Here is a 57,671-nt window from a genome sequence, read left to right on the forward strand (position 1 = left end):
GTCATCACTGGTGGTATCGGCGTTTGTCACATCTATGCTGACGACAGTATCGATTTCGACAAAGCGCTGACGGTTATTGAAAGTGCCAAAGTGCAGCGCCCTAGCGCCTGCAACAGCCTGGAAACACTGCTGGTCAATCAACATATTGCCGACCGCTTCCTGCCAGAGCTGAGCAAGAAAATGGCGGCGGCAGGCGTTACGCTGCACGCTAGCCCTTCGGCGATGGCTTACCTGACCGGTGGTCCGGCAAATGTTGTCGCGGTGGAAGAAGCCAACTATAACGATGAATGGCTCTCTAACGACCTGAACGTTACGCTGGTGGACGATCTGGATGCGGCGGTCGCCCATATTCGTGAACATGGTACACAGCACTCTGATGCGATTCTGACGCGCTCCTTGAGCAATGCGGAACGCTTCGTGCGTGAAGTGGATTCCTCTGCGGTGTATGTCAACGCCAGTACGCGCTTCACCGACGGCGGCCAGTTCGGTCTGGGTGCGGAAGTGGCGGTCAGTACCCAGAAACTGCATGCGCGCGGCCCAATGGGACTGGAAGCGCTGACCACCTATAAGTGGATTGGTTATGGCGACGATTTGATTCGCGCCTAATTACTTAATGGCTGCGTATATCAAAGAGATATACGCAGCGTTATTTTTTATTCCGCTTTTTACTTCAGATATTTTCTAAATAAAACATCTCATTCCAATTGTGATTTTTTGCTGTGTTATATGTAGTTAACTTAAAATTTAATACAGCAATAGAAACGCAATAAAATAACCGCATAAGAGAAATATCCTCCAATAGTAACAGGCTATGCTTTGTGGGCGTTTCACAAATACATAACCTGTCTTGCTATCGGAGGATAAAGGGTAATAATTACTTATCCTCTATTACAATAACGCGTTATTTCACATTAACGCTGATGCTTCTCTGCGGCAGAGTGGATTGAGTCGGCGGTTTCACGAGCATTCTTTTCCGCACGGCTGTTAAAACTATCCGCTTTAGATTTGACGTCGGCCCAGCCTTTTTCAGCATCTTTTCTGGCTTCGGATTCTCTGGATTTCACATCAGCTTTGACTTTGTCTGCCCGCTCTCTGGCTTCTGGTTCCCTTGATTTGAGATCGGCTTTGAAATCATTCGCTTTTTCCCGCGCCTGAACTTCATGCTCATGCGCCTTGGTTCGCGCTTCTGACGCTTTTTCTCTCGCTTCAGTGCGATCGTGACTGAGGGCCGATTCTGCTGACGCCCGGGCGGAATCCAGATCATTTGCTGCCACCATGCCAATGTAACTGGTTCCCAGAATTAAGCCTAAAAACAGTGGTTTCATATTCATGGTCTATTTCCTCTTACAGCGCTCTATGATTACGCTAACAATAACCTTGTCGTCGACAACGTATTATTGAAAGCTTCATGTTAAGACCGCCTCCTTGTCGTCTTGGTCATTTAAGTAGAGCAAAATAGAAAATAAAAAGAATAGGGAATTATCCTAAACTGTACACTTGGGTTTTGTTATGTATTGCATTTATATCGGAAAGGTAAAAAGATATTTTTATTGTAAATATCAGTTTTTATAAAACAGGAATATTTATATGAAAATAAAACTGATTTTTCACATAATTAGGGCGTGTTTTTCTGGTACTTCACCCGAAGAGGGGGGACTATAGGAAACATGCTCTGCGTGCGTGTCCGTTAAGCCGAAAAGCTATAGCCTATAGCGTTATTAGTACGGAAAATTATCAGAACAGCGTGGATGCTGATAAAACCAGCAGACGATCGGCAAACGCTTGACTTGACGTACCATTATCACTAGTTTGTCACCCCGTAGTTCACGTCTGGCTCTCGCCACGACGATCCCAAAGCCGATATAGCTCAGTTGGTAGAGCAGCGCATTCGTAATGCGAAGGTCGTAGGTTCGACTCCTATTATCGGCACCAGTTAATTCAATTGCTTACCTGTATTTCATGTAAATCACGTTCTCCCCTTGTGCCATATATATGCGATAAAGAGTACCACAACTACAACTTGGCAGTATCTTACCCGTATTGGTGATGAGTAACTCCTCACCTGTTCACTCGCTGTTCACCACTTAACTCGCTAAAAATAAAGATAAAAAATGAAAGGTGAAGAGGGTGAACAGTTTTTCGAAAAATCATTTTATTGGGCGATATTGTGTATATTACACAGCGAAGTTTTGCGTTTGCTTTTTGGGGCTCAAGCGCCGATGCGTATAAATGAAATTTTTATAACAAAAAATAATCAATAAAAACAATGATATGTCGTGTATTATTTGACTCCTACTGTGGCCTAGCCCCGAACGATTTGGAAACCAGAACCTCGCTTAGGGCTGTGTTCACTTTACGTGGGTGAAATCAGTCAGAGCGTTGTGGGTGGTTTATCTGCACTTTCACTGAATAAACAGGAATGTCTTATATGGAATTACAATCTGGGCAAAATATTGCGTTAAACCAAAGTGTATTACGCATCTCTGTGGTGTATCCAAAAACAGCAACATTTCGTAGTGATATCGATGCTTCCGCCTTTATGCTCTCGGCTCAGGATAAAGTGAGAGGAGATAATGACTTTATTTTCTTCAATCAGCCCTCCACACCGAACGGAAGCCTTAATCTTTCTTCATCCGGAGAAAGCAGCCTCTTTACACTAGACCTGAACCGGATTGACAGCGACATTGTGAAGATTGCCATTACTTTGGTGATCGACGGTGCTGATTCAGTCTCAGGCTTACACCGTATCCAACTGAATGTTGAAGGCGTGGCGACGTTCAATGTGCCTCCTCTTGCTGGACGAACTGAGAAGGCGCTGATTCTTGGTGAGGTCTACCGGCACAACGGCGGCTGGAAGTTCAGGGCTCTGGGGCAGGGCTTTAATGGTGGTCTCGAGCCGCTGGCGATCAATTATGGTGTTGACGTGTCATCTCCTGCACCAACGCCTGCTCCGGCCAAGCCAACGGTCAGTCTGGAAAAACGCATCCAGGAAAAAGCGCCACGTCTTGTCAGTTTGGCTAAAAATGCTAGCGTTAGCCTGATAAAACATAACCTCCAATCTGTTAAAGCGAAGGTTGCATTCGTGCTGGATGCCTCGGCTTCTATGACCAGAGAGTTTAAGAAAGGTCATGTTCAGGCTGTACTGGATCGTATCGCCGTACTGGCTGTTCAATTTGATGATGACGGGTCCATGGACGTCTGGGGTTTTGCTGAGAAGAATCGTAAATATGAAGACGTGACGCTGGATAATCTTGATGGTTATATCGAACGGATTCAGAAAACCGGTAAGCGCGGCATGTGGGAGCTGTTGCCGGGATTAGGGGGGACCAATAACGAACCACCATGTATGACGGAAATCGTTGATTTTTTTGAAGACAGCGAGTTGCCAGTCTATGTTGTTTTTATTACCGATGGTGGTATCAGTAAAACCAAAGCCATTAAAGATGCGATCCGCCGTTCGGCAAATCATGCCATCTTCTGGAAGTTTGTCGGTTTGGGCGGCAGCAATTACGGCATTCTTGAGCAACTGGATGATTTCACCGATCGCCGAGTTGATAACACTAACTTTTTTCCGATTGATGATTTTGCAAAAATGAGCGATGAAAAGCTCTATGACTTATTGCTCGAAGAATTTAATGACTGGAATCAGGTTGCAAGAAAAGAAGGCATTATCGCCTAACGAGAAGCCCCATTGCCGGGAGCTTCTTATTTTAAAGCCCGAATTGAAATTGCTTCATACGGCGCTATTTCAGAATGTCTTTGATTTTGGTCATTGGGGGAGATGACGTCTTCCCCAAGCACGATGAAAAATCGGCCAGCCTTCTCCGGTTCGTAAGTAGGTAATATCACCTGCTTGAGAATTTACTCACTTAGTCGCGTGCTCACTGTTTCTGGGTAAGATCAAGGCGAACGCCTGCATCGAATCGGTCGGCCACGATATCTTTTGATGGCTTAATGCTTTTCCCTCATTTTCCCCTTTCCGTCGTACCCCGAGAATCACATTCAGTCTGGAATCGTCTTCTGCGGGATAGCTGCCATTTTTTAGCCTGAAAATGACGTTAAAAAGATCATTTCACTACATCTCTCGGTGATTTTTGTTATGAAATAACGTAAAAACACCACGGTAAGTCATTAACTCTTGATTCGTGTTTTTTGATAGTATAAAAAACTAATAATTTTCATTAAAAAATCAATGATTGCTAAACTATCTAATATTTATTTCTTAACAGGGAAATAGTTTATTAATGTAATGGAGTTATTTGTTCTGTCAAAAGTAAAAAATAGAGGGTAAATATTTTCACTAAATTAAAATTAATGGGCTATTTGTAATTTCTGATTTTTATTAGCGCATTAAGTATTTCGTTTCTAACGAAATTAAAAGGCACAAAATATATGCCTTTTCCGCTAATTGAAAATCATCGGTATATTCTTTTTTATGTTGTTTATTTTTGCTTAAGATTAATCTAATTCATTGTTTTTAATGTTTTTTGTGTTTTAGTGGTTCCATTTACTTGCTCTGCTATATAAGCATTGACCGTGCGTTTGTGTTGTGTGTATGATCTAAACTCAAAATATAAATGTATTTAATTCCTTCTTGGTGTGATTCTTTTTACGCCGATATAAGCCGTAACATTACGGTTTTATTATGCTTTTTAATTCGGTTTTTAATTTATTTCATCTCGCTGGTCGAAAAACAAATGCGTTATTTGTTTGCCGAATCGCTGCCGTTCTTATGGATTATGGCGGGCTTTTGGTAGGAATCGACTTTACTTCTCCGGGCCCGAGTGCCCTTACGTTGGTATAGACACATGGCAAAAGGAACTGATGGTGCATCTGTCGCACCAAAGGAACGTATTAATATCAAATATGTTCCGGCCACTGGTGGTCAGCAGGCGGAAATAGAATTGCCGTTGACGCTGATGATCGTGGGAAATATGAAAGGGCGCACAGAGGAAACGCCGATCGAAGAACGTCAGACCGTATCGATCGATAAGAACAACTTTACCTCAGTGATGAAAGAAGCAAATCTGGAATTGAATTTCAGTGTGCCAAACCGCCTTGAAGAAGAAAGTCAGGACGACCTGCCAGTGAAACTGAGCATCGGCGGTCTGAATGATTTCTCCCCTGACCGCATTGCCCAACAGGTGCCTGAATTACGTAAGTTGCTTGATTTACGTGAAGCACTGGTCGCGCTGAAAGGCCCCCTCGGCAATATTCCCTCATTCCGTAATCGTTTGCAGGATCTGTTGTCCAGCGAAGAAGCCAGAGAGCAGCTTTTGAAAGAGCTCGATCTGGTAAAACCCGCCGAATAATTGATGTTTATTGACGAAATAGGGAAACGAATATGTCAATAGTTGAAGAACAGGTTCAGGCAGGAGCCGCCAGTGCTTCTGGATCGCTGCTTGATGACATCATGGCTCAAGCGCGTATCAGCCCGGTTGATGAAGGCTACAGCGTGGCTAAACAGGGCATTGCCGCGCTGGTTGCTAACATTCTTGATAGCGGTAACGCAGCAGAACCCGTGAACAAAGCGCTGGTCGATAGCATGATCGTCGAACTGGACAAAAAGCTCAGCAAGCAGATTGACGTTATTCTGCATGCGAAAGAATTACAGGAACTGGAATCTTCCTGGCGTTCGATGAAACTGCTTATCGATCGCACCGATTTCCGTGAAAACATCAAACTGTTGGTGTTGCATGCGACGAAAGAAGAGCTGTTGGAAGATTTCGAATTCGCGCCTGAAATCTCACAGTCTGGCTTCTATAAGCACGTGTATTCCAGCGGTTACGGCCAGTTTGGTGGTCAGCCTATCGGTGGCGTAATCGGTGACTATGCGCTGACGCAAAGCTCACCAGACATTAAGCTGATGCAGTATGTCAGCGCCGTTGGTGCGATGGCGCATGCGCCGTTCATCTCTTCCGTTGCTCCGACCTTCTTTGGCGTGGATCGCTTCACCGATCTGCCTTCCATCAAAGATCTGAAGTCCGTTTTCGAAGGCCCAGCCTACACGAAATGGCGCTCGCTGCGTGAGTCCGAAGATGGTCGCTATCTGGGGCTGACGGCACCGCGCTTCCTCGCTCGCCTGCCTTATGACCCGGTAGAGAACCCGATTAAGGGCTTCAACTACAAGGAAGATATCAGCACCAATCACGAACACTATCTGTGGGGCAATACCGCCTATCTGATGGGAACGGCGCTGACGGACAGCTTCGCGAAATACCGCTGGTGTCCGAACATCATTGGTCCGCAGAGCGGCGGTGCGATTACCGACCTGCCCGTGCATGTTTATGAAGCCATGGGCCAACTTCAGGCCAAGATCCCGACTGAAGTCCTGATCACCGATCGTCGCGAATATGAAATGGCCGAAGAAGGCTTTATCACGCTGACGATGCGTAAAGACAGTGACAATGCGGCCTTCTTCTCGGCTAACTCGGTGCAGAAGCCGAAGGTGTTCCCAAACACCAAAGAAGGCAAAGAAGCAGAAACCAACTACAAGCTGGGTACGCAACTGCCGTACATGTTCATCATCAACCGTCTGGCGCACTACATCAAAGTGCTACAGCGTGAACAGATTGGCTCATGGAAAGAGCGTCAGGATCTTGAGCGTGAGTTGAATACCTGGATTAAACAGTACATCGCCGATCAGGAAAACCCGCCGGCAGATGTTCGTAGCCGTCGTCCTCTGCGTGCCGCACAAATCAAAGTGCTGGATGTAGAAGGAGAACCAGGTTGGTATCAGGTCACCATGTCTGTGCGCCCGCACTTCAAGTACATGGGGGCGAACTTTGAGCTGTCGCTGGTAGGGCGTTTGGATAAGGAATAAGACTTATGCCGTCTCTTTCTGCCTGGGAAAGGGGAAACGCGGCAAGTCTGTTTGATCGTATCCGTGGGGAGGAGCGTCGCTCCTCCCCTGAAACGGAAGTTGAAGCACTGATCGAGTCCGTTAAGCGTCAATTGGACAATGTGCTCAACACCCGGCCCGGAAATTGCCGCAGCGCACCTGAGCTTGGCGTGATTGATTTTAATGACGCGACGCAGGGTGGTGCGGACATTCGAGGGAAAATCCGGGAGGCGATCCGACAGTGTATCTGTCGCTTTGAACCTCGAATTGTTCATGTGGATGTCAACACGTCGGACTATTTATCGAATCCGATGGAGATGTCGTTTCAGGTTACCGCTCGGGTCAGATTGGAAGATCTGGAGCAGGTTGCCTCTTTCAATATCCATATGGATAGCCACCGCCACTACAGAATGATCTGATTATGTCACTGGAACATTTTTTCAGGGATGAGCTGACCTACTTGCGCCTGCAAGGGCGTGAATTCGCCAAGGCGCACCCTGAGCTTACCCGATTTTTGTCAGAACAAACCACGGATCCAGACGTCGAGCGTCTGCTGGAAGGGTTCGCCTTTTTGACAGGGAGCCTGCGGGCGAAGATCGAGGATGAATTTCCGGAACTGACACACGGTCTGCTGGGCATGCTGTGGCCTAATTACCTGCGCCCCGTACCGAGCATGACGATTATGCAGTTTTCGGTACTCCCCGGCGCGATTGCCCAGCCCGCGTTTGTTGAACGCGGCTGTGAGCTTGATAGCCTGCCGATTGATGATGTGGTTTGCCATTTTCAGACCTGCCACGATGCCTGGATTTATCCGGCGGATATCCGTGATATCAAGGTACAGAGCGGCAACGATCTTTCCACCATTACGCTGGATATTGGGCTGCATGGCCCGCTATCACTAAGCGATCTGCAACTCGACAAACTGCGCTTTTATCTGGGCGGTGATACCTATACGGCCAACGAACTCTATTTCTGGATCGCCAGCCAACTGTCGCACATTGAGCTGGAAATCGATGGTCAACGCTTCCGTCAGGAAGCCAGCGTGCTGAAGACGGTCGGCTTTGAGCGGGAAGATGCGCTATTGCCGTACCCCGGCAACGTCTATTCTGGCTACCGTATCCTGCAGGAATACTTTTGTTTTCCTGAAAGTTTTCTCTTTTTCCAACTCGCTGGCGCGGTATGGCCAGATCTCCCGCTGACGGTAACGGAATTCCGTCTGCATTTCTGCTTTGACCGCCCGCTGCCAGCGGAACTGAAGATTCGCCCTGATTCGTTCATGCTCAACTGCGTGCCGGCAATCAATCTCTTCCAACATGATAGCGAACCGATCAACCTCAGCGGACGCCAGACGGATTACCCGCTGAAGGCCAGTTACCGCAACGCCGATAGCTTTGAAATCTTCTCTGTGGATAAGGTTGAAGGCTGGGTTGAGGGGAATTCCGGCCGTGCTCGGGGCATCCCACGCACCTATCAGCCTTTTGAGAGCTTTCAGCACCAAATTGAGCGCGCTAAAGGACGACTGGCGCTCTATTACCGCATCCGGGTAAGAGAAGCGGTGAACGGCAACGGGTTTGATCACATGCTCTCTTTTGTCCGTGGTGATGAGCAGGAAGTGATTGATTTGGATGAATCCATCTCGGTCACGCTGACCTGTACCAACCGATCGCGTGCGGCGAAACTGCCTGTTGGGTCGATCTGCGTACCCACCGGAAATTCGCCGTCTTTCGCGACGTTTCGCAATCTGGTGCGGCCGACGCGACCGCTGCGGCCTGCAATGGATGGCAGCCTGCACTGGACGCTGATCTCCAACCTGTCTCTGAACTATGTGTCGCTGCTGCAGCGCGATGCGCTGGTGCAGATCCTGCGTACTTATGACTTCCCGGCGCTGCACGACAAGCAGGCGGAGCAAGCCTCGCGTAAGCGTCTGGCAGGGATCGAATCTATCGAAACCACACCGATCGACCGTCTGGTTCAGGGGATGCCGGTTCGCGGCTTGAAATCCATCCTGTCAGTACGGCAATCCGCGTTTTCCAGTGAAGGAGAGCTCTATCTGTTTAGTACGGTGCTGGCGCACTTCTTCTCGCTATACGCCAGCGTCAACGCTTTCCACCTGTTGGAAGTGGTCAACATCGATAACAAGGAGCGCTACCGATGGCCGGTACAGATAGGTCAACACTCAATGATGTGACGTTCCGTCAGGATGTCTCACGCTTTAATTTTTTCCAATTGGTGGAGTTACTTAACCAGCTGGAAGGCGTGGATCTGGAACAAGCACTGGATTACCGCCCTGAACAAGAACGCCTGCGCTTTCGCTCTACGGCGTCCATCGGTTTTCACCCCAGCGATGTCTTGCAGGTGGGATGTGATGAAGAGGGCCGTCAGGAGCTGGAAGTCGCGTTTCTTGGCCTGCACGGCAGCCAGTCACCGATGCCCGGTTATTACCTCGAAGAACTAGCCTGGGAATACGCGCAGGGCGAACAGAAGCTGGGCGTGTTTCTCGACTTCTTTCATCACCGCTTACTCACGCTGCTGCACCGCGCATGGCGTAAATACCGTTATCACGTCCGCTTTCAGAACGAGGGTGAGGATGGATTCTCCCGCCTGATGTTTGCGCTCGTGGGGTTAGGGAATGATGCCGTACGCGACAGTCTGCCGGTTAACCGCGCCAAGATGCTTTCCTACGCCGGGGTGCTCGCCAGCCCCAGCCGTTCCCCGGAAGTGGTCGCGGGCTTGGTTATTCACTGTTTTGACCTGGATGACGTGTCTGTCCTGGCCTGGCAGCACCGTCGTGTGCCCATTCACGAAGGGCAGCAGAACCGCTTGGGCAAAGGAAACATGATGTTAGGCGGTGATTTTGTTATCGGCGACAAAGTGAATGACTGCGCTGGCAAGTTTTTGCTCAAGGTCGGCAATCTCAGCTTTAGCCGCTTTCTCAGCTTTCTGCCCAACGGCGAGCATTTTCAGCCGCTGGTGCGTTTTGTCTCTTTCATTCTTCGCGATCAGTTGGCCTGGGATCTGCGTCTGGGCTTTGCGGAAGGCGAAGCCAAGGGCTTGAGCCTGGGCAGTGAACAAAGCAGCCGGTTGGGATGGAGCAGCTTTCTCGGGCAGCCGCCCGCGGATCCCTATGTGACGATTTGTGTGCAGGAGTAAATGTGAACGTAACCCATCCACTCACGTTGGTTGTGCTCAATAGTGAGCAGCTCGATATCAATTCTCAGGTGCAGCACCAGTTCGATCACCGTGGTGGCACGCTGGGTGCGTCAGAAAAAGACCAATGGCAACTGCGGGATCGGCTGGGATCCGTCGTGCCGGAGCACGCCCGTATCGAAATGACCGACGGTTATTTCAGCCTGTGCGATCTGAGCGGTCAGTCTTTTATTAACGGATCGCTGTCGCCAATTGGGCGCGATCGCAAAGTCATTTTGTCACACGGCGATGAGCTGGTCATCGGGCCTTTCCGACTGGGCGTTTATATCGGCGATCCCACTACGGAACAGGATATCGATCAGGTATTAGGGCAGGGCACGGTCGATGTGCTGGGCGGCTGGCTAAGTGAAGATAAAAAAAGGCGCTCAACGGATCTGGCTGACACCACGGTCGTGCTGAATGACCCGCTGTGGGCGCTACAGAAAGAGCAGAGCCAGCCACTCTTGCCATCAGACAGTGATACGGTCGGGGCATCGTTCACGACCTCTCTTTCTTCTTTTTCTTCTGCTGAGGACACCATGGATCAGAAATTTGTGGAATTACCGACCATCAACACACCGTACGCGGGAGAAGGGCTGGAGGGCTACAGCGATGGCACTTCATTAGCACCGCTGATGCGCGGGCTGGGGCTGTCGCTTCAGCCGGGTGATGATGCACGACTGCGCGAAATGCTGGAAGAAATGGGGAAAAGCCTGCGCGCGATGGTTGAAGGCCTGCTGGCATTGCAGACGGAACAGGTGGCAATGGCGGACACGCATTTACGCCCGATTGAAGATAACCCGCTGCGTCTGGGGCTGGGCTATGCGGATACGCTGTCGGTGCTGTTTGCCGAAGGAAAAAGCCCGGTTCACCTGTCTGCGCCCGCTGCCGTGGAAGAGGTGTTGAACAATGTGCGGGTGCACCACATCGCGAACCAGCAAGCGATTGCCGTTGCGTTGGAAAATATTCTTCAGGCCTTTTCGCCTGCCGCGCTGCTCAATCGCTTTGAACACTATCGCCGCAGTGGCGAACAACTGGCAGTGGATGACGGCTGGGCGTGGCAGATGTATCAGCACTACTTCCGTGAATTAACGTCGCCGCGCCAGCAGGGCTTCCAGAAACTGTTCCATCAGGTATATGCGCAGGCGTATGACCGCTCCGTGCGTCAACAGCAGGAGCAAAAATAATGCTGCGGGCTCTGTGCTTATGTTCCCTGATGTTCCTGCTGTCGGGGTGTACCACGCTGGGCAAAATGGCGCAGGTGGCGGCGAATCCCGATATTCAGATAGGCAGTAACAATCATCAGCCTTCTACCGTGGGTTTCAGCCTGCTGGCGGAACCGGACGTTAATCCGAATGACAGCGGTGAAGCCGCGCCTATCGAATTCCAACTGGTGCTGTTAGCGGAAGATTCACGCCTGTTAGCCACCGATTACGACCAGATCACGACGGATATCGAAAAGGCATTAGCCAAGAATTACCTCAGCCATCAGGACTACACGCTGCTGCCGGGACAGTTCAAATATCTGCCGCCTGAAGCGCTGGATGAAAAGGTGCACTACCTCGGCGTGGTGGCGCGCTATGCGGATTCGGAAAGCGCAGAGTGGCGCAAAGTCATCAAGCTAAAGAATACCGGGCAGACGTATCAGATCCTCGTGCACCTGCGCAGGGATGAAGTCGAAATCAAAAAAGACCAAGAAGAAGAATAACTATGTCGAGTCGCAATCGCATTATCTGGCGGGAAGGTCTGTTCATTAAACCGCAGCATTTTCAACAACAGCAAAGACACACCGATTACGCACTGCACGCGCGTCTCAGCGCCCTCAGTGATTATTTCTATGGCTTGCAGTCGCTGGCGATTAATGAGGAATACCTCAATTTTGGCCGCATCGCGCTGGTTAACGCCAGCGGTGTGATGCCTGACGGCACCGTGTTCAATATTCCGGGCGACGACGCCCTGCCGCTGCCGTTGGAGATTACCGACGTCGCGCTGGCAAACCAGAAAGTGTATCTGGCTCTGCCGCTGGCGGTAAATGGCGTCAGCGAAGTCGGCCAACCGGGGCAGGGGATCGCCAGCCGCCTGCAATCGCACCGGCATGACGTGCGCGATCTGCACAGCGACGGCGGCGATATCGTTTCTCTGGAAGTCGGCAAGGTCAGCCTGCGCCTGATGCTCGATCGTGACGATCGCAGCGCCTATGCCTCGCTGGCGATTGCCAACATTCTGGATAAGCGTCCTGACGGTGGCTTGATTCTGGATCCGAACTTTATGCCGTGCAGCATCAGCGTCACCGCGATCCCTACCTTAAAACGCTTTTTGGGTGAATCTGCCGGTTTAGTGGCTGAACGTGCGCGCAGTCTGGCGCAGCGTATTGCCGCCCCAGGGCAGCAGGGCGTCGCGGACGTGGCTGAATTCATGATGTTGCAATTGCTTAACCGCGCGCAGCCCAAACTGTCGCATCTGGCTCGCCTTGGCACGTTGCACCCTGAACGTCTGCACGAAACGCTGGTTGAGCTGTGCGGCGAACTGATGACGTTTACCGACGAGTCGCGTCTGCCGCCTGAATTCCCTGCCTATCGCCACGAACACCAGCAGGCCAGCTTTGAGCCGCTGATGATGTCGCTGCGTCAGGCGCTGAGTACCGTGCTGTCGCCGCGCGCCGTCTCCATCCAACTGAAGAAACAGCCGTATGGCGTGATGGTAGCGATGGTTGGCGATGCGGAATTGATGGCCAGCGCCGAGTTTGTATTGGCGGTGCGTGCGCGTATGCCGCAGGAGCATCTGCGTAAACAGCTGCTGCAACAAACGAAGATCGCCTCCAGCGAGAAGATCCGCGAACTGATCAGCCTGCAACTGCCGGGTATCCCGCTGCTGCCGCTGCCGGTTGCGCCGCGCCAGCTGCCTTATCACGCGGGCTACAGCTATTTCCAACTGGATAGACAAAGTCCCGCCTGGCAGGTGCTGGTGTCTGGCAACACGCTGGCGTTCCACATTGCTGGTGAGTTCCCAGAACTGGATATGCAGCTTTGGGCCATCCGTGGGCAGTAGTAAGGAGAGAAAGAGATGAGCATCGAGGTTATTAAAAACGATCAACTGGGCGATCTGCTTTTTGACCACGCCCGCCAGCTGGATATGGACTCCGATTACTGGTTCCGCCTGCGTGGACAAAGCATTAATCCGATGGTGGATGCGGTCACGCCGCTGTTGGGCATGGTAGAGCGGGTGCGCCAGCTCTCTGCCTATGAGGGCGTGGAAGATCTGTATCAGCGCGTGGTATCTGAAATTCAGGCTATCGAGCAGGAATTACATTCTCATGGCTACGAAAACGGCGTGATTTTGTCGTTTCGCTACATTCTCTGCACCTTCATTGATGAAGCCGTGATGGGGCGTGAGTGGGGCGGCCAAAGCATGTGGTCTGCCCATTCTCTGCTGACCCGTTTTCACAATGAGACCTGGGGAGGCGAAAAGGTGTTTGTCCTGCTGGAGAAGCTGCTGGACGACCCAACCCGCTATCGCGACATTCTGGAGTTTATCTACCTCTGCCTCTGTCTGGGTTTTGAAGGGCGCTATCGGGTGATGACGCAAGGGCGTGAAGAACTGAACCGCGTCGTGAGCAAGCTGCATGACACCCTGCGCCCAGAGCCTGCGAATTCGCCGACGGTTTTCCACCTGAATCTGGGACAGCAAGCCTCGCGCTACCAGCTGCGCAGACAGGTGTCATTGCGCACGCTGTTTGTCGGCGTGTGTGTGGTCTTGGTGGCCGCCTTCGGCCTGTACCGCTATCAGCTAACTCATCAAACCCAGGACGTACTGCGTCAGCTGGGAGAATTATTACAATAACAGGAGCTACACCGTGATTCGAATTGAACTGCCGACACTGGTTGAACGACTCAACCCCGTGTGCCGTCATATGCTGGAAGAAGCGGCGGCACTCTGTATTCAACATCAGGGTGCGGAAATCCGTATTGAGCATCTGTTGATGAAAATGCTGGAAACGCCGCTGTGCGATGTGCGCCAGATCCTCAAGCGTGCGGGCGTGGATGCGGATGAGCTGTCTTCGCTGCTGCTGCCTTCCTCCATGGATAAAGAATTTGATGCGGGCTATCCCTCATTCTCCCCTCTGCTGGTGGAGTGGTTACAGGATAGCTGGCTGCTGGCCTCGGCTGAATTCCAACATTCACGCCTGCGCAGCGGCATCTTGCTGCTGGTTCTGCTGCTGACACCCAATCGCTATGTCGCTGGCGCGGTATCCCGCCCGCTGGCGCAGATTAACCGTGAGCTTTTACGCCAGCAGTTTGATGAGTGGGTAAAGGATTCGGTGGAAACGGACGTCGCGGTGCAATCCGCCACGGCCGAACAGGCTGCCGCGGCGAACACGCAGCTTTCTCGCTATACCCAAAACGTGACGGAATCCGCCCGACAGGGACAACTGGATCCGGTGCTGTGCCGCGACCATGAAATCGATCTGATGATCGATATTCTCTCCCGCCGTCGTAAAAACAACCCGATTGTGGTCGGGGAAGCGGGCGTTGGTAAAAGTGCGCTGATCGAAGGGCTGGCGCTGCGTATTGTGGCCGGTGCCGTGCCGGAAAGATTACGGGATGTGGAACTGATGACGCTCGACCTGGGAGCGATGCAGGCCGGTACCTCGGTGAAAGGCGAATTTGAGAAACGTTTCAAAGGCGTGATGCAGGAAGTGAAGGATTCGCCGCGCCCTATCATTTTGTTTATCGATGAAGCGCATACGCTCATCGGGGCGGGCAATCAGGCGGGTGGGCTGGACGTTTCCAACCTGCTCAAGCCGGCACTGGCGCGCGGTGAGCTGCGTACCATCGCAGCCACGACCTGGAGCGAATACAAAAAATACGTCGAGAAGGACGCGGCACTTTCCCGCCGTTTCCAGCTCGTCAAAGTCGGTGAACCGAACGCGGAAGAAGCCACGGTTATCCTGCGTGGGCTGCGCGGCATCTATGAAAAAGCGCACGGCGTCCTGATTGATGAAGATGCGCTTCAGGCGGCGGCACAGCTGTCGGCCCGCTATATCTCGGGTCGCCAACTGCCCGATAAAGCCATCGACGTGCTGGATACTGCCAGCGCTCGCGTAGCCATTAACCTGACGACGCCACCGCGTGCGGTCAGCCAGCTACAAACCCGCCTGCATCAGCAGGAGATGGAAATTACCCAGCTTGAGCGTCAGGCGCGTATTGGTCTGGGCAATACCGAAGAACGATTAGCCGAACTGCGTAACGCCCGCGAAGCCGGTGCGGTACAGCTGGCACAGCTGGAAGCCGACTGGCAGCAGCAGAAAACACAGGTTCAGCGCGTGATTGAACTGCGTACGGCGCTGCTGGATGAAGAGCAGTCTGTTGATTTTGATACGGTGTCGGCCGCAGCGGAACTGGCTGCCTGTGAACAGGCGCTGGAAGCGCTGCAACACGCCTCCGTGCTGGTCTCCCCTCACGTTGATAAAACGCAGATTGCAGCCGTTATTGCCGAGTGGACGGGCGTGCCGCTGAACCGCATTTCACAGAGTGAAATGGATGTCGTCACGCGCCTGCCTGAATTCCTGGGGGATTTAATTAAAGGGCAGCAGTTGGCGATTGCTCAATTGCATAAACATCTGCTGACCGCGCGTGCAGATCTTCGTCGTCCGGGGCGTCCGCTGGGGGCTTTCCTGCTGGTAGGGCCGAGCGGCGTGGGTAAAACGGAAACTGTGCTCCAGATTGCCGACCTGATGTTTGGCGGGCGCAACTATCTGACCACCATCAATATGTCCGAGTATCAGGAAAAACATACGGTTTCACGCCTGATCGGTTCGCCGCCGGGCTATGTCGGGTTTGGTGAAGGCGGCGTGTTGACCGAAGCCATCCGCCAGAAACCGTATTCCGTGGTGCTATTGGATGAAGTAGAGAAGGCGCACCCAGATGTCCTGAACCTGTTCTATCAGGCGTTTGATAAAGGTGAACTCGCCGATGGTGAAGGCCGGGTGATCGACTGCCGTAACGTGGTGTTCTTCCTGACGTCCAACCTCGGGTTCCAGACGATCGTGAACTACGCCGAGCAGTCGGATGTGTTGCTGGATGCGCTTTACCCTGAACTGGCGGCTTTCTTCAAACCTGCACTCTTGGCACGTATGGAAGTCATTCCTTACCTGCCGCTGGCGCATGACACCATGGTTGAGATCGTACAAGGCAAACTGTCGCGTCTGGTGTCCCTGCTGCAACAGCGCTTTGGTGCGGAAGTCATCATTGAGGACGCGGTGCCGGAAGAGATTCTGCGGTTGGCGAATCGCAGCGAAAACGGCGCGCGTATGCTCGAATCGGTGATTGATGGCGCCTTGCTGCCACCGGTCTCGCTACAGCTGCTGCAACGCATGTCTGCGGGTGAACCTGTCAGCCGTATTCATTTCCGCGTCGAAGCCGGCCAGTTCCAGACTGAGGTTGAGGGCTGAGTATGCAACGAGCCCTCGAACTGACGCTTGCACTTACCCAACAGCATGATGAGGCCGGTCTGTGCGACTGGCTGCTGGAGACGATGCAGGCCGCCTGGCAGCCTCAAGGGATGTTACTGGGTATGGTGGATGTCAGCGGCAGGCAACTGACCTGCCAGGGGCGAGTGCATGAAACGCCGGTGGCGCTGAGTCTGGGCGTGGATGACTTTAGCCACCCGCTGGCTTATGCGCTGCATAAGAATCAGGCGCGCACCTGGGATTCTCTCTATGGCGGTGCCCGTATTGAGCACCGTGAGTTTCGGCAGATGCTGGTTTCTGTCGGAACGAACTGCGGGCTGCATGCGCTGCCGCTGCTGTCGGAGAGCGGTAAACCGCTGGCGGTGCTGGCACTGCTGGATACGCCGACGCGCCTGCAAACGCTGCATCAGCGAGGCGAGTGCGAACGGCTGGCTCAGGTGTTTTGTCGTCAACTTATGCTGCTGCGTGAGCTGGCGCATACCCGGCGGGAGCAGGTCGCGCTGAGAGATTCACTCCGCCAGATTAAGGATGAAGGGCAGAGCCGTCGCGAGCAGGAGAAACGGGTGGAAGCCACGCTGATTGGCCGTTCTATCGTCATTAAAGAGCTGCACCAGCAGATTTATCAGGCGGCAAAACACCGTCTTTCGGTGTTGATTCAGGGCGAAACTGGCTCAGGGAAGGATGTGGTGGCGCGTCTGCTGCATCAGTGTTCCGAACGTGCCGACAAACCTTTTATCGCCATCAACTGCGCGGCGATCCCGGAAAATCTGATTGAAAGCGAGCTGTTTGGCTACCAGAAAGGCGCGTTCTCCGGTGCACAAAGCAACAAGATTGGTCTGGTCGAGCAGGCTAACGGTGGAACCCTGTTTTTGGATGAAGTCGGCGATATGCCGCAGTCCATGCAGGCCAAGCTGTTAAGGGTGCTGGAAACGCATAGCTTCCGTCCCCTCGGTGCGGAGAAAGAAGTGCATTCCGATTTCCGCCTGATTGCCGCGACGCATCAGCCGCTGGAACAGCAGGTGTCTGACGGCGTATTTCGGCAGGATCTCTATCATCGCCTTTGCCAGTGCCTGTTGCAGGTCGCCCCATTGCGCGAGCGGCCGGACGATATTCGTCTGCTGTGCGAGCACTTCATCGGTCAATTCGCAGACAAACAGCAAAAACACGTTGGGCCATTGAACCGCGCTTTCCTGCGCCAACTGGTGGCGTATGACTTTCCCGGCAATGTGCGGGAACTGCGTAATCTGCTGGAAGTCGTCTGCGCACATACGCCGGACGGTGAGGCGCTGTCTCTGACATCGCTGCCGCCGGAACTGCGCGAGCGGCTGACGAGCAGCCCGCCTGAAGAACAGGATCGCTATCAACACATCCACGATTTGCGTATTGCCACACAGCTGTATGAAGCGGCTGTCATTGAGGCACGCCTGCGCCAGTTTCAGGGCAACCGCCTGCTGGTGGCCGATAGCCTCAATATCCCTAAACGCACTCTCGACCACAAATGCCAGAAGCTGGAGGTAAATTGATGTTTCTGACGATGGCACCCCTATTGTTGGCAACTGCTGCGACGCCCGATCCCGCCTGGCAGTCGTTGTGGGAACAGTGTCGCAATGAGACGGCTGCTGAGCTCCGGCTGGCCTGTTATGACGCGCTGGGTCGGGAAGCGGAACGCAGCGGCACGCTGTCCCCACAGAGTGATAACGCCGCGACGGGCGGAACGTTTCAACTGGGACGTGAAGCAGACAGCGGCGATATGACGCTCACCCGCGTACTGGCCGATGGCAATACGCTGGTGATTAGCTGCGCCAGCAATATTACGCACTTGCGCTTAACGCTCAGCGAACCCTGGGCAGGTGAGTCCGTCACATCGCAGTTGGATGGCGTGACGGTGTCCGACAGCTGGTTTATCCGCAATCGTGGGCTGCTGCTGGAGTCGGGGCGTGGCCTGCCGGCGATTGATGCGTTAAAGCGCTGGATTGGGCATCGCGAACTGGTGCTTAACGGCGCGGACGGTCACGCGCTGCGTATCGAACTCGCCGGGCTGGGCGAAGCATTAGCGCCACTGCGTCAGCAGTGTCACTGGTAAAGGAGGCGTTCATGCATGCACATCCCTGGTGTAAACGCCTGCAAACCTCGTTGCCAGATGAGAAGTTACGCGCGGCGGTATTGCCGGACGATCCGCTCTGGGAAAAGGTCGAAACGGAGCTGGTCAAGCTGGGATCGCTGGCGCATAACCAGGTCGACCTTAACGTGGTGGCGGGTTACTGCCTGACCTTGCTGGAAAGCAAAACCAAAGACATGCGGGTACTGGTGCAGCTATTGCGCTGTTTACAGCACCCGGCCAAAGCGACTCCGTTTTCTACTGCGCTGATGCTGCTGGACAGTTGGCTGGAAAATTACTGGGTGCCCGCGTGGCCTGCCAGTCCGGTTCAGAAACAGAAGTTGATGATCCAGATTGTTCGGCGTTTTGAGAGCGCGTTGCCCCGTATTGCAGAAAGTGCATCCAGCGCAGAGCTGGAGCAACTACAGCAGTTAACGGATCAGGTGGCGACTCGCTGGGGCGAACTGGCCAGCGACAAAGCGGCGTTGATGGATGAACTGGTGCAGGGCGTTAAGCGCGCCAGACAGCGACAGCAGGCGCAGGAACAGGCGAATCAGACGGCGAAGCCTGCCCCAGCAGCCAGCGGCAGTGGAAGTGCGGGCGGAAGTGAAACCAGCGCCAGCACGGCCTCGACGCCAGTCAGTTCGGTGGAGATTAATTCATCCGACGAACGCGGTTGGCGGCAAACCCAGTTGAACGTCGCGGCGCTGCTGGTTGAGCGTCATCCCGATTCACCGATGGGTTACCGTCTGCGCCGCCACGCTATCTGGTCCGGCATTGCCACACCGCCAATGTCGTCCAAGGGGAATAAAACCCAGTTGGCGCCCGTCTCGTCGGACCGCGTGGATGAATACCAAAGTGCGCTGGCTCAGGCCGATTTGGCGCTGTGGGAACGCATAGAACAAAGTCTGGTTTTGGCACCTTACTGGTTTGATGGCCATATGTTGTCGGCCTCGGTGGCCTCACGGTTGGGGCATGCTTCCGTCGCGATGGCGATTGCCGAGGAGCTTTCGGCGTTTATTCAGCGTGTGCCGGAGCTGCGTGAACTGGCGTTCAGCGATGGCGCGCCTTTTTTGAGCGGGAAATGCAGCCAGTGGTTGCAGTCTAGCCAGCCCGTTCGCGGCGGCGGTGGGGCGCGGCAGGACGATCTGGCAACGGAGGCTGCGGCCTGTCGGGACGAGAAAGGCATTGGGGCGGCGATGCAGCTATTGGATGAACGCATGCGTCGCCTGAAAGAACCGCGTGACCGCTTTTATGCCGAGTTGGTACTGGCGGATTTACTCGCCGAAGAAGGGATGAAATCACTGGCAGCACAGCACTATCAGCACATGTGGCAGGAAAGCCAACAATTGGGCCTGATGCAATGGGAACCGGGAATGGTCAGCCGCGTGGAGCGGTTGGCGGCATCCCGCAAAAAATAAGACATTCGGAGTGAATGGTCACTTATGTTTAAAACAATCATAACCTTTCTACGCAAGCAGTTGCCTAAACTGAAACCCTCCTGGCTACTTTTGGGCGTGCTGCTGTGGGTCGTCGTGTTGGTTCTGGCCTGGTGGCTAGGGCCGCGTTTGACGGTGGGCGAGTCGCGTCCATTACAGGGAATTTGGGGCCGCGTGGTGTTCACGCTGGTTTGGCTGTGGCTGGCGTTCTCCTACAGCGCCTGGATGGTCTGGCGTCGTGTACAGCAGATGCGGGCGGAGCGTCATGAACAGCAGGTGATTGAACAGGATCCCTTGCAGGTGTATGTCGACAGCCAGCAGACGTTTCTCGACCGCTGGCTGGAGGCGTTTCAGACCCAGTTGGGGAAAAGAGCGCTATATGCGATGCCCTGGTATCTGACGATTGGTCTGGCTGGCAGCGGGAAAAGTAGCCTGATCCATCGCGCTAATCCGGCAAACAAAATGAATCCGAAGCTGGATGCGGAGCTGCGAGACGTGGCGGCAGGCCAGCAGGTGAGCAGTTGGGTCGGTGAATCCGCGGTGATTTGGGATCCCAGCGGACAGCTACTTGCCCAGCCTGAGCTGGAAGGCGATTCGCTCGGACAGCGTCATGCTCGACTGTGGCAGCACCTGTTGCAGTGGCTCAGTGAAAACCGCCGCCGCCAGCCGCTCAACGGTTTGGTGCTCACGCTGGATATTTCCTGGCTGGCACAGGCTGGCGTCGCCGATCGCAAAGCCTACGCGCAGGTGATGCGTGCTCGCTTGCAGGAAATTTCCGTCAACATCAATACGCGCTTACCGGTGTACATCGCACTGACCCGGCTGGATATGCTGAGCGGCTTCGATAAGGTTTATCGCCAGTTGAACCGCGAGGCGCGTCAGGCCGTATTAGGGGTGACGTTTACGCCGCAGGCGAGCAACAGCAAAGGCTGGTTAGAAGAGCTGGAGCGTTTCTGGGACGAGTGGGTCACGCACCTGAATGACAACCTGCCGGACATGCTACTGACGCAATCCGACAGAAGTGTGCGCAATTCGCTGTTCTCGTTCGTTCGCCAGTTGGCTGGGGTGAAAGATTACGTGATGGAAGTGCTGACGGAAACGTTAGCGACGGGCGAAGATCGCGCGTTCCTGATCCGCGGTGTCTACGTCAGCTCGGTCTATCAACAAGGGGTGCCATTCGATGCCTTTGCGCAGTCGGCTTCCCGACGCTATCAACTGCCAGAGCCGATCAACCCTGCGCTGCGCGGTGAATCGAATACGTTCTTTGTGCAGCGTCTTTTCCCTGACGTCATTTTCCCAGAGGCCAGTCTGGCAGGGGAAAACCGGCTGCATAGCCTCTATCGCCGACGTCGGCTGAGCATCGGCGTGGGCTGCATGCTGCTCGCGAGTCTGGCACTGATTGGTAGCTGGCACCATTTCTATCGGGTCAATGAAGAAGCCGGGCGTAACGTCCTGACGAAAGCACAGGCCTTTATCGGCACCAATGAGCTGGAAGGCCAGCAGGGCTACGGCTATCAGCAACTGCCGCGTCTGAATTTGATTCGCGATGCGACCTTATCCTTTGGTAATTACCATGAGCGCACGCCGCTGCTGGCCGATCTTGGCCTGTATCAGGGCGACAAGATTGGGCCTCATGTTGAAGGCACCTATCTGCAAATGCTGAATCAGCGCTTTCTCCCGGCGGTGATGCAAGGGCTGCTGGAAGATCTGAATCAGGCACCTGCCAATAGTGAGCAAAAGCTGACGATTCTGCGCGTGATGCGGATGCTGGATGATGCGTCAGGGCGCAATAAAACGCTGGTCGAACAGTTTATGGCGCAGCGTTGGCAGAAGGAATTTCCCGGACAGGGCAACGTGCAGGAACAGCTGATGCAGCATCTGGATTACGCCCTTGAGCACACCGATTGGCACAAGGCACGTGAGCAGAAAGACGCAGTAGCGATCAGCACGTTTGCACCTTTTAGTCAGCCGATTACGCTGGCTCAGCAGGAACTGAGCAAGCTGCCGATGTATCAGCGCGTTTATCAGAGTCTGGTGATGAAGGCGACGCAGGTGCTACCGCCAGATTTAGCGATTCGTGATGAAGTCGGCCCGACCTTTGATCCGGTGTTTTCCCTGCGTAATGACAAAGCGGGAAGCGTGCCTCGGCTGCTGACGTATCCCGGCTTTAGCGACTATTACCTCAAGCAGGACAAAGCGCTGTTAGAGCTGACGGCGCTGGACGCCTGGGTGCTGGGACAGCGTGAACGTGCGCAGTTCAGCGAGGCCGATCGGCGGGAAATTCTGCGTCAGGTAAATGACCGCTACATTACGGATTACATCAACCAGTGGCAGAAAGTGCTGGCGAACATTGACGTGCAGACGCTCGATACGCCGGAGCAGGCGCTCGATATTCTCACGGATATTACCGGCAACGATCAGCCTTTCCAGCGCGTGCTGACTACGGTCAGTGACAACACCCGTATCCGTAAGCTGTCCGATGATGACAACGACACCGCGCAGAGTATTAACACGCGTACCGGTCGTCCGTTTATGACCATCAATGCGGCGCTGAGCGGACGCGGAGAGCAGGGGCCGCTGGTGCAAGAGGTCAATCAGAAGCTGACGGATCTCTATCACTATCTCGATCAGATCGTTAACGCGACCGATCCGGGACAGGCGGCGTTGAAAGCGGTACAGGCGCGGCAGGGGAATAAATTTGCCGATCCGGTATTCGCCTTACAGCAATACGCCCGCAGCCTTCCCGCACCGCTGGATCGTTGGGTAGGGCAATTAGCCGGAGAGAGCGCCAGTCTGGTGACCGGGCTGGCGATGTCGTCGCTGAATCAGGAATGGCTGGATAAGGTCGTGACGCCATTCAATGAGAAGCTGGCAGATCGTTACCCTTTCGATCCGTCATCGAACAAAGATGTGCCGCTATCGGAAATGGAAATGTTCTTCATGACTGGCGGGACGCTGGACAACTTCTATCAGACCAACCTCAAGGCGATGATGGAAAGCGGCATGCTGGAAGAAGGCATGGCATCGCCTCTGCAGGCTGAATTGGTGAAACAGCTTGAACGCGCGACTCGCATCCGCCAGACCCTGTTTAATGCGCAGGGCAGCCTGGAAGTACATTTCGTTCTGGAACCGTTGGAACTGACGGCGAACAAGCGCCGGAGTGTGCTGAATCTGGACGGACAGTTGCTGGAATACAGCCACGGTCGTCGCCAGAAAACGCCGTTGGTGTGGCCAAACAGTATGCGTGACGGTGCAGAAAGTAAGCTGACGCTGGTGCCGGACGATCGTGAGCGTTCGCCGCGCAGCCTGAGCTTTAGCGGGCCGTGGGCGATGTTCCGGTTAATCAATAGCGATCAGCTGACTCAGGTGAATGAGAACACCTTTGACGTGCGCTTCTCGCTGGAGAACGGAGCGATGACCTATCGCGTTTATACCGATGCCAGCCATAACCCGTTTGCCGGTGGTCTGTTCAGCCAGTTCACGCTGCCTGACTCGCTTTATTAATTAACTCTCGGGAGCCTGCCTAGGCTCCCTATTGCTGGATGATGTGATATGCAAGATGCACAACAGGCCCTGAAAGTAGGCCGAGATCCACGGATGCTGCCGGAGTTTGACGCACTTCGGGCGGAAATTAACAAGTTGAGTCACGCGTCGCGTCCTGATGTGGACTGGATGCTGGTGCACGATATGGCCACCACCATCTTTGAAAAGCAGGGCGTGGATCTCCAGACCGCGATCTACTTTACGCTGGCGCGTTCGCGGCTGGCGGGATTGACCGGCTTCACGGAAAGCTGTGAGTTTCTGGCGAATTTGATCGTCACGCAGTGGGATAACTTCTGGCCGCCGGTCCATCAGGAACGGGCGCGTATCGAGATGCTGGACTGGTTTATTGCTCGCATCAGCGAAGTGGTACGTCAATACGCCATCAGCCATGAACACAAGCGGCTGGTTTACCGTTGCGAACGTGCGCTGCAATTGATGAGTGAAAAGCTGCATAACTCGGGGCTGAGCCGCATTCCTCGTGTCGAGAATCTGCTGCACTTTGTCGAAGGCTATACCCATTTGTTTGATGAAACCGAGATTGTCATTGTGTCGGACGATCAAGAACTGAAAAAGCAGGATATGCAGATTCCACCCATGGTGTTCTTTCATTCAGACATGGAACCCGGCGCGACGGTGCAAAGCGGTGGGTCATCAGGCTCGGGTCAGGCTGCTCTGCCTGCGGGCAGCATTCTCATCGGACGGGAGAAAGGGCAAATGAAACCGACGGTATTGAAAATTGAGGCGCATAAAAAGCAGAAGCCAGCCTGGTTCTGGTTTGTCTCCGGGTTGCTGACCTGCGCGTTGCCTGTCGCGGCCATTACAGGTTGGCAGTATTGGCAGGAACAGAAAGCCGATGCGCTGGCGCTATTGCAACAACCGGCGTACGCGTTGCCCGCCGCCCCCGATCATAACGACATTCGCCGGGTACGTATTGCGCTGGGCGAGCAAAAATTGCAGGGCATGGAAGGCGAACTGATTAACCGCTATCAGGCACAGCTGGAGCAGGTGAAAAATGCCTCGCCGTTCTACCTGTATCAATACGGCAACGGCTTGAAAAACGTGATGCAGCAACTCTATCCCGATTCGCTGGCGGTGAAGGAAATGGAACGCCAGTGGCAGATTGCGCTTGAACGTCAGCAGGGCGATGAACCAAAAACACGCGGGTACGAACAGGCCCGCGCCAGAGTCAATGATACGTTGCAGCAACTGCTGGAACTGGAGCGGCAGCGCCGGACGGTGACGATTTCCTATCTGAAATCAAAGCTCTACGATATGCAAAAAGACCTGATATCGGACGTTCCCTTCGGGATACGGCTACGGGAGCTTGAGGCGCGTAAAACCAAGAGCCAGTCGCTGACGCCAGCAGAGCTACGTGCGATGGAAGACGAACTGCGCGCCTTCAACGTTCGCTTGTACCGTTTGCAGCAGGGTAATTCTGCCAGCTGATTATCGTGAAGGGAAAAACGCTGGGCACATGATGAAATACAAAAAATTAGTGATAGTCCTGTCGGCCTGTTGGCTGGCGTCATGTCAGGCGCCGGTCACGTCGCTGTCTGAAACAGAACTGGCGGCGTCAGCGAATCGGGGAAACGGCGAAGCGCAATATCAACTGGCAAAGACGCTAGCCACGCGTTCACAGTACACCGAAGCGATGCAGTGGATGCAGAAGGCGTCTGGCTTGTCTGAGCTTCCGGGCAATCAGGAATTGCGCGCGGCCGCTGCACTTCAGGTTGGCGACTGGTATCAGGCTGGGTTGGGGGCGCCCAAGAACAGTCCGTCTGCTCGCCAGTGGTGGACAACGTCCTCACGTCTGGGAAATGGCGAAGCGGGGCATCGGCTAGGCATGGACTGTCAGGTTCAGCATCAGGGAAAGCTGGTGGCGGCCTGCCTGAGTGCATTTGAATCCTCTGCGGCAAATGGCTATCCGCCCGCGCAACTGATCGTTGCCCAGTGGCACGCGACACATACAGGCGGCGAAAAAGATGCCGTATCGTGGCTGCTGAAAGCCTCTGAGCTCGGCAATCGAGATGCGCAGTATCAGTTGGCGCAGCGCTACGAGCAGGGTAAAGGTGTGGTTATCCGTCGCGATCTGGCCGAACGTTGGTATTTCCGTGCGGCGACGCTGGGTCAGGCACAGGCGCAGCTGTGGATGGCGCGACACGAAGACGGAGAAAATGCGTTGAACTGGTATCAAAAATCCGCGTCATCAGGTGATGCCGAAGCACAGCTTTGGCTGGGCAAGGCATACCGTGAAGGTAAGCGCTTACCTTGGGATGAGCAAAAGGCGCGTTATTGGCTGGAGCGCGCCGCGTCTGGCGGATCGGGCGAGGCCGATTATTTGCTCAGCCAGATCCAGACAACCCATGAAAAGCGCGAACAGTATCTGGTTCAGGCTTCTTCTGCGGGCTATATCCGTGCGCAACGCGAACTGGGTGAGCGGTTATTTACAGCGAGCGAGTTCGCGCGTGCGCGTGAAGAATATGCCAAAGCGGCATCAGCAGGAGACACTGAATCCCGTCTGGCCTATGGCGAGATGCTACGGCTGGGACAAGGCGGCAAAGAGGATTATGTTGAGGCGATGAAGCAGTACCGTCTGGCGGCGAATGACGGTAACCGTATGGCTCAATATCGTATGGGGATGATGCGTCAGGATGGGCTGGGTGCCTCCCGCAATCGTATTCATGCTTACGCCTGGTACGCGATGGCGGCGACGGAGGGGATGAGCGAAGCCATTCATGCGCGGAACGATCTGGAAGCGACGATGCAGCCGGATGAAATCAAAGCCGGACAGCGGTTGGCGATGCACTGGTCATCGGGGAAAACAGAGTAATCCGTGGTGGTGGCTCATCGTGGCGTAAGTCGGATTGTCGTGGAATAAGTCGTGGAATAAAGAGTGGCAATAACAGGCGGGTGTTGCGTGATAGCAACACCCGCGTTTTTGTTTTTATGATTCTTTTCATTACTCTCTTCATTACAGAATGTCCTGACTTTGCCATTCCTTTTTTTCATAAAAACGTAAGTGATCGCTTACTTTTATTGTTATGAAAATGAGCGATTTATCGCCAAATATAGTTTTTTGCTATTAATAAGCACGGTTTCTATCGGCTATTCATTTCATTAATTCATCGCTAACTCAAACTTTCAGAATAACTGCGCATTCTGCGCAACTTCTTGCTCACTTTCTGGTGTAAATCACTTTTTGCGCAATGTCTGCAAACGATTCAGGAAGTCTGCGCAACTTCTTGCTCAAATTTTACTTAAGGGGAGTTTGGGTTAGGGGAATTCCTTTATAAAACATAAAGATAATTTTTGGCATGTGAATTGCTATACAGACGGTGAAGTTACTCATTCTGTTCAATAACTCATTCCGTTCAACAACAAGGAGCAAGATTATGCCAACTCCATGCTATATCAGCATCGAAGGTAAAACTCAGGGCAACATCACCGCGGGTGCTTTCACTTCTGATTCTGTCGGCAACATCTATGTGGAAGGCCACGAAGACGAAATGCTGGTACAGGAATTCAAACACATCGTCACCGTACCAACTGACCCACAGTCTGGTCAGCCGTCCGGCCAGCGTGTGCACAAACCGTTCAAATTCACCGTCGCGCTGAACAAAGCCGTTCCGCTGATGTACAACTCTCTGGCATCTGGCGAAATGCTGCCGACCGTGACCCTGAAATGGTACCGCACGTCGGTTGAAGGTAAGCAAGAGCACTTCTTCTCTACCGTGCTGACCGATGCCACCATCGTGGACATCGACTGCAAAATGCCACATTGCCAGGATCCGTCAAAACTGGACTATACCCAGCTGATCGAAGTGTCGCTGGCCTACCGCAAAATCGATTGGGAGCACACCGTTGCCGGGACTTCCGGTTCCGATGACTGGCGTGCACCGGTCGAAGCGTAATTCCCACCGAACCCGGGCTTGTCCCGGGTTTTCTGCGTTTTTCTCAACGTGATGCTCTATCAACGTGAACTGTGGCGTGAGCAGACTCAGACCACAGCTCAGGTTTTTATTTTAATCAGGATAGCGACGTGCCGCTCCGGGGGAACCCGAGGCGTGCGGTAGCCATGGCAACGGCGAAGGAAGAAGGAGAGGACGGGTGGCAAACAGTACAGGATTACAGTTCACCGTAAAGGTCGGTGCCTTGGAAGCAGGCACTTTCGCGGTGGTGGATTTCAGGCTGGATGAAGGGCTGAACCGGCCTTTTAGCCTGTCGCTGAGTCTGGCGAGCGCGTTGCCGGATGTTGACTTCGGCGCGGTGCTGGACCAGCCGTGCGAGCTGATGATTTGGTATGAAGGCGAACTGAAACGTCGGGTCAGCGGGATTGTCAGTGGCTTCACGCAGGGCGACACCGGATTTCGCCGCACGCGCTATCAGGTGGAAGTCCGTCCAGCCCTGTGGCGACTGGGATTACGCATCAACGCCCGTATCTTTCAGGCGCAGAAGCCGGAAGCGATTATCGGTGCGCTGCTGGAAGAAGCGGGCATTACCGACTACGCCTTTGCGCTGCGTAACGAGCACGCAGTGCGCGAATACTGCGTGCAGTATCGGGAAAGCGATTTAGCCTTTATCACCCGGCTGGCCGCTGAGGAGGGAATGTATTTCTTCCACGAATACGAAGAGGGGAAACACCGGGTGGTGTTTGCCGACGATGCGGGTGCGCTGACCAAAGGCCCCGAGCTGTTCTTCAATCTGGCGACCCAAGGGCTGAGCGAGGGCGAATATGTCCGGCGTTTCCACTACGCGGAACGGGTGAGTACGGCCGAAGTCGAATTGAAAGACTACAGCTTTAAGACGCCGGCTTACGGGCTGTCACACAAGAAAATGAGCGGCGAGCTGGAGCACCAGCGCGAAAGCTACCAGCATTACGACTATCCGGGGCGCTACAAGCAAGACCCGAGCGGCAAGGCGTTCAGCGGCTATCGACTGGATGCACTACGCTCAGGGGCGGTGACGAGCGAAGGAGAATCCAACTGCGCGGGGCTGATGCCGGGCAACACGTTTACGCTGACGGAGCACCCGAATGCGACGCTGAATGCGGTGTGGCAGACGGTGAGCGTGACGCACGTCGGGCAACAGCCGCAGGCGCTGGAAGAGGAAAGCGGCGGCGAACCGACGACCATGAGCAACAGCTTTGCCGTGGTGAAAGGCACGACGACATGGCGTGCTGCCATGCCATACAAACCGATGGTGGATGGCCCGCAAATCGCTACCGTCGTCGGCCCAACGGGGGAAGAGATTTACTGCGACCAGTATGGACGGGTAAAACTGCAATTCCCGTGGGATCGCTACGGTGTAAGCAATGACCAGAGTTCCTGCTGGGTGCGCGTCAGTCAGGGCTGGGCGGGCGGCCAGTACGGCATGATTGCTATCCCGCGTATCGGCCATGAAGTGATCGTCAGTTTCCTCGAAGGCGATCCGGATCAGCCGATTGTGACCGGGCGAACCTTCCACGCGACCAACCCGACGCCGTACGTTTTACCAGCACATAAAACGCGCACGACGCTGCGTACCGATACGCATAAAGGCAGTGGCTTTAACGAACTGCGTTTTGAGGATGAGGCGACGCGTGAACAAATTTACTATCACGCTCAGAAAGATATGGATGGTGTTATCAACAACATCCAGCGACAGAGCGTAGGGCGCGATCAGCACCTCAGCGTGGATCAGGATCAGTTCCAACGGGTCACGCGTCACCGCCACCGAACGATAGGCAAGGATGATTTTGAAAACATCGGTCAGGATCATCATCAGGAAATTGGCCGGAGTTTTATTCAGAAGATTGGTGCTTCGTTCAAACGTTTCATCGGCGGGGGGGAGATTACCCATATCGAAGGGAGCCGTCAGACCACGATGTCAGGCTCTGAAGAGACGCTGATCGGCGCGCATCAGCGAGTTCTGGTCAATACAGACAGCTACCTGAAAGCCGCGGATATCGTGCTGGAAGCGGGGCAGGCACTGACCATCAAAGCGCCTGGTGGCTTTATCAAGATTGATAGCGCGGGCGTCACGATTTCCGGGACGATTGTGAAGATCAACGATGGCGGTGCGGCTGGCGTAGGGACTGCGCCAGTATCAATTACGCCAGAAGACCCGACGAAGCCTACGCTGCCCGATGCGCCAGACAGACGTTAAGGAGGAACTATGCCAGGTGCTGCACGTTTAGGTGACAGTTGCGCGGGGCACGGCTGTTTCCCCGCCACCCCGATTATTGAAGGCAGCGGTGATGTCATTATCAATGGCAAACCGGCCGCCCGTAAAAGCGATGCGGTTTTACTCCACGCTTGCCCCTGCCCGAATGTGCCCCACGGCGTGCACAGTCGTGCTATATCCGCGGGCTCCGGTACGGTCATCATCAATGGAAAGCTGGCGGCGCGTATCGGTGATGCGATCGGCTGCGGCGGCTCGGTTGCTGCTGGCAGTGGGAATGTGATCATTGGCGACTCGCCCTATCAATCCCCGGTGAAACCGTGCGCTGAGCAATCGGCAAAAAGCCGTGCGCCTCTGCTGGCATTGACGCCAATGCTGTTGCCGACGTTAATGGAATGGGCGTCGGTCGCCGAGCTGCCCATTCTTGATGACCTGCTCTCCGTCGCCCAGCGTAAAGATCGTTATCTGGCGCGCGCCAAGCTGGCGACCGAAGCCGCATCGCTGCCGGGGTTAGCCGATGCGGCAAAGCGGCTGGCGTTTAATAACGACAGTATCTTACGCGCAGAAGCGGCCCAGTATGTTTATTCTGTCGATGAATTCCGACGAGGCGTGCTGGATAAACTGCCTAAGGCGCCAGTTGGGCTGGATATTCTGGATACGAGTAAGCTTCCAGGCCTGACAGACAATGATTTTATGGATAAGAAAACAGGGTTTGGTTCCGCTCTGTTCAAATCAGCAATTAATGGCGAAACGATGTTGACCTACCGGGGCACCAATAATGCGGTGACAGGCGTTAAAGACTGGTTGACTAACGCCACTCAGGGTATGGGATTTGAATCAGCGCAGTACAAACAAGCAATGGATCTCGCTACTCAAGTCAAAGATCTGATGCCAAATCCTCCACCTGTTATTGTTGGTCATTCTCTGGGGGGCGGGTTAGCCTCTGCTGCGGTCAGTGTGACAAAACTTCCTGGCTATACGTTCAATGCCGCAGGATTACATGAGAATACTGCCTTGCGAGGTGGTGGTGCGACATTGGCAGAAACAGCGTCATTGATTAAAACACAAGCGGTCGATGGCGAGATATTAACCATGGCACAAACCTACGGTAAGGCTTTGGTTCCAGGTTTATTGTCTGGCGCGGGCGCATTGATTGGCGGAGCCGCTGGTGCGGCGCTTGGGGGAATCATTGGTGTAGCAAAACTGTTGGAAGGGGGCCTGCCGAAAGCAAGCGGTGATATGATGGCACTTCCCGCAGTCGGCGGCTCGCCGATTGCTCGCCACGGTATGGATCAGGTGATTGCGGGTATTGAAAGCCAGAAAAAGGAAGATATCGGGAAGATAACCAATACATTCAGGGGAATATAATGCAATGGTTGGCACGTATAAAATGGTTGGGCGTCGTTATTCTGGGATTATTAACCGCTTGTCAGGCAGGAGGACACAGTATGCGGGCGAGTGAACTTTTTGAACCGCCCGTGGTGGCGGTACTGGAAAGTATTCAAAAAGGTGACGAATCAGCAGCTCGTCATCAGCTGTCGCAGGGCGTTAACCTGAATATTCAGGGAAAAGAAGGCGTCACGCCGCTGCTGTGGCTGATTTATGAGACGAAGGATAAAAAAGCCGTCACGCTGGCGCTTAAACTGGGTGTCGATCCAAACTATAAAGACGGCTTTGGCGACAGCGCAGTCAATTCTGTGGCGGGCGCGAAAGATCCTGACTGGCTTCGCATTATTCTGGATGCAGGTGGAGATCCGAATGCAATTGGTCGTCGTGGTCAGCCTGCAATATTTAGTGCCATTAATGAGCAAAGATGGGCTGATATTAAGCTACTCGTTGAGAAAGGGGCTGATCTGAATTTAGAAGATCAAAATAAAAGAAATAGTGCGCTTTATGCCGCCTATGTAAATGAATACGAAATTGTTTATTGGTTGATTGAGCAGGGCGCAAGTTTCGATACCTATTCTTCAACCGGCAGTAGCCTGGCGTGGCGTGTACACGACAGCTTATCCATTATGTCTCCTAAATCGCCTCACTACCCTTGGGCATTAAAGGTAAAACAGCTGTTACTGGATCGCGGCGTCAAATTCCCACCGCTATCACCTGCTGAAGTTCGGGAACGCTGGAAAAAAGGACTGCCAGTCTAGTTTTATTTTGATTCTCCGTTTTATTATCCATTTTGCGTTATAAAAATAAACGGCATGTCTCGACCTGATAATCTGCGTGATTATTGGGTCGTTGCTGCTGTTATGAATACACGCTCATCGTATTAAAAATTATCTCATTTATTTACAGGCAAATAACGATGATGGCAAACGGTTATACCCTGTTTGAAATCAGCCAGTTTAATGCGCCGTTGTTCGCTATTATCTCGCCGTTGAGTTATCCCCAATTACCTGAGTATTGGCAGGCTTTTCAACCTGCGGCGTCAGATATATGGCAACCGTTGCATTTTGGCAAAGATGCCGAAAACTGGCAGATGTGGGCGCCTATTGTGGTGAAAATAGAAGAAGGCAAACCAGGAGAAACACTGCTGCACTGGCTGACTGAGACACAGCCGGAGCGGCATAGTGGCGTAATTCTCATGCATGGTGAACTGACATTGCAGCAGGTGGCTGATTTTTGGCAGCAGCGCATTTCCTGTCTCTGGCCTGATGGCACTAAAGCGCTATTTCGTAGCTATGTACCAGACATTTTATCGGCCTGGTGGTCCACTCTGGATCTTGCTGCACAAACGGATTTTCTCGGCCCGCTGAATAATCTGTATTTGCCCATTGTGAAGAGCGAACGTGGGGAATATCAGCTATTCGCACAGCAGGATGTTAATAAAGAAAACAAGAGCGACATTAATCAAACGTACCACATTACTTTAACGCACTATCAATATTACCTTCTCGCTAATGATAATCGCCTGCACCGACTAGCGAATGAGCTATTTCTTTTTGTCAGTGCACAATGTGTTTTTCCTCTAGATATTGAAATAGTAAAAACACGCTTTATTAGCGGCATTGTATTAGCCGGGAACTATTATCCGAAAGCCAGCGAAGCGGAATGTGAAGCCTGGTCTGCTCATCGCTGGGTGCTCGGCAGCGAATTCTATTTACACCCGATTTTTATTCATCTGACTGAACGTTATTCGATCGCGGACAGTATTCGGATTTTTAAATCTGAGCCTGAACGTATTGAGAGTGTGCAGCTTAATTACCATCGCCCCGGTTGGATGCGGGGAGAGTTACCTGACATACCGGAGGTCACGCTGTGAGTGTATCGCAACCTTTCCTTGAACTGCTGCCGGAAGATGACGCCGTCTGGCAAACGCGTATCGCTCAGGGCGGCTGTTTTGTTATCGCCGAAGCGTCGATGAACGATGCTGTGCCGTGGCTGGCCGAACGCTGGGGGGGCAGCCTGGAACAGACGCGTTTGTACTGGGGAGAAGCGGGGCGCGTTCATGCCTCGGTATCACCCTATTGCATCCCGCTTAATGTCGCCAACTGGTCGCAGGTGAAAGAACACATCATCACTCAACCGGGCTGGGGAATGGGGCTACAGCTGGAATGGTTTATGCAGGCATATTCACCGCTCGATCAACTGCTTGAGGTCACGAAGCATCTGCGGCAGTGGAGCCTGGTGACTTCACCTTCTGGGGAGAATGCCATCCTGCGCGTAGGCGACTGGCAGGTGGTGAATCAGCTGTTATCCGCCAGTTCCGCACAAGAAGCCTGTGCACTTTATGGCCCAATAGCCAGCTTCTGCGACATTTCCCCTGACGGCGCGGTACGTGCCTTAAACCTTACCACCCGCGAACCACACACTATTCCAGACATCCTGCCGCGCCAACTGAGCGCTGAACAATGGCAAGCCATTATAGTGCCCTATGAACATCACAATCTGGCGCGCTATAGCGAGCATCTGCGTGCTTACCATGCTGACTGGCAGAACGCGCCTGATGATGAACTACAGGCGTTTACCCATCAGCAGGCGGAACAGGCGAGGAACAGCGGCTTTAACAACGACCGCGATATCGTGCGCTGGCTGGCACTGGCGACGGAGCTCTCGCCGGAATTCATGCATCAGCCCTGGGCAAAAAATATTCTGATACAGCCTGAATACCTTGGCACGCAAAGCCGTATGGATCGCCTGTATCAGGCCGCTATTGACCACCTGGACGAAGCATAAAATAAAAAGGACGTCATTTCATGAGTCAGGATAAAAGCAGCGCGTTAGCTGCCAGCGGGGATGCCGCAAAGCGTAATTTCACTACGGATAATAAGATTTCAGGGGGATGTACAACCTGTGGCTGCGAAATATTGGTGCGTTACCATTACGATTCAGGTGAACCCATCCCAAATGCCCCTTTTCAGGTAACCGATAGCAATAACCACAAAATAAAGGGTAAAACCGACGAGAACGGCATGTTTTTCATCCATGACATGGGGTGTAGCACGTATGAGCTGCTTTTGGGGGAAGGCAGCGATACGTTCGACCCTAAGAAAACGATGGAAAACAACCCCGTTTTGATGTCTAACCCTGCCTATGCGAGTTTTGCCGGAGAATATTTTTCCCTGTTCGTCATCCTGAGAGAACAAGGGATCGTGCAGTATGGCTCCGTCCAGCAGTCTGTGAGGATGCCGCTGAGCGATATACCGGAGCAATATAAACTGGCGTTGAAGCGTTTCTGGGAATTGGAAAAGCAGTTGCATAGAGATGATGGTGAACTCCAACGGGAAATCCGTCGAGTTCAACATCGAATGTCGGCGGAGGTGGCAAGTGAGGCATCCAGTGTTGATAATGCCGTTCTGCTGCTCTGTGAGGTCATACTGGGCTGTGTTCCCGTAGTTGGACAGTCGATGGATGTCTACTTCCTTGGGCAATGGTGTTGGTATAGCTATAAAAATCCTAACTTATTGAACGACACCATGCACCAAATTGACGGGGTGCTGTGTGTCATTGGCTTTGTTCCTGGCGTCGGGGATGCGCTAAAAGTCAGTGGAAATGCCATTACGCAAGCCTTGCGGAAGCTGAAAGGCGCTAAAGGCAACAAGCAGCAGGATATTGAGGAAGCCACTCAGATTATTCGCCGTTTGAGTAACGGGAATATAGTCACCTGGCTGACGGGCATACGTTCTGATATCAGAATTTATGCTGATAAAGGGAAAGAAATACTGAAAACCATCAAAGAGGCACTGGACCTACTGGTGAAAGGTGTTTCTGGTGAGCGCAGTTGGATAGTCGCGCTGATGGCCGACAGTTTCCGAGCCATGGTGGATGTGCTCGAAAAATTAATCGCAATTTTTACCATCGTGACGGCATTGATTGAAGCCGAGTTTGCTGAATTTATTCCCCAAATCATGACGCAGGTTATTGGAAGTGCGCGGCCTAAAGGGAGCTGTGAATTATCTGCGATGACTGTGCAAAAGGGCGGATCGGGAGACTACCGTACTGAAGAGGAAATTACTGAATTTAATCAACGGGTAGAAAGACCTGGTGGCTTGACGATGGCTGAGGCCAGTATGATACCGGCAATAGGAATATTGTCTGGTATTTTGGGAGGCGGTAAGAGTAAAGTCGGCATGGCCGCTAAAGGGGGAAAAAATTCGACGAGTTCTCCACCTGCTTCTCCAACCTCACACACACCACCTATTCCACCTAAGCAACCTCATTCTCCCCCGACGGACACGCCAAATGCTCAGGATAAGTCTCAGCCCAAAACGGGCGATAATAATCAAAAAAATAAGTCTTCCGAGCATGGGCGACATGCCTCAGATGAGAATAAAAACCCGTCAGATGACGGGAAAACCGTTCAAACGCCCACTGGTGCCGAGAATGTAACGCCCGGCGCCAGAACTCCCCCTAATGATGGTGCTACTGCTGCTCAGGAAAAAGCAAAGACAGAAAACGGGGAGACGAAAACTGACCCGAAGAAAGGTGAGCAAAACGGCGATCCGGTCGATATGGCAACCGGTGCGGTGGTGGAGCAGCGCACCGACATTCAGGTAAGTAGCCCACTATCCCTGTCACTGCAACGCTACTATCGCTCCACGGGAAAACGTCACCCCGGTTTGCTGGGGACTCTATGGCGCACCAACTGGGATATCAGCCTGACGCTTAACAACGGGGTGGCTACGCTAACGGATGGTGAGTTCAATCAGGCATTCTTCGCCCTGCCCAATGAAGGGGAGAGCAGCCGCTCATCGTCAAACCCACAATGGCGGTTGACCCGGCAGCAGGGTGAACTGGTGCTCCAGCATGTCGGTGGCCTACGCTATCGGTTTGAATATGCGCTAGGTCTCCAGCTTTGTCTGACGTCTATTGACGATGTTGCGGGCCATCGAGTGACTTTCGAGTGGGTGTTGGGTGAACTGCGTTGGGTTGCGCTGTCGGACGGGCGTTTGATTCACATCACATCGGAACACCAAAGGATCACGACACTCACGCTATGTACCCCGCAGCGTCAGCCATTAAAAACGCTGGCCAGCTATACCTATGACGACCATGGGCATTTACTGAGCGTACGGGCGGATGAAGGGCACAACTTTGACTATCGCTACTCGCCGGAAGGCTGGCTGCTGCGCTGGTCGGATTTAGGTTCAACCTGGGTTGAGCACGACTACGATAAAAAAGGTCGCGCCATCCGGGACAGAACCTCCGAAGGCTACTGGCCGGGTCACTTTGAATACGACGATGACACCTTGACCAGCCATTACCACAGCGGGTTTGGCGGGGTATTCAGCTACGTGCGCGATGAGCGTAATAATATTCTGTCAAAACGTATGCCTGACGGCGGCGAGACCCGGTTCGAGTGGGTGGACAACCAACTGGTGGCAGAGACCGACCCGCTAGGTGGCCGCACGGCGTATCAGCGCAATGACTGGGGGCAGGTGACTGAAGTTACTCTGCCTGACGGCGCGACGCATCAATATACGTATGACGATAACGGACAGTTGCTGGCTTATATCGACCCGCTGGGCAGCGAATGGCATTACCAGCGTAATGCTGCCGGGCAGGTTGTCGAAGTGAACGACCCGGAAGGGCGCGAGTGGCTGTATCGTTATGGTGAAACGGGGCAGCTGTCGACAGTGATAGGCCCGGACGGCGTGCTGCAGCGTTATCAGTATAACCGCCGTGGCCTGCTGAGCAGCCTTGAGCGGGATAATGCACCGCCGGTAGCGTTCCGCTATGACGACCTTGACCGCCTGATGGAGCGACATATCGGGCATGAGGCGGGTGTGCAGGTGCGGCGCTGGGAGTATGACGGCGTGCGCGAGTCACCGTCGAAAGTGGTGTACGAAGACGGCAGCGAGACGCGGTTTGGTTACGACGTGGAAGGTAACCTGACGGCGGTGACGGATGCGCTGGGGCAGCGTTACCAGTTCCGCTACGGGGCGTTCGATAACCTGCTGGAAGCGACGGACCCGCTGGGGGCAACGGTGCGCTACCACTATAACGCGGAAGCGGAGTTCGCCGGGGTGACGAACAGTCAGGGGCGGGACTGGACGTACGGCTTTGACGCCAGCGGTCGGCTGAGCGAGGAGCGGCATTACGACGGGCGGGTGTACCGCTATCAGTACGATGTGGCAGACCGTCTGGTGCAGCGCACCGCGCCGGATGGGAGCGCACTGCATTACGAGCATGATGCGGCAGGGCGGATAGCGCGCATCACCGCACAGAAAGCGGACGGGGAAACGGACGGTATCACCGTGCTGGACTATGACGTGGCTGGTCGGCTGACCAAAGCCGCCAGCCCGGATGCGGTGGTGGAATACGCCTATAACCGGGCGGGGCAGGTCACATCGGAAACGGTGAACGGTGAGGCACTGCAGAGCGGTTACGATGCAGGCGGTCAGCGTGCGGTGGTGGAGGGGATTCTGGCCCCGCTGCAGCTGGCATGGCAGTCGGGTCGGCTGTCATCGCTGGGTATTGGTTCACACCAGCCGCTGCAGTTCAGCCACACGGCGGCGGGCGAGGAGCAGCGGCGCAGTAACGGCAGCGGGTTTGCATTACGCCACGAGTGGAGTCCGACAGGATTGCTGCAGCGTCAGGCGCTGGAAGGGGCGGACGGTCGGGTGAATGACGTGCTGGAGCGCCGTTACCAGTATGATGTGCTGGACCGTCTGACGGGCATCAGCGACAGCCACTGGGGCGAGCAGGCGTTCCGGCTGAACGGGGCGGGTCAGGTGACAGCGGAGCGCCGTGATGAGGGACGGCGTCGTCAGGCGCGGCTGTTTGGTTACGACAGCGAACAGAACCTGTGCGAGGTATCGCAGATAGCGCCGGGTCTGGGTGAGACGCTGAAGGTGCAAGATGCGGTGGTACAGGCATCGGCGCGCTACGATGCGGCGGGCCGGGTAGTCGAGCGTGGCCATACGCAATACCGGTATGACGACTGCGGGCGTCTGGCGATGAAGCGGGAAACGCGGCCGGGGTTCAGGCCGAAGGAAACGTATTTCGACTGGGACGTGCAGGACCGGCTGGTACGGGTGAGTTTGCCGGACGGGGCGCGGTGGCGGTATCGTTACGATGCGTTTGGACGCAGAATTAACAAGGTACGCGAAGGACAGGTGACGTCGGCGCAGGCGGTAGCGCGGGTGGCGTACCGATGGGACGGTGACCAGCTGATAGGTCAGCAGCAGTACCGGGCGGACGGGTCGGCAGCGCGGGAAGTGCAGTGGGTGTACGAGCCGGGAAGCTTCCGTCCACTGGCACAGGTGGAGGCGCAGGGTGACAGCACACAGCTGCACTACATCGTCACTGACCTGACGGGGACCGCGAGAGAGCTGTGCAGCGAGGAAGGGGAAGTCCACTGGCGCGGGGAACAGGGGTTGTGGGGTGCCCACCGCGAAGAGCGGCGGCCTATCCCGCTGCGGCGCTATCTGGGAGACGCGGCAAACGAGGAAGTGTACTGTGAGCTGCGCTACCAGGGACAGTTGTACGATGCGGAAACGGGGCTTTACTACAACCGCCATCGTTACTATGATGCGGAGAGCGGACAGTATCTGTCGCCAGACCCGATAGGGCTGCTGGGTGGTATCCGACCTCAGGCGTATGTACATAACCCTCTGACCCGTGCTGATCCTCTAGGATTAGCTGAATCTGCATGTGAACAGCGGCAGAGAATACTTGATAATATAGAGGCAAGCCGGAGAGCCAGAGAATCATCTAATTTCTTAGATTATTCAACTCATAATGAGTGGCCACCAAATAGAGGCTTCGATGGCGAATCATCTAAATTTACATTATTACCCGGTTCTACAATTGATAGATATGGTACTGAATATGGAACATTTGCCTCTCCTGAAGGAGTTCCATATAGAGATAGAGCCTTGAAACCGGGAGCAGATGGTAGGCCTTATAATGTTTATGAAGTTGTTAAGCCAATTACTGTTGATGCTGGTGATATTAAAGGCTGGTTCGGATATGAAGGTGGCGGAACTCAGTACGAATTACCTGATAAGATAATAAATTTGGTGGAGAATGGTTCGTTAAAGAGACGGTGATATTTATGAATAAAAAAGAGCTGAAAGAAAGACTTATCAAAGAGAAAGTATCGAGAACTTTATATTCTTTGGAGGGCCGTTTACCAAGTGAAAAGTTATGTCTCGATCATGAAAATGGTTGTTGGGTTGTTTATTACTCAGAAAGAGGGATTAAAACTGGGATGGTAAGTTTCCCGACAGAAGATGAAGCTTGCGAATATATATATGATCAAATTAATGCAATTGTTACTGGTAAAGTAAAATAAATAATAGCCGGGAGTGATCTAATGACCCTTCCGGCTTTTATTTTTAGCAGCTTGTAATATTACGCCAGCATCGTCCCCGCCTCTGCCCGAATGACTATCTTACCGGGCAACACGTCAATATTTAACGGCTGGCCGATTAACCCGCTCAGGGGGAGCCAGTCGCCCGCCAGTGTTAAGGTGCCGTTGTCTTCCACCCAGTCCGCCCCTTCGCTGTTGTGGCCGTCGAGTTCAGCCATCAGCGCGGCGATATCGGTATCCTCATCCAGTCGTGTCAGCATCAACCCGTTACGGTAGAGGCTGATACGGAACAGGGTGTTGGCAGTAAAGCCCGCCAGTGCCGGATGAAGGGCGCAACTTTGACTATTGCTACTCGCCGGAAGGTTGGCTGCTACGCTGGTCGGATTTAGGTTCGACCTGGGTTGAGCACGACTACGATAAAAAAGGCCGCGCCATCCGGGACAGAACCTCGGAAGGCTACTGGCCGGGTCACTTTGAATACGACGATGAGACCCTGACCAGCCATTACCACAGCGGGTTTGGCGGGGTATTCAGCTATGTGCGCGATGAGCGTAATAATATTCTGTCAAAACGTACGCCTGATGGCGGTGAGACCCAGCTCGAGTGGGTGGATAACCAACTGGTGGCGGAGACCGACCCGCTAGGTAGTCGCACGGCATATCAGCGCAATGACTGGGGGCAGGTAACCGAGGTTACCCTGCCTGACGGCGCGACGCATCAATATGCGTACGACGATAACGGGCAACTACTGGCTTATATCGACCCGCTGGGCAGCGAATGGCATTACCAGCGTAATGCTGCCGGGCAGGTTGTCGAGGTGAACGACCCGGAAGGGCGCGAGTGGCTGTATCGCTATGGTGAAACAGGGCAGCTGTCGACAGTGATAGGCCCAGACGGCGTGCTGCAGCGTTACCACTATAACCGTCGTGGCCTGCTGAGCAGCCTTGAGCGGGATAATGCACCGCCGGTAGCGTTTCGCTATGACGACCTTGACCGCCTGACGGAGCGACATATCGGGCATGAAGCGGGCGTGCAGGTGCGGCGCTGGGAGTATGACGGCGTACGCGAGTCACCGTCGAAAGTGGTGTATGAAGACGGCAGCGAGACGCGGTTTGGTTACGACGTGGAAGGTAACCTGACGGCGGTGACGGATGCGCTGGGGCAGCGTTATCAGTTCCGCTACGGGGCGTTTGATAACCTGCTGGAGGCGACGGATCCGCTGGGGGCGACGGTATGCTACCACTACAATGCGGAAGCGGAGTTCGCCGGGGTGACGAACAGTCAGGGGCGGGACTGGACGTACGGCTTTGACGCCAGCGGGCGGCTGAGCGAGGAGCGGCATTACGACGGGCGAGTGTACCGCTATCAGTACGATGTGGCAGACCGCCTGGTGCAGCGCACCGCGCCGGATGGGAGCGCACTGCATTACGAACATGATGCGGCAGGGCGGATAACGCGCATCACCGCACAGAAAGCGGACGGAGAAACCGACGGCATTACCGAACTGGCGTATGACGTGGCGGGCCGGCTGACCAACCAAGGCAGCTAGTCCGGACGCGGTGGTGGAATACGCCTATAACCGTGCAGGTCAGGTCACATCGGAAACGGTCAACGGCGAGGCGGTACAGAGCGGTTACGATGCGGGCGGTCAGCGTGCGGTGGTGGAAGGGATTCTGGCCCCGCTGCAGCTGGCGTGGCAGTCGGGTCGGCTGTCATCGCTGGGTATTGGCTCACACCAGCCGCTGCAGTTCAGCCACACGGCGGCGGGGGAAGAGCAGCGGCGCAGCAACGGCAGCGGGTTTGCATTACGCCATGAGTGGAGTCCGACGGGGCTGCTGCAGCGTCAGGCGCTGGAGGGCGCGGACGGTCGGGTGAATGACGTGCTGGAGCGCCGTTACCAGTATGATGTGCTGGACCGTCTGACGGGCATCAGCGACAGCCACTGGGGCGAGCAGGCATTCCGGCTGAACGGGGCAGGCCAGGTGACGGCGGAGCGGCGTGATGAGGGACGGCGGCGTCAGGCACGGCTGTTTGGTTACGACAGCGAACAGAACCTGTGCGAGGTATCGCAGATAGCGCCGGGTCTGGGTGAGACACTGAAGGTGCAGGATGCGGTGGTACAGGCGTCGGCGCGCTACGATGCGGCAGGCCGGGTAGTCGAGCGGGGGCATACGCAGTACCGGTATGACGACTGCGGGCGTCTGGCGATGAAGCGGGAAACGCGGCCGGGGTTCAGGCCGAAGGACACGTTCTTTGACTGGGACGTGCAGGACCGACTGGTACGGGTGAGTTTGCCGGATGGTGCACGGTGGCGGTATCGTTACGATGCGTTTGGTCGCAGAATTAACAAGGTGCGTGAGGGACAACTCCCGTCGGCGCAGGCGGTCGCGCGGGTAGCCTACCGATGGGACGGTGACCAGCTGATAGGTCAGCAGCAGTACCGGGCGGACGGGTCGGCAGCGCGGGAAGTGCAGTGGGTGTACGAGCCGGGAAGCTTCCGGCCGCTGGCACAGGTGGAGGCGCAGGGCGACAGCACACAGCTGCACTACATCGTGACCGACCTGACGGGGACCGCCAGAGAGCTGTGCAGCGAGGAAGGGGAAGTCCGCTGGCGTGGGGAACAGGAGTTGTGGGGCGCCCACCGCGAAGAGCGACGGCCTATCCCGCTGAGGCGCTACCTGGGTGATGCGGCAAACGAAGAAGTGTACTGCGAGCTGCGCTATCAGGGGCAGCTGTACGATGCGGAAACGGGGCTTTACTACAACCGCCATCGTTACTATGATGCGGAGAGCGGGCAGTACCTGTCGCCGGACCCGATAGGGTTACACGGCGGTAGAAGGGCATATGGCTATGTAAAAAATCCGCTCAGTTGGGTAGATCCTTTTGGGTTGACGCCGAAAGAAGGCTCGTCAAGAGTTGATAATGCGAGAGCACGGCAATCTAAGATGTTAGAGGATGATGTTGGATATAACATTAGTCCGACAAGCTGGGATCAATATCCTTCAATAGGAAGAGATGGAACTTTTGTTACGGATAAAGAAGGTGCACTGAAATATTTTGACGGTGTTCAAGGAAGTGAAACTTCTATTTCCAGATCTATGGCAGAAAGAATCGAAAAAGATATGGGGTTAAACCCTGGTTCTCTGAAAGATGGATTCAATGTCAGGAAAATAGAAGGGATAACAAATATGCAGCCTAGAAGTCCATTGGGGAGTAATGATTACTTCCTTGGTCCGGGGCTGCATTTGCCGGGAGGAGCACCTGAAATGGTTATAAATTCTGTTCCTACATCGACTCCAGTTATGTTAAGGGTGAATGTATTATGAACGTAATTCCTGATAACTATATTGTTGTAAGTGATATTGCAACTAATACAATAAAGCTCAGAGTTCAAGGTAATGACTCAGTAAAAGAAGTTGAAGCTCTTGGTTTTTTAGCTTCTGGCCAGTTTATGGTTAAAACGATAAAGGATGAAGGTGAGAAATTAGAACTCATTAAATCTTTGGCTAAAGTCGATGCTTTATTTGTATTTGGTTATGGATGGTATCCATCAGAGGTTATGGGCTTTTATAAAGAAAAGAACGCTTATATAGGTAAGTACAAAGTCATATCGTGGTCAGATCCAAACCATTACAATATTGAAGAGAGATAAATAATAGCCGGAAGCGCTCTAATGATCTTCCGGTTTTTTATTTTTAGCTGCCAGTGTTATTACGCCAGCATCGTCCCCAGTTCAGCCCGAATAGTTATCCTGCTAGGCAGCACCTCAATCCTTAACGGCTGGCCGAGTAACCCGCTTTGGGTGAGCCAGTCGCCCGCCAGTGTTAATGTACCGTTGTCCTCCACCCAGTCCGCGCCTTCGGTCTCGTGGCCTGCTGAGCAGCCTCGAACGGGATAATGCACCGCCGGTAGCGTTCCGCTATGACGACCTTGACCGCCTGACGGAGCGACATATCGGGCATGAGCCTGGTGTGCAGGTGCGGCGCTGGGAGTATGACGGCGTGCGCGAGTCACCGTCGAAAGTGGTGTATGAAGACGGCAGCGAGACGCGGTTTGGTTACGACGTGGAAGGTAACCTGCTGGAGGCGACGGACCCGCTGGGGGCGACTGTGCGCTACCACTACAATGTGGAAGCGGAGTTCGCCGGGGTGACGAACAGCCAGGGACTGGGACGTACGGTACTAAGCAAACTGAAGAGCTCAATCACCATCATCCCTTATCCTCGATTTTAATACTTAATCATTACTATATCTATTTATGATCGAAGTTAATTATTAGCAGAATACAATAAAAAAACTGAATATGTCATTCAGTTTTTTTATTGTATTCGCGTAAGGGTTTTATTCTATTGTTTCTACGCCACTGCTATGCAGTTTATTCATTTTTTTAAATTAATGTAAAGTAATAAGGTTGTTTTGTATATGATGAATAATGAATTAGTTTCATCGCTAATATTAAGTGAGTTAATTCAATATCGGCGTAGATTTACCCAATCGACGAAATCAATTAGTGAAGAAGAGTCTCAGGTGACTCAGGTTCAATTACCCAGAATTCGTGCTTTTGTTGAAAAAGGTCACCGTATTGAACTTATTCTGCCTGCGTTTCCAGTTAAATCTCCGAACCCCTACAAAGTGCTGGGTAGAGTGCCGGATATGGCGGAGCGTTTGTCCCTGATTTTCCTGAATTCGTTATGTCAGCGTATTCAGCTTTATTACCCAGCAGGTGCGCACATCCGTATTTGCTCGGATGGACATGTATTTGGTGACCTGATTGGGACCAGCGACGAAACGATTAACACCTATCAGGATGAGATTGAAAATTTGCTGCATGAGTTGGGTGCTGTTCATCTCAGCGTCTTTAATCTTAAGGATGTAGAGAATATGGCAGCACTCACCGCTGACTATGATCATCTTCGTCGGCGGCTGGTTGAGGATTACGCCGAGTCAGAAGAGGAGATCAAGGCGCAGCTCATGCAGAGCGAAGAAGGCTTGCAGCTTTATCGTTCAATAACCCGCTTTCTCTATGAGGATAGCCAGTGGCCTGACTATACCGGCTCTAATGCGGCGTTACAGAAGGATGCCAAAAAACGCGCGTGTGGCGTTATTCAACGCAGCTGGGCGTGGGGTAATCTGCTTGCTGAACAATTTCCAGACGCCATCCGATTGTCTATTCACCCACAGCCTTCGGACAGCCTGAAACTGGGTATTCATATGATGCCCACGAAGGACGATTGGTTGACGCCCTGGCATGGTGTTGCTGCCAATGTTAATGGGCAGTTTGTGCTCATGAAGAATATGGATGCACAGCAGTTGGACGGTGAGGTTGTGGAGATCCGCGGTACGCCTAGCCATTACTTAGTTAAACAGCCTGATATGGCATAAGCATACTGTCCTCGTCTCATCGTTCACTGAGACACGCTCGCTATTTGGTTGAGCAGGGGAACGATGTCACGCTGTTTAGCGGAGCATTGTTCCGTGAGCAGGCGGAAGCCGCTGAAGTAGGGTTATCCTTGTGTCGCTGGAATGATTTTATGTCGCAGTTTCATCGTAGTAACGTGTTGAAATCGGCCACGCGTTATGGGGTGAAACCGTGCCCCATAACGCTATTGCGAATTGTGTTTTTAAAATAGAATACGCGCACGGATGTTCTATCGCAGGGTTGCAGTAAATGAAACTATTTTTGGCCGTGATTTTTTCAGTATCGATGATTCCCCAGACCGGTTTTGCGGCAACCAAAACGGATGCGCTGACGGTGCTGAAGCATTTGGATGTGACTACTTTCCGCAGTTCTTTTGGGCCGAGACATTTCCCTAAGGGGACGCTGCTGAAAGATACCAGTGATTATGTATTTAGCCAGAAAAAAGACTGGGCAGAAGCAACAGAAACAGATGGCAGTTGGACGTATTCACTGCGTATTATCTCGGAAAATGAAAAAGAGATCATTGCTTGCTTCGTGGATGATGCGCACATTGGGAGTTACTTTTCGACAAGTCCTTTCCTGATAAAGAAAACGAAAAATTCTCAGGCGTATTCGGTGATTGAGCTTGATCACGACGTAGAAGGATGTGAACTTAATCCCAAGGATCAATAATCCTGATTGATATCGGTAAACGAACGACGTTATCCGAACGTTGCTAAAAATAAGGAGCCGCTATAAGCCGCTCCTTTGTTGTTTCTATTCTTGCTGTTTTTACAGCGCTTTATCGGTCAACAAGTCGACCTTGCTGGCTGTTGAGACACGCTCAAGGTACGCGTGAACGTTAGGGCCAAACTGTACGCCTTTCACGATCGTGAGCGACAGTAAGATTGGGAACAGAATAAAGTCGGTGGTGGAAATGGTGCTGACGTTTGCCAGACGCGGCTCCAGCGCCTCGAGTTTTTGCTCCACTTCCGCAATCAGTTCCGGCGTTTTCGCCAGCAGTGCATCCAGATCGCCGAAGGCTTTTTCTTCGCGCAGGATGTAGGCATAGCGCGCCTCTGGCGTGGAAAGCTCTTTGAAATCGGCTTTCGTAAAACGTGGAATAGCAAGGTTAAACACCGCGCTGGAAACGGACTTACACCAGGCTTCAATCTCAGCATCAACCGGTTTGTCGGCGATTAACGGCGCTTGCTTGCTGTCTACATAGTGGACGATATCCATGCTTTCCGGCATGAAACTGCCATCTTCTTTCTGTAGGATCGGCACCACTTTGCGGCCCACCATGCGCGTTGGCGTGTCGATGTCGCCTTCCATAATGACGGATTGCTCAACAGGCAGATCTTTCAGGTCAAAAATCATTCTGGCTCTGACACAGAATGGGCAGTGTTCGTAAATGAAAAGTTTCATGCATCGCCTCGTAAGATTTTGAAAAAGGCCGCAAAAGTTTGCCAGCCCTGACATGACAAGTCATGCCATCAGAGTAATACCTGATGCGGTCGGCGGTAAAGAGAATGTGCCTGAAGATGGCGATGGCAGGGAAAAGAAGGGCGCGGTGTGAATCGCGTGACCCGTACCAGATTACTGTATGATGCAGTGAAACCCCTTTTGCGGAAGAGAAACATGGATCGCCTGAGCGCGCTGGAAACATTTATCTGCGTTTTTGAAACGGGGTCGTTTTCCGCAGCGTCTCGCAGGCTCGGTATTGGGCAGCCTGCGGTGTCCAAAGCGATCATGCAGCTTGAAAATCAGTTGGCAACGCCGCTGCTGCTCCGCTCTACCCGAGGGCTGACGCCGACAGAAGCTGGGCAGAATTTTTATGAGCAAATCGCCCCTGCGTTGAAGGTACTGGGGGATGCTCAAGAGCATGTGGTTAGCGGAAGCGCGGCGCTGTCTGGGCGGCTACGCATCGGTGCACCCGTGACGTTTGCCAGACAGCTCATTATACCGCGGCTCCATGAATTCATGGCCGAGCATCCCCAGCTAAATATTGATGTCATTCTGGACGATCGCCCGATCGATCTGATTGCGGAAGGCATTGATGTGGCACTGCGTTTGGGCGACATGAAGGATTCAAGCCTGATTGCCCAGCGGTTAGCATCGTGTTCCATGCGCCTGCTGGCGACCCCTGACTATTTTGCGCGTCATGGTGTGCCCGCTTCTCCTGACGTTCTGGCTGCGTATCCTGCCGTCATCTATTTGCAGGGAGAGAGAACCGATCGCTGGATTTTTTCTCAGGGTGAAACACAGACCACAATATTCCCCAATGGGCGTATCCGAGTTTCTGCGGCGGAAGGCGTGCGTGCAGCGGTGCTATCGGGTGTAGGACTGATTGTGGCATCGGAATGGATGTTTGCACCAGAGCTTGAAAGTGGGCAGGTCGTCACCGCGCTGGATTCATGGTCGCTGGGTAAGATGGATCTGTGGGCTGTCTACCCCGGAGGCCGCATGACATCAGCCCGCGCCAGAATTTTTACCGATTTCGTCCAGCATCTTTTCTCCTGAAATATTCCTATTCGGAATAGCTGATATCCATTTTACCTCTCTACCGGGAATGAATAGGGCGCTTTATGCTCTGCTCATCACCTGCCGACTTCCGGCAGGAAACACACAGACAGGTATGATGATGAGTACATTATCCAGCGAAGCCGATATCAGAACGCAGCAGGCTCCCGGCAACGTATTGATTTTCTCAATGGCAGCAGCCAGTGGTATTTCTGTTGCCAATATCTATTACAACCAACCGATGCTGGGCGTGATCGGCGAAAGCTTTACGTCGAGCTGGGCAATCTCGCTGATTCCAACCGTGACGCAACTGGGCTATGCCTTGGGGCTGCTACTGCTGGTTCCACTCGGCGATAAGTTTGACCGCCGTCGGTTGATCGTGTGGCAATTTTTGATGCTGGCGTTGGCTTCTGCATTTGCGGCCTTGTCGACATCGGCTGTCGCGTTATTAGGTGCTTCGTTGCTCATCGGTTTTGGGGCGACCGCCGCACAGCAGATTGTTCCGGCTGCGGCGGCGCTTGCCGATGCGAAACAGCGTGGTGCGATTGTTGGAACGGTGATGAGCGGGTTGCTCAGCGGCATTCTGCTTAGCCGTACCATTGCGGGACTGGTGGCGGAAAGCGCAGGCTGGCGGGCGATGTTCTGGCTGAGCGTGCCGCTGGCGCTAGCGGGCGCGTGGGCAATGGGAAGAATGTTACCGACTTCACCATCGAATCCAACCGTTCGTTACTGTGAGCTGATGCGTTCGCTGGTGACGCTGTGGCAGAGTGAACACGCATTGCGTAAAGCTACGCTGATTCAGGCGCTGCTGTTTGCATCGTTCAGCGCGTTCTGGAGCGTGCTTGCTTTGTATCTGGAAAGCGGACGTTTTCAAATGGGCGCCGCCGCCGCGGGCCTGTTCGGCGTGATTGGCGTCGCGGGGATTTTTGCGGCTCCGCTGGCGGGAAGACTGGCCGATAGCGTCGGCAGTCGCCCGGTTGTGATTGCCGGCGCGCTGCTGACGCTGCTCTCATGGGCAATATTCATCGGTTTCGATTCCGTTATTGGCCTGATTATCGGCGTTGTCCTGCTCGATCTCGGCGTACAAAGTGCGTTAATTGCCAATCAACATGTGATTTACGGGCTCGGTGAAGCGGTCAGAGGCCGGATCAATACCGTATTCATGGGCGGGATGTTTCTGGGGGGCGCGGTTGGTTCCTCGGTTGCGATGGCTGCATGGCATCAGGGAGGATGGTTGATGGTCGGAGGGCTAGCCAGCGTTCTGGCAATCATGGCGCTGCTGGTTGCGCTGATGAAAACCCAAAAAGCGTCATTGTGAACGGGGGAAAACAGGCTGAAATAGCCAGGCAGGGCGGCTGGGAAGTATTACCAATGTTGTTTTACAACCGGTAGATTAACCTTACTTGCTGATGACAATACTATACATTTGGCTTGCTATAGTCCTTCCATCCCTTGTCAGTACCTCACATCTCTGTGAGTGTTGTGTTAGTTAACCATCCCTGTCATTAGAATGACCTTGGCCCGCCTTGTGCGGGTTTTTTTTTGCCTGCTTTCCCGCTCGCGAGATTCGTGTTGAGCGTGTCTATTCCGTGTCGTGATTCACTGAATGATCGGAAGCGACTTTGATAACGACTCGGTTTCTGCCTTCATGCTTGGCCTGATAGAGGGCGTCGTCCGCGATTTTCAAGACGCTATCGATCTGCTCCGTTCCCGGAATAAAACAGGTGACGCCGAGTGAAATCGTGATGTTCTCAGGAATTGGCAGCGGCATTTTTTCCACTTTTTTACGCAGCCGTTCAGCAATATCAGCGGCCTGTTTCATATCCGTATCGGGCAGAAGAGCGAGGAACTCCTCTCCGCCTGTGCGGCAAATCAGATCGGATTCGCGTGAACCCTGCTTTATGCTTTTCGCCAGCAGCCTGATGACGTCATCGCCGATATTGTGTCCGTAGGTATCATTCACGCGTTTGAAATGGTCGATATCAATCACGATGGCGGCAACCTGATTGCTCTTTGAGAGAATGAGTTCAATGCTTTCATAGATGCCACGGCGATTGAGCAACCCGATGAGTGGATCGGTATGGGCCTGCAAACTCAGTTTGCCGATTCGCTTGTGCAGCAGCAGGGTACCGAAAAGAATGACGCGTTTTAGCTGTTCAACCTCAAAATACCAGGAGGGGACTTTCTTGATTTTTTCAATCACGCCGGACTCTTCCATTTTACTGGCAGAAACCGCCAGCAAGCGCAGAGGGTTGGCGATATAGAAGGCGAGTAGGGTGAGCGCGATAAGCGTTAATGCCATTACCGGGGCACCTTCGTATACAACGGAACGCATCACGCTGCTGAGCAAATCGATAACGGTTTGAGAAGGGTGCAAAGTAATGATGATCCAGCCGGATGAATTGACGGTATCAAAGCCAGCCAAAGACGGCGTACCTTTCATATCCGGCATGGCGGCGGTGCCACTCTTCTTGTTATGAAGCGCGTTTTTAATTCTCTCGTCGCTGACGGGCTTGCCGACCCACTGCTTATCCTGATGGTAGAGAACAATCCCACTTTTATCGATTACGTAAACGCTGGAGTAATCGTTATAGAAATGGGTGTTCATAAATTCGTTTAAGACACTTTGATTTTTTAAATAAATCGTTCCGCCGATGTAACCGAGATAATTTCCCTGTTTGTCTTTTATTGGGGAGGAAACCAGCACGATCAGATTTCCCGTAACCGAAATATAAGGCTGGCTGATTAACGGCTTTTGTTCTACGAGCGCCAGTTTGCTGGCATCAGAGGTCAGCGTGCTTCCTTTTAGGTTCAGCGAGGTTGGGTAAACCGCATGTATCTGATTCTGGGTATCCGCAACGAAAATAGAGTTAAAACTCTGGCTCATGCGGTATGTCTGCTCACTTTTCTCCAGTAGCGTCGCATCGTCATTAAAACTGTCCGCTATCGACATCGCGCTGTAAGCCAGCTCCTGCTGTGCTGAAGATAAAAAACTTTCTGTGGTCGCTGCTAATTTGGAAGAATAGTTAAGGTTTGAACTCAGTATCTGATCGGTGATGAGCTTTTTTTGTACATTATAAACAGCAACATAGGCATTGGTCAGCGTGATGATCATGCTGATAATCGCGAGAGATAAAATGAGTGAACGCAAATTGATTGGGAATCGTTTTTTTATTTTCATTGTTGGCCGCACCTATTTTCCGCTAGGTAAGCAAAATAACGCTTTCTTTTTGTTATGTAACACGGGCAGGGGTATCGCTTGCGACCAATGAATAAACCCGCCATTCAAAGTTATAGACGCTAATTGGGCTATCTGGCAACGTATTGATATCTCTCTAGCATCTTCAACTTAATGCAGGGTATGTACGATCTCCAGCGTACCGTTAATGATGAACTGCACGCCCATGCAAACCAGCAGAAATCCCATCAGCCGTGAAATGGCCTCAATGCCGCTTTTCCCGATCAGACGCATAATCAGGCCAGAGCTTTTCAGACTGAGCCAGACGATCAGGCTGATCAACATAAATGTGAGTACGGGGGCAACGGTAATCACCCATGGCGTGATATCGACGCCGCTCTTGATTTGTGAGGCAGAACTAATGATGAGAGCAATGGTTCCTGGCCCCGCGGTGCTGGGCATCGCTAGCGGCACGAAAGCGATATTGACCTCATTGGCGGAGAAACTGTCGTTAATTTCTTCTTTTTTGCTTTTGACTTCAGGTGCATGTTCTGGCTTTTGCTGAGGAAAAAGCATGCGAAAACCGATAAATGCCACGATGAGCCCGCCGGCAATGCGCAACCCAGGAATGGAAATTCCGAAGGTATTCATTACGACCTGACCCGCGTAGTACGCGACGGTCATAATGATGAAGACGTAGAGTGAAGCTTGAAAGATCTGACGATTTCGTTCCCCTTGGCTCATGTTGCCGGACATTGCCAAAAATACCGCTACCGTTGTCAGTGGGTTCGCGAGTGGTAGGATTAACACCAGACCAAGACCAATGGTTTGAATCAATTCCAGCATTCTACGTTCCTTTTATTGGGGCACTTTCGTCAGTTCAGGAAAACGGTCACTGATGACCTGTTGCTATGATATCTGGCGCGGCTTAGGCCAGTTCATCCTCCGCTAATTTTTTAAAACGATAGAGCGTTTTTGTCAGCATATCGCGAGAAAACATATCAAACATTTGGCCGATCTTTTTCCCGATCAAGCCCCCCGGTGGGTTGTAGCGAATGGTCAGCGTTACGGTTGTACCCGCTTCCGATGTGGCAGGTTGAAAAGAAAGCCGGCCTTCATTCGGAACCCGTGCCCCTTCCAGCGAACGCCAGTGGATATACTCCCCCGGTTTTTCGTCAATAATACGAGCCTGCCACTCAATGAGCGCGCCAATCGGCGTGTTAATCCGCCAGTTAGAGTCGGTATAGTTCAGTATCTCGATACTGGCGAAATGGCCCATCAGGATCGGCAACGTTTCCGGTTTGCGCCAGAGATCAAACAAGCGTTCTGCCGGGCGATTGATCGTAATGCTGCTGCTGATTTCATTGGCATAACTGCCGTTTTTCGCTGCGGTTCTTCTTAAGAAAGAGGGAAACACCCGTCATCCTCCCTAATGGATTATTACCCCTTTATGGGCATATTCACGCCATTCTGACCGATCTCGACCAATGAAGCAAAGCGGAGACGGTGGCGATAGTGATGGTGCAGGCTATCACAGCAATCGTCAGAATTTTTACACGCCTAATGTTGCGTTAATGTTGGTTCGGTACTGTAAGTATCAGACAGTAGCCGAATGAAGTGCCGAAAAACACCAGGGTTTTTACATAACGATAATAGCAGTACCCCGCCCACTATTTTTAGTGGGCTTTTTTTATTTATCTTTCCCTGTCTAGATATTTTATTTCCATGTGAATTGATATTTATCAATTTATCACTAATGGGTTTCTACCTATTAAGATGTAAAAAATGTTTATCCCTATATTCTGGCTTGTAAATAGCACATTGATTGTGAGGTGATTATACTTTATAAATATGTCGAGATACGTTTATAGCTAGCGTTTATGCTGGTAGGAATAAATATGAGTAACCCATTTGTTGCTAAGTGGAGCCGTAATGGCAACCTGCTTTGTCACGGCCACTGGTTAATATCTTATAAAGAAAAAGACTTCGCGCTGCCGGAAAAATATAAAGAGAATCATATGGGAACGATGGGGATCTACTCTATCATCGATCCTGATGATGAAATGTACCGGGACGGGTTAGATGAGGATGATTGGATTCTGGAAAATATCGACTGGCTGGCCGATAGCTTTGAAGAAAATAATGTCCCTATCGAAGAATGTTATTTTAGATATTTCTTTCAGGCTATAAATAAGCAGGACTGGCGATGCACCAGTTGCGCTGGCTGTATGTAAATCGCTCCATCATTATTAATTACTCCTATTCCCTCTGTATTCCCGCCGACCGACAATCTATTAGGGTAGTGCTATATTCTCTCTGACTATTCGGCGGCGTTTTATTCGATCTTCTTCGATTTTCATCCCTCTTTCATCTTCTTTGCTAGGCGCTTCGCATACCGTGCAGCAAGACGTCTTTTTCGGGGAAAAGTGTTACCCTGACCCAACAATCCTTGATTAAGATGAGGCGGCAATGACGGAAGCTGACATTCTGCGGTTAAGTGCTTTGGTGGGCGAAAAACTGAAGGCGCGTGGTGCCAGGTTGACATGTGCAGAGTCCTGCACCGGAGGCTGGCTGGCTAAGTCTATTACCGATATCGCGGGTAGCTCTGGTTGGTTTGACTACGGCTTTGTGACATACAGCAATCTGGCCAAGCAGCGTCTGGTGAATGTGAACGCAGAGACACTGGAACAGCATGGTGCGGTGAGTGAAGCCGTCGTCAATGAGATGGCAGCAGGGGCTTTGCAGGCCGCTGATGCAGATTTTGCCATATCGGTAAGCGGCGTCGCTGGGCCAGACGGGGGAACCGAAGAGAAGCCTGTCGGCACGGTGTGGTTTGGCTTCACAGACAAACAGGGTGGGGCATTCGCCCGGACAATGCGGTTCAGCGGAGACAGAAACGCGGTGCGTTTGCAATCGGTCCATTTTGCACTGCAAACGTTGCTCGACACGTTTCTGAAAAAATAACCTTGATGCTGTATGTGTATACAGTATAATGTCAGTAATTATTCGGCAATTCATGATTAAGCAGCCGCGTAGAGACAGCAGCTTTACGCCGCATGACAGGAGCAGAAATGGCTATTGATGAGAACAAACAAAAGGCACTTGCGGCAGCACTGGGCCAAATCGAAAAGCAATTTGGTAAAGGTTCTATCATGCGGTTGGGCGAAGATCGCTCAATGGATGTTGAAACCATTTCTACTGGCTCTTTGTCCCTGGATATCGCGCTGGGAGCCGGTGGCTTGCCGATGGGGCGTATCGTTGAGATTTATGGCCCAGAATCTTCCGGTAAAACAACGCTGACCTTACAGGTTATTGCTGCCGCTCAGCGTGAAGGAAAAACGTGTGCGTTTATCGATGCTGAGCATGCGCTGGACCCGATTTATGCGAAAAAACTTGGCGTAGATATCGATAACCTGCTGTGTTCTCAGCCGGATACCGGTGAGCAAGCGTTGGAGATCTGTGATGCACTCACGCGCTCTGGCGCTGTTGACGTTATCATCGTCGACTCCGTTGCGGCATTGACGCCGAAAGCCGAAATTGAAGGTGAAATCGGCGACTCCCACATGGGGCTGGCTGCACGTATGATGAGCCAGGCTATGCGTAAACTGGCGGGTAACCTGAAGCAAGCCAATACGCTGCTAATCTTCATCAACCAGATTCGTATGAAAATCGGTGTGATGTTCGGTAACCCTGAAACCACCACTGGTGGTAACGCACTGAAGTTTTACGCCTCCGTTCGTCTGGATATTCGTCGTACTGGCGCTATCAAGGAAGGCGAAGAAGTTGTCGGCAGCGAAACCCGCGTGAAAGTCGTGAAGAATAAAGTGGCAGCGCCGTTCAAACAGGCTGAATTCCAAATCCTGTACGGCGAAGGCATCAATATCCACGGTGAGCTGGTTGATCTGGGTGTGAAACACAAGCTGATCGAAAAAGCCGGTGCCTGGTATAGCTATAACGGCGACAAGATCGGTCAGGGTAAAGCGAATGCCTGTAATTTCCTGAAAGAGAACCCGACGATTGCTGCGGAACTGGATAAGAAATTGCGTGAAATGCTGCTGCACAAAGGCAATGAACTGACGCCAGCCGCCGCTGGAAATAGCCGTGACGAAGATGAATTCGCTGGTGAAGGTAACGAAGAGTTTTAATGGTGGCTGAATTATCGCCGACAGAGCACTTCAGCGGGTAGATGGATGAATAAACCATTACGCTATGCGATGAATGTGCTTTCTGTTCGCGATTATAGTGAAACCGAAATACGCCGCAAATGTGCGGCGTATTTATATAAGTCAGAAAGCGCAAAAGCAGAAGATGAAGCAGACGAAGCCACAGCCAGCGCTGCGGCAGAAGATGTGGAAGCGGCTATTGCGTACTGCAAGGAACATGGTTGGCTGGATGACGAGCGCTATGCTCGCCGCTATATCAGCAGCCGGAGCCGCAAAGGCTATGGTGCCCAGCGGATCAAAATGGAGCTAAGCCAGAAAGGAATCGATAAAACAACGTTAGCCACGGCATTAAACGAGAGTGATATCGATTGGTGTGCGCTGGCGAAATCAGTTGTGGAACGAAAATTCGGGCACCCTCTGTCCGATGAATGGAAAGACAAAGTCAAACATCAGCGATATCTGCTCTATCGTGGCTTCTTTCATGAAGAAATCCAGTCAATTTATACGAATTTTTCAGATTGAACGCACACGGGATTTTACTTCCCATCGAAGAAAATTTATCTTATTCCCACTTTTTGTTCGTGAGTTGCTCGGTAACGTCAGCATGCTGGACTAACCTTGCCCGCGATCTGTTCTTCTAGCTTGATTCCAGGACAATTATGAGCAAGAGCACCGCTGAGATCCGTCAAGCGTTTCTCGATTTTTTCCACAGTAAGGGACACCAGGTTGTTGATAGCAGCTCTCTGGTGCCGAACAACGATCCGACATTGTTATTCACCAATGCGGGTATGAACCAGTTCAAAGATGTGTTCCTCGGTCTGGATAAACGTAGCTATGTCCGAGCGACGACCTCGCAGCGCTGCGTACGTGCCGGTGGTAAACATAATGACCTGGAAAACGTAGGTTATACCGCACGCCACCACACCTTCTTTGAAATGCTGGGTAACTTCAGCTTCGGTGACTACTTCAAGCATGATGCAATTCGCTATGCGTGGGAATTGCTGACGTCTCCTCAGTGGTTCAATCTGCCGAAAGAAAAACTGTGGGTAACGGTATACGCAACAGATGATGAAGCCTACGACATTTGGGCTGATGAAGTTGGCGTACCGCGCGAAAGAATTATTCGTATTGGTGATAACAAAGGCGGACCTTACGCCTCTGATAATTTCTGGCAGATGGGCGAAACGGGGCCGTGTGGCCCATGTACCGAGATTTTCTTCGATCACGGTGAGCACATCGCAGGTGGCCCGCCAGGAAGCCCTGATGAAGACGGCGATCGCTATATCGAAATCTGGAACCTGGTGTTCATGCAGTTCAACCGTCAGGTTGACGGCACAATGTTGCCACTGCCAAAACCTTCCGTTGATACCGGTATGGGGTTAGAGCGCGTTTCTGCTGTCTTGCAGCACGTCAATTCAAACTATGACATTGATTTGTTCAAAACGCTGATTGAGGCGGTAGCGAAAGCCGTCGGAACGACGGATTTAACCAATAAATCGCTGCGTGTTATCGCCGACCATATCCGCTCTTGTGCGTTCCTGATTGCCGATGGCGTGATGCCATCTAATGAAAACCGTGGTTATGTTCTGCGTCGTATTATCCGCCGCGCTGCGCGCCACGGTAATATGCTGGGCGCTACGGATGCTTTCTTCTACAAACTGGTTGCACCGCTGATTGAAGTCATGGGGCCAGCCGCTGAAGAATTGAAAAAACAGCAGTCTGTGGTTGAGCAGGCGCTGAAGACGGAAGAAGAGCAGTTTGCCCGCACGCTGGAACGTGGCTTGTCTCTGCTGGACGAAGAAATTAAAAACCTGAAAGGGGATACTCTTGATGGTGAAACGGCCTTCCGCCTGTATGACACCTATGGTTTCCCTGTCGACCTCACGGCGGATGTGTGCCGCGAGCGCGGCCTGAAAGTCGATGAAGAAGGTTTTGAAGCTGCGATGACGGCTCAGCGCCAGCGCGCACGTGAAGCCAGCGGATTTGGCGTAGATTACAACAGCCTCATCCGTGTAGATGAAAACACACCGTTCTGCGGCTATGAAAAAACGCAGCAGCAAGCGAAGGTTATTGCGATTTATCACAATGGAAACGCGGTTGATCAGATTGCGGCAGGTGATGAAGCGGTTGTGATTCTGAACGAAACGCCATTCTATGGTGAATCTGGTGGTCAGGTTGGTGATCAGGGTGAACTGAAAAATGCGGGCGTCAGCTTTGCCGTTCAGGATACCCAGAAATACGGTCAGGCAATCGGCCACGTCGGTAAACTGACTCAGGGTACGCTGCGTGTTAACGACAGCGTCGATGCAAACGTTGATAGCCAACGCCGCGATCGCATTCGTCTGAACCACTCGGCGACGCACCTGCTGCATGCCGCGCTGCGTCAGGTTCTGGGCGATCACGTCGCGCAGAAAGGCTCTCTGGTTAACGATAGCTATCTGCGTTTTGACTTCTCACATACGGAAGCGATGAAACCTGAGCAGATTCGTCAGGTTGAAGATATCGTCAACGCGCAAATCCGCCGTAACCTTACCGTGCAAACGGATGTCATGGCGCTGGATGATGCGAGAGCGAAGGGCGCAATGGCGCTGTTCGGCGAGAAATACGACGACCATGTCCGTGTTCTGACGATGGGTGATTTCTCCATTGAACTGTGTGGCGGCACGCACGCAAGCCGTACCGGTGATATTGGCCTGTTCCAGATCATTTCTGAATCAGGCACTGCTGCCGGCGTGCGTCGTATTGAAGCGACCACAGGTGAGAATGCGCTGTCTGCGCTGCATCGCCAAAGTGATGTTTTGCAAGACATCGCGCAACTGCTGAAAGGGGATAGTCACAACCTGACGGATAAGGTACGCTCTGTTCTGGATCGTGCCCGTGCGTTGGAGAAAGAGCTTCAGCAGTTGAAGGCTCAGCAA

42 protein-coding genes, 1 tRNA gene and 4 pseudogenes (2 of these 47 only partly in view) are annotated in these 57,671 nt (G+C 52.9%); 40 read left to right on the top strand and 7 right to left on the bottom strand.

Annotation, left to right across the window (positions count from 1 at the left end):
- A protein-coding gene (gene proA, locus QWJ20_RS20670; protein ID WP_433993356.1) for a glutamate-5-semialdehyde dehydrogenase crosses the window boundary here: on the top strand, positions 1-606 show its 3' end. It extends 648 nt beyond the left edge of the window; the window shows 606 of its 1,254 coding nt (coding positions 649-1,254); its start codon lies off the left edge, out of view; it ends in the stop codon at positions 604-606.
- Between the two features lie 305 nt (positions 607-911).
- On the opposite strand, the gene QWJ20_RS20675 is transcribed toward proA, so the two are convergent.
- Positions 912-1,331, bottom strand: coding sequence for a hypothetical protein (locus QWJ20_RS20675; protein ID WP_174870373.1), 420 nt, complete (start codon positions 1,329-1,331; stop codon positions 912-914).
- Between the two features lie 525 nt (positions 1,332-1,856).
- Between QWJ20_RS20675 and QWJ20_RS20680 the strand changes: the two genes are divergently transcribed.
- The 27 genes from QWJ20_RS20680 (at position 1,857) to QWJ20_RS20810 (ending at position 39,474) form a co-directional block, all read left to right on the top strand.
- Positions 1,857-1,932: transfer RNA gene (locus tag QWJ20_RS20680), tRNA-Thr, on the top strand.
- 179 nt (positions 1,933-2,111) lie between these two features.
- On the top strand, positions 2,112-2,261 hold the full coding sequence (locus tag QWJ20_RS20685) for a hypothetical protein (RefSeq protein WP_349719870.1): 150 nt from the start codon (positions 2,112-2,114) through the stop codon (positions 2,259-2,261).
- A 167-nt stretch (positions 2,262-2,428) separates the two neighbouring features.
- The gene (locus QWJ20_RS20690; protein ID WP_433993357.1) at positions 2,429-3,679 is read left to right on the top strand and encodes a VWA domain-containing protein; all 1,251 of its coding nucleotides are present in this window, start codon (positions 2,429-2,431) and stop codon (positions 3,677-3,679) included.
- 1,129 nt (positions 3,680-4,808) lie between these two features.
- Entirely contained in the window at positions 4,809-5,312 is a 504-nt protein-coding gene (gene tssB / locus QWJ20_RS20695; protein ID WP_010282535.1) for a type VI secretion system contractile sheath small subunit, read from the top strand.
- Between the two features lie 32 nt (positions 5,313-5,344).
- On the top strand, positions 5,345-6,823 hold the full coding sequence (gene tssC, locus QWJ20_RS20700) for a type VI secretion system contractile sheath large subunit (RefSeq protein WP_095700369.1): 1,479 nt from the start codon (positions 5,345-5,347) through the stop codon (positions 6,821-6,823).
- Between the two features lie 5 nt (positions 6,824-6,828).
- The gene (gene tssE / locus QWJ20_RS20705; protein ID WP_010303156.1) at positions 6,829-7,260 is read left to right on the top strand and encodes a type VI secretion system baseplate subunit TssE; all 432 of its coding nucleotides are present in this window, start codon (positions 6,829-6,831) and stop codon (positions 7,258-7,260) included.
- Between the two features lie 2 nt (positions 7,261-7,262).
- Positions 7,263-9,029 (top strand): type VI secretion system baseplate subunit TssF, encoded by a 1,767-nt coding sequence (gene tssF / locus QWJ20_RS20710; protein WP_095992702.1) that lies wholly within the window; start codon positions 7,263-7,265, stop codon positions 9,027-9,029.
- Complete coding sequence (tssG, locus tag QWJ20_RS20715; protein ID WP_095700367.1) at positions 8,993-9,991, top strand: type VI secretion system baseplate subunit TssG; 999 nt, start codon at positions 8,993-8,995, stop codon at positions 9,989-9,991. Before tssF ends, tssG begins: the two co-directional genes overlap by 37 nt.
- A 2-nt stretch (positions 9,992-9,993) precedes the next feature.
- A complete protein-coding gene (gene tagH / locus QWJ20_RS20720) occupies positions 9,994-11,214 on the top strand; it encodes a type VI secretion system-associated FHA domain protein TagH (protein ID WP_433993358.1) in 1,221 nt (406 codons plus the stop codon).
- Positions 11,214-11,735: a type VI secretion system lipoprotein TssJ gene (gene tssJ / locus QWJ20_RS20725; RefSeq protein WP_095700365.1), complete on the top strand. Its 522-nt coding sequence runs from the start codon at positions 11,214-11,216 to the stop codon at positions 11,733-11,735. Before tagH ends, tssJ begins: the two co-directional genes overlap by 1 nt.
- Before the next feature lie 2 nt (positions 11,736-11,737).
- Complete coding sequence (tssK, locus tag QWJ20_RS20730; RefSeq protein WP_014916353.1) at positions 11,738-13,075, top strand: type VI secretion system baseplate subunit TssK; 1,338 nt, start codon at positions 11,738-11,740, stop codon at positions 13,073-13,075.
- A gap of 15 nt (positions 13,076-13,090) precedes the next feature.
- Positions 13,091-13,867: a type IVB secretion system protein IcmH/DotU gene (gene icmH, locus QWJ20_RS20735; protein WP_010303138.1), complete on the top strand. Its 777-nt coding sequence runs from the start codon at positions 13,091-13,093 to the stop codon at positions 13,865-13,867.
- Between the two features lie 13 nt (positions 13,868-13,880).
- The gene (gene tssH, locus QWJ20_RS20740) at positions 13,881-16,478 is read left to right on the top strand and encodes a type VI secretion system ATPase TssH (protein ID WP_433993359.1); all 2,598 of its coding nucleotides are present in this window, start codon (positions 13,881-13,883) and stop codon (positions 16,476-16,478) included.
- Between the two features lie 2 nt (positions 16,479-16,480).
- Positions 16,481-18,019: a sigma-54 interaction domain-containing protein gene (locus QWJ20_RS20745; RefSeq protein WP_433993360.1), complete on the top strand. Its 1,539-nt coding sequence runs from the start codon at positions 16,481-16,483 to the stop codon at positions 18,017-18,019.
- A complete protein-coding gene (gene vasI, locus QWJ20_RS20750; RefSeq protein WP_174878594.1) occupies positions 18,019-18,579 on the top strand; it encodes a type VI secretion system-associated protein VasI in 561 nt (186 codons plus the stop codon). Before QWJ20_RS20745 ends, vasI begins: the two co-directional genes overlap by 1 nt.
- 11 nt (positions 18,580-18,590) lie before the next feature.
- Positions 18,591-20,015 (top strand): type VI secretion system protein TssA, encoded by a 1,425-nt coding sequence (gene tssA, locus QWJ20_RS20755; protein ID WP_433993361.1) that lies wholly within the window; start codon positions 18,591-18,593, stop codon positions 20,013-20,015.
- A 24-nt stretch (positions 20,016-20,039) separates the two neighbouring features.
- Positions 20,040-23,537: a type VI secretion system membrane subunit TssM gene (gene tssM / locus QWJ20_RS20760; RefSeq protein WP_433993362.1), complete on the top strand. Its 3,498-nt coding sequence runs from the start codon at positions 20,040-20,042 to the stop codon at positions 23,535-23,537.
- Positions 23,538-23,585: 48 nt separating this feature from the next.
- Positions 23,586-25,022 carry a VasL domain-containing protein gene (locus tag QWJ20_RS20765; protein WP_174878597.1) on the top strand — a complete coding sequence of 479 codons (1,437 nt, stop codon included), beginning with the start codon at positions 23,586-23,588 and terminating at the stop codon, positions 25,020-25,022.
- 28 nt (positions 25,023-25,050) lie between these two features.
- A complete protein-coding gene (locus QWJ20_RS20770; protein WP_433993363.1) occupies positions 25,051-26,406 on the top strand; it encodes a tetratricopeptide repeat protein in 1,356 nt (451 codons plus the stop codon).
- Between the two features lie 562 nt (positions 26,407-26,968).
- The gene (locus QWJ20_RS20775) at positions 26,969-27,487 is read left to right on the top strand and encodes an Hcp family type VI secretion system effector (protein WP_039317969.1); all 519 of its coding nucleotides are present in this window, start codon (positions 26,969-26,971) and stop codon (positions 27,485-27,487) included.
- Between the two features lie 196 nt (positions 27,488-27,683).
- Positions 27,684-29,720 (top strand): type VI secretion system tip protein VgrG, encoded by a 2,037-nt coding sequence (locus QWJ20_RS20780; RefSeq protein WP_433993364.1) that lies wholly within the window; start codon positions 27,684-27,686, stop codon positions 29,718-29,720.
- Between the two features lie 9 nt (positions 29,721-29,729).
- The gene (locus QWJ20_RS20785; RefSeq protein ID WP_433993365.1) at positions 29,730-31,103 is read left to right on the top strand and encodes a PAAR domain-containing protein; all 1,374 of its coding nucleotides are present in this window, start codon (positions 29,730-29,732) and stop codon (positions 31,101-31,103) included.
- A gap of 80 nt (positions 31,104-31,183) precedes the next feature.
- Positions 31,184-31,882, top strand: a complete 699-nt coding sequence (locus QWJ20_RS20790; RefSeq protein WP_433993380.1) for an ankyrin repeat domain-containing protein — start codon at positions 31,184-31,186, stop codon at positions 31,880-31,882.
- A 158-nt stretch (positions 31,883-32,040) separates the two neighbouring features.
- Positions 32,041-32,997 (top strand): DUF4123 domain-containing protein, encoded by a 957-nt coding sequence (locus QWJ20_RS20795; protein ID WP_433993366.1) that lies wholly within the window; start codon positions 32,041-32,043, stop codon positions 32,995-32,997.
- Complete coding sequence (locus tag QWJ20_RS20800; protein WP_433993367.1) at positions 32,994-33,911, top strand: DUF4123 domain-containing protein; 918 nt, start codon at positions 32,994-32,996, stop codon at positions 33,909-33,911. Before QWJ20_RS20795 ends, QWJ20_RS20800 begins: the two co-directional genes overlap by 4 nt.
- Before the next feature lie 20 nt (positions 33,912-33,931).
- Positions 33,932-39,229, top strand: coding sequence for a glycohydrolase toxin TNT-related protein (locus QWJ20_RS20805; protein WP_433993368.1), 5,298 nt, complete (start codon positions 33,932-33,934; stop codon positions 39,227-39,229).
- A gap of 5 nt (positions 39,230-39,234) precedes the next feature.
- Positions 39,235-39,474: a hypothetical protein gene (locus QWJ20_RS20810; protein ID WP_226309426.1), complete on the top strand. Its 240-nt coding sequence runs from the start codon at positions 39,235-39,237 to the stop codon at positions 39,472-39,474.
- 59 nt (positions 39,475-39,533) lie between these two features.
- Here the strand turns inward: QWJ20_RS20810 and QWJ20_RS20815 are convergent.
- Positions 39,534-39,812 (bottom strand): annotated as a pseudogene (locus QWJ20_RS20815) (SymE family type I addiction module toxin); the annotation flags it as partial.
- An 824-nt stretch (positions 39,813-40,636) separates the two neighbouring features.
- Between QWJ20_RS20815 and QWJ20_RS20820 the strand changes: the two are divergent.
- Together QWJ20_RS20820 and QWJ20_RS20825 are read left to right on the top strand one after the other, a co-directional pair.
- Positions 40,637-42,398: pseudogene (locus tag QWJ20_RS20820) on the top strand (RHS repeat-associated core domain-containing protein); the annotation flags it as partial.
- Between the two features lie 416 nt (positions 42,399-42,814).
- Complete coding sequence (locus QWJ20_RS20825) at positions 42,815-43,144, top strand: hypothetical protein (RefSeq protein ID WP_433993369.1); 330 nt, start codon at positions 42,815-42,817, stop codon at positions 43,142-43,144.
- A gap of 59 nt (positions 43,145-43,203) precedes the next feature.
- Here QWJ20_RS20825 and QWJ20_RS20830 read toward each other — a convergent pair.
- Positions 43,204-43,365: pseudogene (locus QWJ20_RS20830) on the bottom strand (SymE family type I addiction module toxin); the annotation flags it as partial.
- On the opposite strand from QWJ20_RS20830, the pseudogene QWJ20_RS20835 reads away from it, so the two are divergent.
- The 3 genes and pseudogenes from QWJ20_RS20835 to QWJ20_RS20845 form a co-directional block, all read left to right on the top strand.
- A pseudogene (locus tag QWJ20_RS20835) lies at positions 43,359-43,658 on the top strand (RHS repeat domain-containing protein); the annotation flags it as partial. The pseudogenes QWJ20_RS20830 and QWJ20_RS20835 overlap by 7 nt on opposite strands.
- A gap of 255 nt (positions 43,659-43,913) precedes the next feature.
- The gene (pvcA, locus tag QWJ20_RS20840) at positions 43,914-44,873 is read left to right on the top strand and encodes an L-tyrosine isonitrile synthase (protein ID WP_433993370.1); all 960 of its coding nucleotides are present in this window, start codon (positions 43,914-43,916) and stop codon (positions 44,871-44,873) included.
- Positions 44,874-45,159: 286 nt separating this feature from the next.
- The gene (locus QWJ20_RS20845; RefSeq protein ID WP_433993371.1) at positions 45,160-45,582 is read left to right on the top strand and encodes a bacteriocin immunity protein; all 423 of its coding nucleotides are present in this window, start codon (positions 45,160-45,162) and stop codon (positions 45,580-45,582) included.
- Between the two features lie 99 nt (positions 45,583-45,681).
- Here the strand turns inward: QWJ20_RS20845 and grxB are convergent, their stop codons facing one another.
- Positions 45,682-46,317, bottom strand: coding sequence for a glutaredoxin 2 (gene grxB, locus QWJ20_RS20850; RefSeq protein ID WP_433993372.1), 636 nt, complete (start codon positions 46,315-46,317; stop codon positions 45,682-45,684).
- Positions 46,318-46,530: 213 nt separating this feature from the next.
- Here grxB and QWJ20_RS20855 point away from each other — a divergent pair, with 213 nt between their 5' ends.
- Entirely contained in the window at positions 46,531-47,412 is an 882-nt protein-coding gene (locus QWJ20_RS20855; RefSeq protein ID WP_224073281.1) for a LysR family transcriptional regulator, read from the top strand.
- Between the two features lie 121 nt (positions 47,413-47,533).
- Complete coding sequence (locus QWJ20_RS20860; RefSeq protein WP_433993373.1) at positions 47,534-48,730, top strand: MFS transporter; 1,197 nt, start codon at positions 47,534-47,536, stop codon at positions 48,728-48,730.
- 264 nt (positions 48,731-48,994) lie between these two features.
- Here QWJ20_RS20860 and QWJ20_RS20865 read toward each other — a convergent pair whose 3' ends face one another.
- The 3 genes from QWJ20_RS20865 to QWJ20_RS20875 form a co-directional block, all read right to left on the bottom strand.
- Complete coding sequence (locus tag QWJ20_RS20865; RefSeq protein WP_433993374.1) at positions 48,995-50,593, bottom strand: sensor domain-containing diguanylate cyclase; 1,599 nt, start codon at positions 50,591-50,593, stop codon at positions 48,995-48,997.
- 168 nt (positions 50,594-50,761) lie between these two features.
- On the bottom strand, positions 50,762-51,436 hold the full coding sequence (locus QWJ20_RS20870) for a MarC family NAAT transporter (RefSeq protein WP_039483901.1): 675 nt from the start codon (positions 51,434-51,436) through the stop codon (positions 50,762-50,764).
- Positions 51,437-51,518: 82 nt separating this feature from the next.
- Positions 51,519-52,007, bottom strand: coding sequence for an SRPBCC family protein (locus tag QWJ20_RS20875; RefSeq protein ID WP_039483902.1), 489 nt, complete (start codon positions 52,005-52,007; stop codon positions 51,519-51,521).
- 481 nt (positions 52,008-52,488) lie between these two features.
- Here QWJ20_RS20875 and QWJ20_RS20880 point away from each other — a divergent pair, with 481 nt between their 5' ends.
- The 5 genes from QWJ20_RS20880 to alaS all read left to right on the top strand — a co-directional run.
- Complete coding sequence (locus QWJ20_RS20880; protein WP_095700333.1) at positions 52,489-52,824, top strand: hypothetical protein; 336 nt, start codon at positions 52,489-52,491, stop codon at positions 52,822-52,824.
- A 235-nt stretch (positions 52,825-53,059) separates the two neighbouring features.
- Positions 53,060-53,554: a nicotinamide-nucleotide amidase gene (gene pncC, locus QWJ20_RS20885; RefSeq protein ID WP_119888043.1), complete on the top strand. Its 495-nt coding sequence runs from the start codon at positions 53,060-53,062 to the stop codon at positions 53,552-53,554.
- A gap of 107 nt (positions 53,555-53,661) precedes the next feature.
- Entirely contained in the window at positions 53,662-54,735 is a 1,074-nt protein-coding gene (recA, locus tag QWJ20_RS20890) for a recombinase RecA (protein WP_095700331.1), read from the top strand.
- Between the two features lie 45 nt (positions 54,736-54,780).
- The gene (gene recX / locus QWJ20_RS20895; protein ID WP_039483909.1) at positions 54,781-55,275 is read left to right on the top strand and encodes a recombination regulator RecX; all 495 of its coding nucleotides are present in this window, start codon (positions 54,781-54,783) and stop codon (positions 55,273-55,275) included.
- 137 nt (positions 55,276-55,412) lie between these two features.
- Positions 55,413-57,671: the 5' portion of an alanine--tRNA ligase gene (gene alaS, locus QWJ20_RS20900; RefSeq protein WP_039514163.1), read on the top strand. Its footprint extends 369 nt past the window's final position; the window shows 2,259 of its 2,628 coding nt (coding positions 1-2,259); its start codon is at positions 55,413-55,415; the stop codon falls past the right edge of the window.

The organism is Pectobacterium sp. S5 (genome assembly GCF_051707265.1).
In the GTDB taxonomy this organism is placed as follows: Bacteria; Pseudomonadota; Gammaproteobacteria; order Enterobacterales; family Enterobacteriaceae; genus Pectobacterium; species Pectobacterium polare.

Coding starts and splice junctions, on each gene's coding strand:
- QWJ20_RS20870 (WP_039483901.1), bottom strand. CDS start 51,436: ATGCTGGAATTGATTCAAACCATTGGTCTTGGTCTGGTGTTAATCCTA.
- tssC (WP_095700369.1), top strand. CDS start 5,345: ATGTCAATAGTTGAAGAACAGGTTCAGGCAGGAGCCGCCAGTGCTTCT.
- QWJ20_RS20745 (WP_433993360.1), top strand. CDS start 16,481: ATGCAACGAGCCCTCGAACTGACGCTTGCACTTACCCAACAGCATGAT.
- QWJ20_RS20765 (WP_174878597.1), top strand. CDS start 23,586: ATGCAAGATGCACAACAGGCCCTGAAAGTAGGCCGAGATCCACGGATG.
- tssJ (WP_095700365.1), top strand. CDS start 11,214: ATGCTGCGGGCTCTGTGCTTATGTTCCCTGATGTTCCTGCTGTCGGGG.
- tssE (WP_010303156.1), top strand. CDS start 6,829: ATGCCGTCTCTTTCTGCCTGGGAAAGGGGAAACGCGGCAAGTCTGTTT.
- QWJ20_RS20810 (WP_226309426.1), top strand. CDS start 39,235: ATGAATAAAAAAGAGCTGAAAGAAAGACTTATCAAAGAGAAAGTATCG.
- QWJ20_RS20880 (WP_095700333.1), top strand. CDS start 52,489: ATGAGTAACCCATTTGTTGCTAAGTGGAGCCGTAATGGCAACCTGCTT.
- vasI (WP_174878594.1), top strand. CDS start 18,019: ATGTTTCTGACGATGGCACCCCTATTGTTGGCAACTGCTGCGACGCCC.
- tssA (WP_433993361.1), top strand. CDS start 18,591: ATGCATGCACATCCCTGGTGTAAACGCCTGCAAACCTCGTTGCCAGAT.
- QWJ20_RS20860 (WP_433993373.1), top strand. CDS start 47,534: ATGAGTACATTATCCAGCGAAGCCGATATCAGAACGCAGCAGGCTCCC.
- tssK (WP_014916353.1), top strand. CDS start 11,738: ATGTCGAGTCGCAATCGCATTATCTGGCGGGAAGGTCTGTTCATTAAA.
- pncC (WP_119888043.1), top strand. CDS start 53,060: ATGACGGAAGCTGACATTCTGCGGTTAAGTGCTTTGGTGGGCGAAAAA.
- QWJ20_RS20790 (WP_433993380.1), top strand. CDS start 31,184: ATGCGGGCGAGTGAACTTTTTGAACCGCCCGTGGTGGCGGTACTGGAA.
- QWJ20_RS20685 (WP_349719870.1), top strand. CDS start 2,112: ATGAAAGGTGAAGAGGGTGAACAGTTTTTCGAAAAATCATTTTATTGG.
- QWJ20_RS20795 (WP_433993366.1), top strand. CDS start 32,041: ATGATGGCAAACGGTTATACCCTGTTTGAAATCAGCCAGTTTAATGCG.
- tssG (WP_095700367.1), top strand. CDS start 8,993: ATGGCCGGTACAGATAGGTCAACACTCAATGATGTGACGTTCCGTCAG.
- tssM (WP_433993362.1), top strand. CDS start 20,040: ATGTTTAAAACAATCATAACCTTTCTACGCAAGCAGTTGCCTAAACTG.
- QWJ20_RS20845 (WP_433993371.1), top strand. CDS start 45,160: ATGAAACTATTTTTGGCCGTGATTTTTTCAGTATCGATGATTCCCCAG.
- QWJ20_RS20690 (WP_433993357.1), top strand. CDS start 2,429: ATGGAATTACAATCTGGGCAAAATATTGCGTTAAACCAAAGTGTATTA.
- pvcA (WP_433993370.1), top strand. CDS start 43,914: ATGATGAATAATGAATTAGTTTCATCGCTAATATTAAGTGAGTTAATT.
- icmH (WP_010303138.1), top strand. CDS start 13,091: ATGAGCATCGAGGTTATTAAAAACGATCAACTGGGCGATCTGCTTTTT.
- tssB (WP_010282535.1), top strand. CDS start 4,809: ATGGCAAAAGGAACTGATGGTGCATCTGTCGCACCAAAGGAACGTATT.
- QWJ20_RS20805 (WP_433993368.1), top strand. CDS start 33,932: ATGAGTCAGGATAAAAGCAGCGCGTTAGCTGCCAGCGGGGATGCCGCA.
- QWJ20_RS20775 (WP_039317969.1), top strand. CDS start 26,969: ATGCCAACTCCATGCTATATCAGCATCGAAGGTAAAACTCAGGGCAAC.
- tssF (WP_095992702.1), top strand. CDS start 7,263: ATGTCACTGGAACATTTTTTCAGGGATGAGCTGACCTACTTGCGCCTG.
- recX (WP_039483909.1), top strand. CDS start 54,781: ATGAATAAACCATTACGCTATGCGATGAATGTGCTTTCTGTTCGCGAT.
- grxB (WP_433993372.1), bottom strand. CDS start 46,317: ATGAAACTTTTCATTTACGAACACTGCCCATTCTGTGTCAGAGCCAGA.
- QWJ20_RS20770 (WP_433993363.1), top strand. CDS start 25,051: ATGATGAAATACAAAAAATTAGTGATAGTCCTGTCGGCCTGTTGGCTG.
- QWJ20_RS20825 (WP_433993369.1), top strand. CDS start 42,815: ATGAACGTAATTCCTGATAACTATATTGTTGTAAGTGATATTGCAACT.
- QWJ20_RS20855 (WP_224073281.1), top strand. CDS start 46,531: ATGGATCGCCTGAGCGCGCTGGAAACATTTATCTGCGTTTTTGAAACG.
- QWJ20_RS20785 (WP_433993365.1), top strand. CDS start 29,730: ATGCCAGGTGCTGCACGTTTAGGTGACAGTTGCGCGGGGCACGGCTGT.
- recA (WP_095700331.1), top strand. CDS start 53,662: ATGGCTATTGATGAGAACAAACAAAAGGCACTTGCGGCAGCACTGGGC.
- QWJ20_RS20865 (WP_433993374.1), bottom strand. CDS start 50,593: ATGAAAATAAAAAAACGATTCCCAATCAATTTGCGTTCACTCATTTTA.
- QWJ20_RS20675 (WP_174870373.1), bottom strand. CDS start 1,331: ATGAATATGAAACCACTGTTTTTAGGCTTAATTCTGGGAACCAGTTAC.